Raw genomic sequence first — 57,671 nt, forward strand, 5'->3', positions numbered from 1 at the left:
GATGCGCAATGTGGAAAAGCACTTCGGTGACCTCCATGTGCTGCGCGATATCAACCTCGAGGTCCCCAAGGGACAGGTTGTTATCGTTCTGGGCCCTTCGGGGTCCGGGAAGTCGACGCTGTGCCGCACCATCAACCGACTGGAACCGATCGACTCCGGCGATATCGCCATCGACGGCGTACCACTGCCCGCCGAGGGCCGCGCGCTTGCCGCACTGCGCGCCGATGTCGGCATGGTGTTCCAATCGTTCAACCTCTTCGCGCACAAGACGATCATCGAGAACGTGATGCTCGCGCCGCTGAAGGTTCGCAAGGTGAAAAAGGAAGACGCCCGCAAGCGCGCAATGGAACTGCTCGAGCGCGTCGGGATCGCCGATCAGGCCGACAAGTATCCGGCGCAGCTCTCCGGCGGCCAGCAGCAGCGCGTGGCGATCGCTCGCGCGCTGGCGATGAGCCCGAAGGTGATGCTGTTCGACGAACCGACTTCGGCACTGGATCCGGAGATGGTCAACGAGGTGCTCGACGTCATGGTGTCGCTGGCCAAGGAGGGGATGACGATGCTGGTCGTCACCCACGAGATGGGCTTCGCGCGCAAGGCGGGCAACCGCGTGCTGTTCATGGCGGACGGGTCGATCGTCGAGGACGACACACCCGAGGTGTTCTTCACCGCCCCGAAGTCCGACCGTGCCAAGGATTTCCTCGGCAAGATCCTGAGCCACTGAACCGAGCAACCACCACAAACGTAAAGACCTCGGCCACCGAAATCACCAGAGGGAGAAGGAACACGATGAGGATCAACCGTTCGCTTCGACTCGGCATCGGGGCGATCGCCCTGACGCTGGCCGCAACAACCGCCGCCTGTGGCGGCGGAAGCGACAAATCCGCACTCGACAACGCCAAGGACGGAAAGCTCACCGTCGGCATCAAATTCGACCAGCCGGGCCTGGGCCTGCGCAACAAGGACGGCTCCTACAGCGGCTTCGACGTCGAGGTCGCCAAGTACGTCGCGGGCAAGCTCGGTGTGAAGCCGGAGAACATCACGTTCAAGGAGTCCCCGTCCGGACAGCGCGAGACGCTGATCGAGAACGGTCAGGTCGACTACATCGTCGCCACCTACTCGATCAACGATGCGCGTAAGCAGAAGGTCGACTTCGCAGGGCCGTATTACGTTGCGGGCCAGTCGCTTTTGGTCAAGGCCGACAACACCGGCATCAACGGTCCCGATGATCTGAAGGGTAAGAAGGTCTGCTCGGTGAAGGGCTCCACCCCGGCCCAGAACATCGAGAAGAACTACCCCGCCACGCAGCTGCAGACCAACGACACCTACTCGCTGTGCCTCGAGGGCCTGCAGGCCGGTTCGTACGACGCGGTCACCACCGATGACATCATCCTGGCCGGTTATGCCGCGCAGAGCGCGGGCACGTTCAAAGTCGTCGGCAAGCCGTTCACCACGGAGAACTACGGCATCGGCCTGAAGAAGGGCGATAAAGAGCTGCGCGACAAGGTCAACGACGCGATCGAGGCCATGATCGCCGACGGGTCCTGGAAGAAGGCGTTCGAGTCCACGGTCGGCGTCTCGGGCTACCAGGCGCCGACGCCGCCGACGGTGAACCGGTACTGAGATTCGTGATCGGGTGGCCCTGCAGGGCCACCCGATCTCTCGGCTACGAGCAACCTGTACATCGCGCGCGGAAGGACGATCTCCGGCCGCCGCACAATCCGATCGGAGGGACGCGAGCACCGTGTTCGACCTGATCTCGAGGTATGACGTCCTCGGCGCCTTCTGGGTGACCGTCAAACTGACCGCGTCGTCGGCGGTCCTCGCCCTGATCCTGGGCACATTCGTCGCCGCGATGCGCGTGTCCCCCGTGCCGGTCGCCCGTTTTCTCGGCGCCGCCTACGTCACCATCTTCCGCAATACCCCGCTGACGCTGATCATCGTGTTCTGCTCACTGGGCCTCTACTCCACCATGGGCTGGAAGCTCGCTCCGGAGGGCCCGAACTCGCTGGCGCAGAACAACTTCCGTTACGCTGTACTCGGACTCAGCATCTACACAGCGGCATTCGTGTGCGAGTCATTGCGCTCGGGTATCAACACCGTGCCGATGGGTCAGTCCGAGGCGGGCCGCTCACTGGGCTTCACCTTCACCCAGAATCTGCGAATCGTGGTGCTGCCGCAGGCATTCCGCTCGGTCATCGCCCCGCTCGGCAGCGTGCTGATCGCGCTCACCAAGAACTCCACGATCGCCTCGGCGATCGGCGTCGCCGAGGCCGCGACCCTGATGGCCAAGATGAACGAGAACGAGGCCGCACTGATCACCATCGGCTTCATCTTCGCACTCGGCTTCGTAATCCTGACCCTGCCGACCGGCCTGCTGTTCGGCTGGCTGGCCAAGCGATTCGAGGTGGTCCGATGAGTGCAGGAGCTTCGGTTCTTTTCGATGCGCCGGGGCCCCGCGCGCGCATTCGCAACTCCATCTATTCGGTCGTCGCGGTTGTCGCGGTGGTGGCGCTGGGCTGGGTGTTCTACCGCGGCTTCGCCGATAAGGGCCAGTTCACCGCAGAGAAGTGGAAGCCGTTCATCGAGGCGGACGTCTGGAAGACCTATCTGCTGCCCGGTCTGCGCGGGACCCTGGTCGCGGCGCTGCTGTCGATTGTGTTCGCACTGGTGGTCGGTATGGTCTTCGGCATCCTGCGGCTGTCGGATCACCGGGTAGTGCGCTGGGTGGCGGGCGCGATCGTCGAGGTGGCCCGGTCCATTCCGGTGCTGATCCTGATGATCTTCCTGTTCTACATCTTCTCCGATTACAAGGTGTTCAAGGTCGATCAGCTCGCGCTGTGGGCCGTGGTGATCGCGCTGACGGTCTACAACGGTTCGGTCATCGCCGAAATCGTGCGTGCCGGTATCAAATCGCTGCCGAAGGGGCAGACCGAGGCCGCGGTGGCGCTGGGGCTGCGCAAGGGGCAGCTGATGCGGTTGATCCTGCTACCGCAGGCGATTACCGCCATGCTGCCCGCCTTGATCTCGCAAATGGTTGTGGCGCTGAAGGATTCGGCGCTCGGTTATCAGATCACCTACCTCGAGATCGTGCGTCAGGGCTCGCAACTCGGTGCGGCCGAACGCAATACGGTGCCCGCGCTGATGGTCGTCGCCGTGGTGATGATTCTGCTGAACAGCACGTTGACGATCGTGGCCAATAAGTTGGAGCAGCGGTTGCGCTCGCGTAAGCGGGCCAAGGGTGCCGCCGTTGTGGCGGCCGACTCGATTCTTGCCGATGCGACTCCGGGGATGGATATCACGCAGAAGCCGTGAGGCCAGCGGCTCTGTCGATTTCGTCGGTGTTCTCCGCGATCGCCGTTGCAGCCGCACAATCGCTGTATGGGCGTGCGGCCCACCCGGGGTCCTGGTTTCCGGCCCCGTCCGCGTTCGGCCGCAGCGATCAGGACGACGGCACGCTGCTGCGGAGTTCTCCGGTCTCGGCGTGGACCGTGGAGGTGAAAGGTTCGGCGAACGGGACGGATTCGGGTGGGTAGGTGGCCGCTGCCACGGCGGTGGCCGCGCGGACGAAGGCGGCCACCGCGGGTGAATGGCAGGTCTGCGGCCACGCTACCGCGAGGGTAGTTGGTTTCAGGTCGGTGACCGGCCGATAGGCGATGCCGGGGCGGGGGTGACGGCGGGCGACCGAGGTGGGCGGGAACCAGATGCTGTCGCCGAGTTCGATCAGGTTGAAGATCTGCGCAAGATCCCGCACTGGACGCGAAGTTCCGGATGAGGGGACGAGGCCATCGCGGTCGGCGTGCGTTCCATCAGGGAGCAGTCGACCGGCCAGGTCGGCCAGGCACAGGGTTGCCTGGGCGGCGAGCGGATCAGAGGCAGCCAGTGCGACCAGGCGCGGTTCGGTGAGCAGCGGTTCGATGTCCAGGCCGCGGTCGTCGAACGGGGCCGTAATGAGCGCGACATCCGCACGGCCCTGACGCAATGCTGGAACCTGCTCACCCCGACCACCCAATATGAACTCCACCGGGACGGCCGCTTCATCGAGGCGGTATGTCTCGATGATCCGCGGCAGGAGTCCGGCGTCGTAGTCGGCCTTGAGCGCGAGCCGCAGCCCCGGTGTGGGCCGACCGACGTGCCGGGCACGCTCCGCGGCCGCCGCAACGGCATCGAGTGCGGTCCGCGCGTCGCGGAGCAAGGTCTCGCCGGGCGGGGTGAGCACGACGTGTCGGGTGGTGCGCTCGAAAAGTTGAACGCCCAGTTGACGTTCCAGTTCCCGGATCGCCCGCGACAGGGGTGGTTGTGCCATCCCCAGTCGGTCGGCTGCGCGTCCGAAATGCAGTTCCTCCGCGACGGCCACGAAGTATCGGAGTTGGCGAACCTCCAGATCACTCATATCCCCACGGTATCAACGCTTATCGGATCGGTCCTTCAGGTTCGGTGCCGCGCCGACTTGACTTGCCAGTGCCAAATCACTCGAGCAGAGGTTGTCATGATCGTTGTTACTGCCCCGACCGGCACCATCGGCCGTCAGGTCCTTCCGCATCTCCTCGATCGCGGCGCGCCGATCCGCGTTATCGCGCGTGATCCCGCACGCCTGCCCGTGCACATCCGCGAGCACGTCGAAGTCGTGACCGGATCGCACAGCGATATTGATGTCGTCACCCAGGCGTTCGCCGATGCCGACGCCGTGTTCTGGTTACTGCCTCCGGTTCATCGTGGAGCGAGCCTCGATGCCGCGGTTCTGGGTTTCACACGGCCCGCGTGCGAGGCATTCAAGGGTCAAGGTGTCGAGCGAGTGGTCGGCGTCTCGTCCATTGGTCGCGGGTCAGCGGTGGTCGGAAACGCCGGACTGGTCACAGCGTCGCTGGCGATGGACGATCTGATAGCGAGCACTGGCGTGAACTACCGAGCGCTGACCATGCCCTCGTTCATGGACAATCTGCTTCGCCAAGTCGATGCGATCAAGAACCAGGGCATGTTCTTCGCACCGCTTTCTCCCGACCTGAAACGCCCCACCTGCGCGACGCGTGATATCGCCGCCGTCGCCGCCGAACTGCTGCTCGACGACTCGTGGGACGGATACGACAGCGTTCCCGTACTCGGCCCAGAGGATTTGTCCAACAACGACATGGCGCAAATCATGTCCGAAGTGCTCGGCCGCCCGATCCGGTTCCGGCAAGTCTCCGGTGCGGCCTATAAGGCCACAATGCTCGAATCCGGCATGTCCGAGGCCATGGCCCAGGGCATGTACGACATGTTGGAGGCAAAGGAGAACGGCCTCGACAACGCCGAGCCCCGAACTCCTCGAGCCACGACTCCGACCACCTTCCGCCAATGGTGTGAAGAAGTCCTCGCCCCCGCCGTCCACGTCTAACCCGGCCCCCGGCCTCACTGAGGCTGCTGCCGCATGTTTCCGCCCGGCGAATTCGTGCGCGCTGCGAGAAAAGGTGCGCGGCGCAGTCTCTGTAGCTGACACCGCAGCAGGCCGACCCGCCGGACAGCCGGGCACAGCAGACGCTCAGTCGGGGTCCCGCGCGTCGAACTGGGCCTGTGCCAGTTCGGCTTTCACCACTGTGAAGGCGGTGGATTGGTTGTAGCCGCGCCGGGCGAGCATGGCTACGAGGCGGCGGATTGTTTTGTCGCGGTCCAGGTTTGCGGGCATGGTGCGTAGTTTGCGGCGGACCAGTTCGGTGGCGCGTTGTTCCTCGTCGTCGGCGGTGATGGCGGCGAGGGCGGAGGCGGCGTCGAAGTGGGAGACGCCCTTGCGGCGGAGTTCTTGGGCGAGGGCTTGTTTGCCCTTACCGGACAAGCTGTGGCGGGACTGGACCCATTGTTCGGCGAAGGCGGCGTCGTCGATCAGGCCGATCTCGGTGAAGCGGTCGAGGGCGCGTTCGGTGATTTCGGGCGTAAAGCCCTTGGCCGCGAGACGCTGCGCCAGTTCGGCACGGCTGCGGGCGCGGACGGCGAGCAGGCGAAGACACGCTTCCTTCGCCTGCTCGACCGTCCCGCCTTGGGGAATGCGCTCCGCACGGGACCGGTTCGCACCAGTGCCCGTCGAGGACGCACTCTCCTCGGATCCAGCCGCCACCGGATCCGCCCATCGGCCTTCGGAACTTTGTAAGTCAGCCGAGTGGGAGTCGTTGCGCCGGAACTCGTTCCGGTGCCCGCGCCCGCGCCGGGACCCAGTCGAGCGCGCCCGCTGCGGATCGGGCGCGCTCGACCGAGTTCCCATGATGTCCGAATCGGCCAAACCACCTTCGGCCAACCGGACCCGCCTATCCCCCTGCTCCCTCCCCTGAAATCCCGATCCCTCCGAATCCCTCTCATCACCCTCCGACCAATACACCTGCCCAGGTTCGGACTCGCCCGAATCGAATCCCGCGGGGGTCTGGATGGGTGGGCGGCCCGAGGCGGAGAGTAGTTCGTTCAGGCGGTGGCGGACCTCGGTAACCGGATCGGGCCGCGTTGTATCGGGTGCGGGCCGGGTGGGATGTGAGGCTGGGCGCCGAGGGGTCATCGGATCAGAAGTCGGCGGGGACCTCGGCCGCCGTGCCCTCTGCGGTCACGTCGGCGCCGATGCCGAGCTTTTCCTTGATCTTCTTCTCGATCTCGTCGCGGACGTCGGTGTTCTCCAGCAGGAACTTGCGGGCGTTCTCCTTGCCCTGGCCGAGCTGGTCGCCCTCGTAGGTGTACCAGGAGCCGGACTTGCGGATGAAGCCCTGCTCGACACCCATATCGATGAGCGAGCCCTCCTTGGAAATGCCCTGGCCGTAGAGGATGTCGAATTCCGCCTGCTTGAACGGCGGCGAGACCTTGTTCTTCACGACCTTCACACGAGTGCGGTTGCCGACCGCATCACTGCCGTCCTTGAGCGTCTCGATGCGGCGCACATCCAGGCGCACCGAGGCGTAGAACTTCAGCGCCTTACCACCGGTCGTGGTCTCGGGCGAACCGAACATCACACCGATCTTCTCGCGCAACTGGTTGATGAAGATGGCGGTGGTGCCGGAGTTGTTCAGCGCACCGGTCATCTTGCGCAGCGCCTGACTCATCAGGCGCGCCTGCAGACCGACGTGGCTGTCACCCATCTCGCCCTCGATTTCGGCACGCGGTACCAGCGCGGCCACCGAGTCGATGACGATGATGTCGATCGCGCCCGAACGCACCAGCATGTCAGCGATTTCCAGCGCCTGCTCACCGGTGTCGGGCTGGGAGACGAGCAGTGCGTCGGTGTCGACGCCCAGCTTACGGGCGTAGTCCGGATCGAGCGCGTGCTCGGCGTCGATGAAGGCGGCGACACCGCCCGCGGCCTGGGCATTGGCCACCGCGTGCAGTGCGACGGTCGTCTTACCCGAGGACTCCGGACCGTAGACCTCGATGATGCGGCCGCGCGGCAGACCGCCGATGCCGAGCGCCACGTCCAGGGCGATGGATCCGGTCGGGATCACCGAGATGGGCTGGCGGGCCTCCTCGCCGAGACGCATGACCGCGCCCTTGCCGAAGCTCTTCTCGACCTGAGCCAGCGCCAGCTCAAGCGCCTTATCACGGTCGTACGCCTGTGGTGCCATGTCCTGATCCCCTTCTCGACGGGTAAGTCTCGTTCTTGGTTGGCGCCCACATTAGAGGGCGGCACCGACAAGTTCTGACGACCAGCCTAGACGAACAGATGTTCGAGTCAAGCGACGCGCCCGACAAGGCGCGCCCCGAACTTCCCGGACACGGCAACCGCCGCGCTACGGCCGCTCGCAGCCCCTTTCCGAGCGCCGAACACCCCATCACCGACCCAGCGAAATCCGATCACTGTCCAGCAACGTCTGCGCCTGCTTGTACACCCGCAACGCCGGGCTCACCTCCACATCGGCGATCCCGTCGAGTGCACCCAGCCGCTGCGTGACATACCGATAGAGGTGCGCGGTATCGCGGCATATCAACGACGCCATCAGGTTGGTCGGCCCCGTGGTCGCGGCGATGAAGACGATCTCCGGATGGGTTGCCATCGCGGTGCCCACCGCCTCGAGATCCGCCGGTCGGGTGCGCAGCCACAGCGCCGCCCGCACGGCGTATCCCATCCGTTCGACCGCGAAATCGAGATCGAAGTACAGCACCCGGGATTCGACGAGTTCGGCCATGCGCCGTGCCACTTTCGTTGCGGTCCAACCGATTTCGGCCGCAATCTGAGCATAGGGCGCGCGTCCGTCGCGACCGAGCAGCACCAGCATCGCCTCATCCTGCGCCGAAAGTTCGACCGGCGCTTCCGGGCCCGTATCGGCCCGCCACGACGGCCGTGGACCGAGGTCGCGCAATTGCGCAGCCGTGAACAGGTGCCTGAAATCCGGCCACTCCTCATCGAGCGGGAAGCGGTGGATCACCTCATGGGCCGTCAGTCCGATCACCTGACTGGCCTGGGGCAACGTCTGCATCAACAGCTTGTCGCGCCGCTCGATCGAGCGCGGCCTGCTCACACAGGTCACCTCGGATCCGGTGGCCGACAATGCGACCCAGCTCAGATCCGGAAACCGCGCCAGTGACTCGGCCAGCCGCGCCGCCTTGTCCGGCGTCGACCGGAGCCGGATCACCCAGCGCGCATGCCCGAGCGGCACCGCGTTGACCTGCCCCGCCACATGCAGGATGCCGCGCTGCCGCAGCGATCGGTAGCGCCGCGCCACCGTCTGCTCCGAAACCCCGAGGATCGCGCCGAGCTTGGCGAACGGGATGCGCGCATCGGTCACCAGCGCGTGCAGGATCTGCTTCTCGAGGACATCGAGTACGGAGGAATCCACACCGCCTTCGGATTGCATAGGAGGAATCTAACGCATATGACCACGTGACTATGTGGATATCAACGCCTGCCGCACCCTGAGTGTCGATATCGTTCCAATCACCTCGGAGGCTCCCGTGAGGAAATGGCTGCCCTTATTCGCCGCGTGCCTGGGCACGCTGATGCTGCTCATCGACGTCACCATCGTCAATGTCGCGCTTCCCGACATCGCCGCCGATCTCGGCACCGGTCTGTCCGGACTGCAGTGGGTGATGGACGGATACGCGCTCGCGTTGGCCGCGCTACTGCTGGTGCTCGGTTCGCTGGCCGATCGGGTCGGTGCGAAGCGCGCCTATCTCGCCGGACTCGTCGTTTTCGCGATCGCATCGCTGATCTGCGGGATCGCCGATGCCTCGGCGAGTCTCATTGCGGCGCGCGCACTTCAGGGCATCGGCGGGGCCGCGATGTTCGCGACCACACTGTCGCTGCTGCACTCCACCTACACCGGCCGTGATCGGGGTGTCGCCTTCGGTGTCTGGGGTGCGGTATCGGGTGCGGCGGCCGGAATCGGTGTGGTGCTCGGCGGTGTACTCACCGACGCACTGTCGTGGCGGTGGATCTTCTTCGTCAATCTGCCGATCGCGGTATCGGCGATCGTGTTGACCGCCATCGTGTTCCAGCCGTCGCCGCGGCAGGCGGAGCGGGCCATCGATGTGCCGGGCATGCTCGCGTTCGCGACCGCCGCGACGGCGGTCACCTACGGCGTCATCCGCGGCGGCGAACACGGCTGGTCCGATGGTCCTACGCTGCTCGCCCTGGCGCTCGGCGCGGTCGCGCTGCTGGCCTTCGTATTCGTCGAATCCCGCAGTGCGGCAGCGATGTTCCCGCTGGCACTGCTCGGCAATCGCAACTTCGGGGCCACCCTTGTCTCGGCGTCCGGCCAGACGTTCGCGGCCTTCGCCGCCACGCCTCTTATTTCGCTCTGGCTGCAGCAGCAGTTGCACATGTCACCCATGCACGCCGGACTGGCCATGCTGCCGATGGCGGCGACAGCGTTCGTGGTCGCCGGCGCATTCGGCAAACCACTACACGATGTTTCGCCGAAATGGACGATCGGAGCCGGTCTGGTGCTGGTCGGCATCGGTGCCGGACTGCTCACCATCATTGACACCGAATCATCTTGGGCCGCACTGGTTCCTGGATTCGTGGTGATCGGTGCGGGCATCGGCGTCAACGCACCCGCGCTGGTCGCGGTGGGGATGGCGGCGGTGCCGCCACAGCAGGGTGGGATCGCCGCGGGCGCGGTGAATACCGCACGACAGCTCGGCCTCGCTCTCGGAGTCGCCGTGCTGGGCACCGTATTCCGCGAAGTCGCCGACGACAGCAACCCGATGACATTGTCGCGTTTCGTGGATGGCTTGGACGCGGCATTCGGCATCGCAGCCGGAGTCGGAATCGTATTCGGCGTGATCGCATTCGGGCTGTTCCACCGTGAGCGTCCGGTCGCCGACGCCCCGGTCCAGCCGGAGACCGTCGCCGCCTGAGCCCCACCGGCCCAACCATCAGGCCAGGCCGGGCACCCCCTTGCACCAACCGGGCACCCCGCACACGCGGGGGCCCGGTCCGGCAACGGGGTACCCGGCCGATTACTGCTGCGGCAGAACGGATTCGTCGCCTTCCGGGCGCGGGCCGGGGATGCGGCGGTCGGATTCGTCGATGCGGACATCGTTGATGCTGGCCTCGCGGCGCGACATCAGGCCTTCCGGGGTGAACTCCCACTGCTCATTGCCGTAACTGCGCCACCACTGGCCGGATTCGTCATGCCATTCGTATTGGAAGCGGACCGCGATGCGGTTGCCTTCGAATGCCCAGAGGTCCTTGCGCAGTGCGTACCCGTTCTCGATGGACCACTTTCGGGTGAGAAATTCGACGATGGCGGCGCGGCCGGTGAAGAACTCGTCACGATTGCGCCACACCGAATCCTCGGTGTATGCGGCGGCGACGCGCTCGGGATCCCTGGTGTTCCAGGCATTCTCGGCGGCCCGCACCTTGGCCTTGGCCGATTCCAGGTCGAATGGCGGCAGCGGAGGTCGCATGGCAATATCCTTCTCGGGGATTCGGGGTCAGGGGTTGACCGGGGAAAGTTCGGCGGGGCCCCAGCGGAGCGGGCCCGCGCCGTGGATCTCGATCACTTCCGTAATGGCGAAGTCGATCGAGCACTGGGCCCCGGCGGTGCGGGTTTCCGGTGCCCAGGACAATTCGGCGGTTCCGCTGAGTTGGAGGGTTCCGCCAGTGGTCCAGTCCGGGATCAGGATGCCACAGCGTGGGTTCACCGCGATGTTCCCGAGTGTCATGAACATCGAATTGCCCTGGTAGTCAGGCCATCTCAGCCGAGTCGGCGAAAGCACCCGCAGGAAGCCAGGATTCCCGCCACGGTGGGAGGCGTCGGCATTTCCGTCGATATCCGCGGTGGCGACGAAGAAGGCGTCCGCCGCGGCGATCAGTGCATGCTGCCGCGCATCGAGTTCCGTGCTATGCCGGGGCGCCGGCAGTTCGATATCGGGGCGGTACGATTCGATCTGCCTGCGCGAGATGTACTTCGGGCAGTTCGAATACACCTGATCGACGGCAATTCGTAGCCCCGCCTCCGTCGGAGCCGCGACTCCGTTGACGCGCATTCGCCTGCGCCGCTGAGGCTGCAGCGCGATCATACCGATCCGGACAGGGCGGGTCAGTGCGTCGTGTAGCGGATCTCCCACTGCCGGAAATGCAGCGATTGCGATTGTCTCGGCATCGACGACGTGCACGAATCCCGGCGAACCGACCACCGCACCTGCCCACATCCGTCCGTCCAGGTCCGCGGCCGCGATCACGACCATCGGCTGCTCCGCCAGGAAACCCGCCGCGATATCCGGGATGTCGGCACGAATCATCCGTCCTACCCGGTCTGCGATATGCGCCTGGCCCATTCGCTGCTGTACGGCGACCTCGCCCGGATGAAAGTGAGACATCACAGTGTTCAGCACCGTCCGGGCTCAGAAGAATCCGCACGTCGGGGCGGCACCGCTGGGCGCGGGAGCGGATTCGGCGCCCGTGGGTGCGTAGACCTCGAGGCGGATACCGTCGGGGTCGACGAAGAAGATGCCACCCGAGGCGACGCCCTCGCCGTGCGCGACCACCCCGTCGTGGGCGAAGGTCACCGACAGTTCACGCAGCATCGCCTCGATCGAACGCACCTGTTCGATGGTGTCGACCTGGAACGAAAGATGGTGCAGACCAGGGGTTGCGGTGGAGAACGCGCCGTCGGACTGTTGCCACAGGGTCAGCACGAGCTTGCCGTTCGCACCGAGGAAGGCCCAACGCTTTTCGTCGTCGATGCTGGCCGCGAGCTGCTCGAAACCGAATGCGCGGCGGTAGAAGTCCACCGATCGGTCCAGGTCGGAGACGTTCAGGCCGATGTGTCCGGTGGCCAGTTGGGGCGCGATGGCTGTGGGCATCGTGATCCTCCTCGAAATTTATAACTTATCTAAGTAGCTTTACCAGTTAGAACCTAACCAGAAGCGGAAAGAACGTCAACCTCCAAAATAGAGTTAATCGGTTAGAACGGCGGTGGTTGCCTTGGCAACGAAAGGAAGATCGCTACCCTCAGGTATGCCTGATCCACGCCCCCACCTCGGTGAACCGCTGGCACTCGACCTGCTGAACACCCGGTGGATCCAGGACGGACCGCAGGATCTGCTCACCGATGTCGCGGGCCTGGGCATATGGCTGACCTCGGCCGGACTCGACGATCGCGCCAATGCCGACGAGCGGACCCTGCAGGCGATACTCGCCGCCCGCACCGCCATCTACGACACCGTGAAACACACCTCACACACCGCGCTCAACCAAGTCCTCGACCACGGCCGGATCCGACGCATGCTGACCGACACCGGCCCCGCCGAAATAGTCGACGTACCCGAAACCACCTGGCTCCCCGGCTGGCTCGCCGCCGACAACCTGCTGCGGCTACTGGCCGAAGCGCCGGACCGGATCCGCCAGTGCGCCCACCCCGACTGCGTCCTGTTCTTCTACGACACCTCGAGAAACGGCACCCGCCGTTGGCATTCGATGGCGAGCTGCGGCAACCGCACCAAGGCCGCACGCCACTACGCCAAAAAGGCCTGAGCTCAGAAGAGTTCGTCGAGCAGTCGGTAGTAGTCCAGTCGCCGCCGGTCCGGCTCGGCGAGCCCATAGGCGGCGTAGAACGCGCCCAGTTCGTCGGTACCGAAGTCCTCGCGCAGGTCGCGTTCGACCAGGGCCAGATCACGGTACCGATCCGCGACACCCAAACCGCCGACGTCGATCAGCAGACCACCGACCAGCACATTGGACGGGGTGAAATCACCGTGCGCGACAACGAGGTCCTCGTCCGGCGGACGCTCGACCAGCAGCCGTCGGTAGATCTGTTCCGGCGTCTGCCCCCGATTGTCGTCGTCGAAGTCGTCGACATCGACCAAACCCTCGAGCACACGGCGCCGCGCCCGGGCCAGCATCACATCCAACCCGCCGTCGAACGGGCACTCGGCAACGGGCATATCGTGCAGCCGCCGCAACAGCGCGCCCATGACCGCGCCCACCGATGCCGTCGGTTCGGCGGCCAGACTCGGCAGACCCGCGTCGGCGAGAACCAGCACATCCTCTTCGAACACAGCAATGTCAGGTAGTTGAATCCCTTTGCCCCGCAGCCAATTCAACCGCGCACACTCGGCTGCGGCCTTCGGTCCCCGCTTCACCCAGTATGCACCGTCGACGTGCGCGACACCGCCGCTCATTCCCTCGTGGTCCTCCGACCACGCGGGGTCCGCACCCAGCACAGCGGCGACCTTCGGCGGCAAGGTCGTGGGCAGATCATCGAGCAGGTCGAGGGTGGTGCGGGTGGCCTCGATCAGTTCGGCATCCCCCTCGACGACGCGCAGTTTCAATGCCTCGGTGAGCCGCGCCCTTGCCTCGGGCAGTCTGCCCTGTTCGGCAAGGGCCTTGCCCAGGTGCTGCAGCGCGAAGGAGAGCACCTCGGAGTCGCCTGCTCGGTCCACGGCTCGGCGATACAGCGTCTCGGCGGTGACGATGTCACCCCAATAGCGGTAGACATCACCGAGGTTGATCCAGACCGAGGTCCGGCGATAGTCACTATCGGCGAGCTCGAGGGCGCGATCGAGGTGATCGAGGGCCTCCGCGTAGCGGCCCAGCAACATCAGCTCGATGCCGATCTTGCGGAATTCGGCGAAGTCGACCGGCCGCGCGGTCGCGACGCGAGCGGCCAGCTGCGCATGATCGATGGGAATCATGCGCAGCCGCTCGTCGAAGCGGTATCCGTGATCGCTCACCAGCGTGTTCTCGGCACGTCGAAGTCGGCGCAGAGCGCGCGCCACACGTCACGCGGGTCGACGCCCGCCTCGATGGCGGCGGCGCCCGTCCGCCCGCCCAATGCCGGGATGGTGTGGTCCCTGAGCAGCGCATCGCCGCGGGACACACCGAACTCGGTATGCAACAGCTCCTGGAACTCGGTCAACCGCACCGTATTCAAGATACTCGCGCCGCTGGGGACCTTCACTCGGGCCGTTCGATTGGCGAACAGGCCGCTAGCGCGTCCGCACGCTGAGAACGTCGTGACAGATGCGGATCGGGTCCGCGACCTCGGCGATACCGGCGGCCGCTCGTTGCGCCGCGGCGGCGTAGTCGGGCGTGTCGAGCAGATCGAGGACTGCGGTACGCACCGCATCGACGGTCAGGGGGCGGACCAGGATCGAACTACCTTGGCGGGCAGCGCGATTGGCGAGCTCCCACTGGTCGCCGCCGCCGGGTACCGTCACGATCGGTACACCAGCGAGCAGGGATTTCGCCAGCAGACCGTGGCCGCCGCCGCCCACCACGACCGACGCGTGGGTGAGCAGTTCGTCCTGACGGCCGAGTCCGGCGGTGGCCCATGACGGCAGGTCGGTGGGCGGAGCGTCGAGCATGGAAATGGCCACCCGGACGCCCGCTCCGTCCAATGCGGCGAGCACGGTTTCGACCATGCCCGCGACACCTGTATGCGCGGTCGACGGTGCGACCATGACCAGTGGCTCATCGCCGAGCGGTGGCTCGAGGATTTCCGGAGTCGGCTCCCACAGCAGCGGGCCGACGACGTGGGTGTGCTCGGGCCAGTCGGGACGCGGCATCTCGAGGGCGGGCAGCGTGGCGATCAGGCGGGCCGCCGGGCCCGGATCGGCGCCGGGCAATCCGACGCTTTCGCGGGCCTGCTCGCGCTGACGCAGACCGCTGCGAACGGCGCGCGCGGTCATAGTGCGCAACACGCCGTCACGCAGCCGGCCGCGTACCCCCTCTCCCGGCGCGAGGCCACTTCCGATGGGCGGCAACGCTTTCGACGGTAGGTACAGTGGATGCGGCGACAGCTCGACCCACGGCACCCCGAGTCGCTCGGCGGCCATCCCGCCGCCCGCGGTCAGCACATCCGACACCACGAGCTCCGGCAGCATCGCGCTGAGATCGGGCAGGATTTCGGTCGAAATATGCGCCGCACGCTCATGAATGCGCTGACCGGCATCATTGTCGTCGTCGACGGTTCGCGGCGCGAGCCCCTTGAGCCTGCGCACCGCGATGCCCGCCTGCTTGGCGGCCTCGAACCAACGCGGTCCGGTGAACAGCACCGGATCGTCTCCGGCGGCCAGGAAGCGTTCGCACAGCGCCAGCGCCGGAAACGCATGGCCGGGATCCGGCCCGGCAACAACGGCAACACGCATGCGGCCAGCCTGCCACATCGCTCTCGGAACTCGGTGCGGCGCGGACCGGGGTTCGGGGGAGCACCCGATGCGGCCCCGCGTTCATCGAAATGCCACTCGGAAGAACCCCGTCGAGCGTCGATCGACGACATACCGGTCTAGACCATTCCATCTGGTGACCGATAGATTGGGGTCGAAGTGCCCATCACCACCATCGACGAATTGCTGAACCTGTTGGCCGGATGCGCCGACGTCTGGGATACGCCCGACCGCAGCGGCGACCCCGTCGACATCTTGGACCACGACCTGCAATGCGCGGAGCTGCTGCGCCGATCCCATCCGGACGACGAGGAACTCCAACTCGCCGGACTCCTGCACGATATCGGCCACAAACTCGTCCCCGGCGACGATGCGGACCACGGCAAACACGGTGCGGACGCGATCCGCGCACTACTCGGCGACCGGGTCGCCCGACTGGTCGAACTCCACGTCGTCGCCAAGCGCTACTTGGCCGCCACCGAAACCGCCTACACCCCGTCCCCCACCAGCCGACGCACCCTGGTGGCCCAAGGCGGTCCGCTGACCGAGACCGAAATCGCCGAATTCCGAACCGATCCCGACTTCACCGCCGCCATCGCGCTCCGCCGCGCCGACGACGCGGGCAAGGTCGTCGGCCTTCGAGTCGCCTCCGTCAAGTCCTGGCGTCCAATGATCGAGCGCGTCGCCCGCACCCGCTGACCCAACCGATTTCAACACTTCCCCACCCATCCGTTACCCTTGCTCAGCAACACCGGTCCGGGTGGCGGAATGGCAGACGCTCTAGCTTGAGGTGCTAGTGCCCTTTATCGGGCGTGGGGGTTCAAGTCCCCCTCCGGACACAGACAGTACCTCATCTCACCCGTTCTACCTGCGGTTATGCAGGACGGGCAAGTGACGGCGTCGAGTCGAATCAGTGCATAACGGCAGGTTGGAGCCCTGTGGGGGTTCAATTCGGGTTCAGCTGAGAAAATCCAAAGAAGCGGGTGCGTCGCCCCGGCGGATCAGCTCAGCCCGTTCGGTGACATCGTTATATGCAACGCAGGGCGCCGCACGCCGCGCTACGCATCCGCTGTAGGCACGAGGGTGTCGATGCGGGCATTGAACGGGAGCGGCTAAGTGTGTCGAGGATAGAAGCGCCTCGCCCGCGTTCCTGTTCCAGGACTTGGTACACCGACACCCGACTGCCGCCACGACCTCACTCGAGCGTTGATAGCCGCAACGGCGAGCATGTGGTGTGTGTAACGGCGCTGGCCTTCTCGCGACAGTAACTGCGGTCGCAGTTGTACGGCCGGATCATGTCGAAGTATCAGAAGAGGGGTGAAGCGGGGTGGCGCGGCGCAGGGGGTTCTTCGCGGAACTGCAGCACCAGCAGCGGCTGGCACAGCAACGGCAGGCGCAGCAGCAACGAGCAGCGATACGGGCGCACAACACGGCTGTGCGGGAGGCACAACGCTGCGCGCGGGAGCAGCAACGGGCAGTGGCAGCAGCCGTGCGCGCCTCGGCCGCCGAACGCGTAGCGGCGGAGAAGGCCGCGAAGCTCGCCCACATTGCTGCCCGGGAGGCAGAGGTTCGGGAGAAGAATGCACAGCTGGTCGTCACTTACGACGAGATCGACAACCTCCTCAACGCCACGTTAGAGGTCGATGACTGGGTCGACCTCGAGTCGCTGCGCGAGTCGGCCACCGACCTGCCGTTCGATCGTCCCGAATTGCTCACACCATCCCCGGCTCCCCGCTACCACGCACTGCCAGATCGCCCGATCTTCGTGCCACCGGTGCCACCATCAAGTCTGAGCAGCGCTCTGGGCGGAAACCGCAGGCACGCCGCCCAATTGGAGGCAGCGCAACGGGAATACCTGAACGTTGTGCAGCAGTGGCTGCTGACACTTACCCGGACGTGCGCAGCGAACGCAGAACTTCGCGTCGCTTGGCGACACCAAGAAGCCTCACGTGTCGCGGAGTTGGGCGATGCTCGTCGCCGACTCGAGCAAGCAAATGCCGACCGCCGCAGACAGGTCGAAGAATCGAACGCACGCTTGGACCGGCTGATCGCCGGATTACGCGACCGCCAGCCCGCGGCGATGGACGAATACGTCGGCATCGTGCTGGCCAACTCGATCTACCCCGAAACCTTCGAGGTGTCCTACGAGCACTCCTTCGATGCGGGCGACCGCGAATTACACATCACGGTCTTGGCTCCGCATCCCGATACCTTCCCGACAACGAAAGCGTTTCGCTACAACAAAACTACCGACGAAATCACTTCGGCCACTGTCGCGGCGGCCGAGGTCAAACGCCGCTACGCATCCGCGATCACGCAGACCGCGTTGCGGACAGTGCATGAAGTGTTCGAAGCCGACCGGGAAGAAATCATCGACAGCATCGCACTCACCGTCGCCGTCGATACCGTCGACGGCGCGACCGGACACGACGGCCGCATCGACCTCGTTCGGCTGGCTACCGACCGCGCAGATTTCCTGCCGATCGACCTCGCACGAGTGGATCCGCCAGCCACATTGGCTCACCTGGCCGCCGCGGTATCGAAAAACCCTTACGGGCTGGTGGCTTTGGCGAACCATGGAGTGCGCGGATGAACGACCCACAAGCCGTGATCGTCGGCCTGCGCAAGATGCTGGTCGTCAAGGAACGCGAAGCCGCCGACCTGCACGACCGCGTCCAAGAACTCACCGCACAGCTGCAGAACGGCCCGTCCTCGGCCGCTACACCGGCACAGACCCATCCCGAGCTGATCACCGTAGACGACGCTCTGGTGCTTCAGGAGGTGGGGATCTATGAATATCACCATCCATTGGAGAACGCCGAGAGCTACAAACAAGCCCTCGCCGAGCTGCGCGCCGACGTACGCGAAGCAGTCAAGACCAGCGAGGCCATCGTGGTGGCCAAGAAGTTCAGCTTCAACAACTCCCTCGCCGAAGGCCGCCGGTTGACCGCAGATCTGTCCAAGCTCATGCTGCGGGCATACAACGCCGAAGCCGAAAACTGCGTCCGAACCATACGCGCCGGCAACCTGGACACCGCCAAACGACGACTCGACAAAGCCGCCAAAGACATCGAAAAGCTCGGCGCGGCAATGCAAATGCACGTGTCACCGGCCTATCACGCGCTGCGGATCACCGAACTCGAACTCACCGCCGACTACATGATGAAGGTGCAACAAGAACGAGAAGCCGCCCGTGAGGAACGCGAACGCCTGCGCGAGGAACGCAAAGTCGAACAAGAACTCGCCGCCGAACGCGAACGGCTCGAGAAAGAACAAGCACACTACCGAGCCGTGCTGCAACGGCTCACCGCCACCGGACAAGACACCCGAGACATCGAAGCGCAACTCACCCGCATCACCGAGGCGATCACGCAGAACGACTACCGCGCAGCCAACATCCGCGCAGGCTACATCTACGTCATCTCCAACATCGGCGCCTTCGGACCCAACGTCGTCAAGATAGGGCTGACCCGCCGACTCGAACCACTCGACCGAGTCCGCGAACTCGGCGGAGCGTCGGTCCCCTTCCCCTTCGACGTCCACGCCGTCTACTTCTCCAACGACGCAGTCACACTCGAAAACCAACTCCACAAAGAATTCGGTGCAGCGCGACTGAACCACGCGAACCTGCGGCGCGAATTCTTCTTCGCCACACCGGAACAAGTACGCCGAGTCCTGGCGAAGAAAGTCGGCAACCTCCTCGACTACAACGACTCCCCCGAAGCCACCCAATACTTCCAATCCAAACGGTACTGGCCCGACCGTAGACAACAATAGACCACCAAGGGTCGACACTTCGGTTTACTGGCAGGAGGGGACGTTTGGTGCCGAAATGGCCTGCTGCGGTGTAGCTCCCGGATAGAGTCGAGTCCCACCCACGTCAGCCGAGGAAGCGAATGTCGAGCACCGCGTTGCGTAAGGGCGAGAACATTGCCCTCAACGGAGGGCATGTGTCCTTCTCCCTCACATCGGATCAGACCCCTATCGATGTTTCTGCGCTGCTACTCGGTCCAGGTGGGAAGGTGCGCGACGACAATGACCTCGTGTTCTACAACAACCCGACACGCCACGGTGTCGAAGTGGCCGGTACGACAGTGACAGTCGACCTCACGCGTGTTCCTCGTGACGTTGCCACCGTGGTGATTGTCGCGAGCATCGATCCGTTGAGTCCGGGGGCCGTCTTCACTCGCGCCCCACGGCTGGTCCTCACCCAAAACCCTGGACCGACAGTCGAATACACCGCACCGGACTTCACCGATAGGGAGACCGTCGTCGTCATCGCCGAGGCCTACCGCCGCAACGATGCCTGGAAGGTCCGGGCAGTGGGCCAGGGCTACGCCTCCGGTCTGGGTGGCTTGGCCAGTGACTATGGAGTCGATGTCGAGACCGATGAGAAGCCCGCCCAGGTCGGTGCGAGTACGCCATCGGGTTCCAGGACACCGACCGAGCTCGCGAAGGTCACCGAAATCGCGCCCGGGTTGCTGCCGGTGGCGACCGAAGCGAACCGGGCACTGGCGGATGCGGGAATGGGTAGCCGACGCGCTGCGGTGTATTTGGTTCTCGACCACAGCTACGACATGCGAGAACTGTATGAGTCGTTCACCGTGCAGGCGTTTGCTGAGCGAATTCTGGCTTTGGCGGCGAACCTCGACGACGACGGCACCGTCCCTGTGGTGTTCTCGGGTCGGCACGAACCCTTCGTAGAGGACCTCAGTCTGCAGAACTACCGGGGCAGGATCGGGCAATTGCACACCCAGGTCGACTGGGGCTGGTCGCAAGTCGACGAGGCGATGCGTTGCGTGCTCAATCACTACCAGGAGTCGGGGGCAGCTGATCCTGCGTTGGTCATCGTCCAGGTGGGAGACGAGCCCGACGATAAGGCGGCGGTGCGGACGCTGCTGCAGAATTCCGCGATGCTGGGAGTGTTCTGGATCTTTATCGGGTTCGGCCGAGGGAAGATGGCATTCTACAAGAACCTCAACTCCTCGACCACGGCAACCTTCCGCAACGTCGCGTTCTACAACACCGGAAAGAATCCAGGCGCAGTCCCGGGTGAACAGTTCTACGCGGAGCTGGTCCGCGGCTTCAGCACGTGGTCTCGAGCCCAGGGTTGAGTCCGGCCGATTCGATGTGCGTTATGACGGACTACTCATCGCAGTAGAGAAGGCAGCTACTTTGAGTTCTTCCTATCGGTTATGGGCCAAATCGCGGTACTTCTCATACCACGCTCTCGACGTCGATGAGGAGCACGTATCGGCAATCCACCGTCTGTTGGACGATACGGACGAGTCTCGGACTGTCGAGGTCCAATTGATCACCGAACCGGATGGGCCGCGAGGCCCTGCGGCGATCTCCGTTCGCGCGGGAGAGCGGACGATCGGCTACCTCCCCGACTACACAGCCTCCAAATGGTCCGGTATCGTCAATCGGGTTCTTGCTTCGGGTTTTGTCCCTACGAGCGATGTCGACATCGACATGTACGACGAAAACGGCGTCCTCACATCTACGCCTACTGTGTCGGTCATGCTCGGAAACCCGGCTTATGCAATTCCTATGAATGACCCCCCGAGGGTTCCATACACCATTCTTCCGCGGTCTTCTGTCGTCTATATGACCGAGCGAGAAGTGGATCTTCATACGTTGCGAAGGTTCGTCCGCAGCACTAGGCCCGGTCTGCTGTTCGTTACGCTGCACGAAAACACCGCAGTCACCTGCGCAGAACCGCGCGTGGAGGTACGGATCAATGAAGAGCGAATCGCGCAGCTCAACCCGCAAATGAGCCAGCGTTTCCACTCGATGATCCTGCATCTCAATAAACGCGGACTGGTCGCCACGTGCCTGGCCTACGCTACAAGCGCCGCTAAGGCCGTTACAAAGATCTGTATCGAGATCGACGAAGCACCACAAGAGATGCTGGACGCGCCACCGGTCACCTTCCCGCCGCTACCTCCAGCGCGGGCTGATCCGCTCGCGTATGACCTGACCCCCATGCGAGCTCTGCTGGCACCTCCTCCGCCCATGCCTGCCGTTATGCGCCCTTCTCCACAGGAACCTGACGAGGGATCGGTCGTGCGCTTCAAAAGGACCGGACTATTCCGTCAGTACAATTTCGTTGCGGTGCGCCGTGGTGACCATTGGGAGACAACGGCGACCAGCGACACCTGGGTAATCACCCAGCAGATGAAATGGGACGCCCTGACAGCTCGGGCTCGCACGTTCGAGATCGCTACCTCCTGGGCTCCTGCCGATCTCCACGAAGATGCGCGGACGCCCGAACATCGGTCGGTGATTCGGTTCATTACCGGCCGAGGGCATCTCGCGGCTGCAGTCAACATATTCGGCGACTGGTACACGACGATCACGGAAAGTATGGCTAGGCAGCTACCGATCGACGGTGTCGATGCGTGGTCGACTATTGTCCAGCACGGCGAACAGATTTTGCTGGCCCGTGATTGGAAACCACTCAATCCGACCGTGGCGTCGGACACCTGACCTCGATTCCATTTACCCAGCTCTCTCGGTGTTACCCAAACTGCGGTCTGGGTTGCGCCCCATGCCGACAAGAAGCTGTCGAGTGCCAGAAGAACGGGCATGTTGCCAGATTCGCAGCAGCTCAATGACATCCACCTGCGCACCGTCATCACCGCACCGGCCCGGCATGAGACCGCGACGGCGATCCGATTGCTAGAACCCTTGCAGAACAATGGATTCGGCGATGGAGCGGTGTCCGTGACAAGCGGGTTCGGTCAGCTGTGTTCAGCGCGTTCCGCTGGCCGGCGTTACCAGCCGGGATGCAAGCTGGCGCGCTGCCGTTCCAGTGCCTGCTGTGCCGTGTTGAGGGTGTGTTCGATCGCCATCCAAAGTGGCGCGGTTAACCACGCCAAAATTCCAGGGCGAGGGTGTATCCGAGTCACAGGCGACGACGCACCACAGTGCGGCGGGATTCATTGTCCAGGCGACGAGGAATCCCGCCACGGTGACAGGCTGATCCGAACGTAGCCCAGCGACAGGGACGCTGTTATCGAAAGTGCGACGGTCCGGGGTGACGGCGGCGACCATGGAGGTCAGTGCGCGGGACCATCCTCGCGTCGGCCGAGTCCCAGGAAGGAACGTCACCGCGCACCGGGTCAGGCGCATCCCCGCTTGCAGCACGGTGAGCGCGAACGCAGCGGGTACCTGCTCCCAGGTGGAGCGAGGAAGGTTTGCGAGGTCGTGGATGGCATTCGGTTTGATGGTGAGGCCGAGGCGGTCGCGGGCGATGGCAACGAGATTGTTGTGGTGGCCCAGGCGGTGCATCGAGTTGCGGCAGATAGTCGGGCTGACGGACATCAGCGGGAACCTTCATCGCATGCTCGGCGTTGATCTCGCGGAGATTGCTCGGGTATTGCCGATTTGAGATGAGGTGTGGTGAAAGCGCGCATCCGTACCAGCCCCGATATCGGCTGGCCAAATGTAGAACGCCGGTGCCGAGGGCGATTCCAGGCCGCCGCTGGTACTGCGTACTTCGTAATCGGTTCGGATGTCGAACTTGTCGAGCGGCTGAATCGGCGACGCCGGGTCAGTCTCGGGTGGTGGTGGGCGTGAGTCCGCGGCGAGGTGGAGAGTCCGACAAGATCGGCAATAGTTACGAGGCACTGTGGACTGCCTCCCGTCTGCTGGAAGTGCTTGCCGGTGAAGTGGAATGGGTCCGGCCGGAGCCGCTCGGCGATCTGGGTAAGCATGTCGAGTTCGTTCTCAAGCGGCGTGACGGCATCATCGAGGCTCATCAGGTCAAGCGGCAGTCCCGTAACAACAACGAATGGACCGTCGGAGCACTGACCACGCTGAAGATCTGGACGACGGCGGGCCATCACGCCGATCGTGGCCACGAGTTCCATTTCGTATCGATGGTCCCGTTCCGCAAATTGCAGGAGTTGACCGACCGCATACGTAACTCCGATGACTACCGGTCCTTCGTCGCGGAAGCGTTGCCGCCCGACCTGTCGGATTTGTTCACGACGTTGGCAGGGAAGTACCCGACTCCCGAGGATACCTACCGGATTCTCCGGCAGTTCCGTCTCCATCTGGTCGACGATATGGAGATCAGCCGTCACATCACTGTCCTGACTCAATGTCTGCTCGAGGGCGGAACCGGGCAACAGGGTGTGTCGGCATTGTGCGAAATCGCCGGAGGCTGCTTCGACATCACGCTGACCGCGGACCGGATTCTCGAGAAGCTGCGCCCCGACTTTCGTCGTCGCTTGGTCGCCAATCGGCAGAGTATCGAGGAGCTGGTGCGAGCTAGAACTGGTGATTGGCTCGGGATGGTCGGCAGGCAGTTGTTCCAGCCGGAGATTCCGCGGCAAGAGACAGCGGGGTTACGGTCCGTCATCGGGGGCGAGGAGAAGGTTTGTTTTCTGGTCGGCGAGGCGGGTGGTGGGAAGACAGCGGTCTTGCATCAAGTCGTGACCGGCCTTGTTGCCGAGCAGGTGCCGACTCTGGTGATACGGCTGGATCGCTACGAAAGTCTCGATTCCACCGATGAACTTGGCCGGAAGCTGGAACTCGGCATGTCCCCAGTCGCGGCGTTGGCAGCCGCGGCCGATGGTGGTCTGGCTGTTCTGGTTGTGGATCAGCTGGATGCGGTGAGTCTGGTGTCGGGTCGGCTTCCTGACAATTTCGATGTCATCGCTGCCATGATCGACGAGGCAGCTGCCTTCCCGAATCTCCGGGTGGTTCTCGGCTGCCGCAAATTCGATGTCGACAACGACGACCGTATCCGCAGCTTGAGAAGCCTCGAAACCGCGTCGGTGACGGTATCGACGCTGACGAACGATCAGATCGACGCGGCCGTGGCTGAATTCGGTCTCGCCGCAGGCGCGCTCAGTGCTCGGCAGCGAGATGTTTTGCGGCTTCCGCTGCATCTGGGGCTTCTCGCTACGGTCGCGCGGGAGCCCGGGGCGTTGGATTTCACGACCGGACTGTCGTTGTTCGATGCCTATTGGGTTTACAAACGCCGGGCGGCGCAGCGTCGTCGCGAGGGAGTTCGGTTCGGTGAGGTGCTCGGCCGCTTGGCGGAGGTGATCAGCGAACGGCAGCAGTTGTCGGTGCCGATGCGAGTTCTCGACGGCGCGGACCTTTCCGGTCACGCGGAGATCCTGATCTCCGAGCAGCTCCTAGTGCTGGATGGGCAACAGGTTTCGTTCTTCCATGAGGCACTGTTCGACTACGCCGGGGACGGCACGCACCACAGCAGCAACGAGGCCGGATACGACGGAAAATCAGGGCGGTGGCGTGGCCATAGCTGGTAATCGGCTTCAATCTGTTACCAACCGGCCAACAGGAAACCGTCGGTCAGACCCTTCCCATCTTCACAGTGCCCCGCAGAGGGCACCAACCCTGCGACCCATCTCCGCAGTTCAGCGGGTGTACCTGACCCGCACATCGCTTCCGGATCGCCGAAGAAGCCGAAAACGTGCAGGTCAAACAGTTGCCCTGGTACGCGTGTCGGAGGACGCACCTGCGACACTGCGGACCAGAACCATCACGCCGCCGCCACTATTCGCCGATGACCAGCAGTTTTCGCTGGGATAGCACGTGTGCGTAGTGGTCAAGTCCCCCTCCGGACACAGATTCGTCGTTGATCAGCGAGTGGCGCAAGCAGCGCGACGCGGGGCTGCTGGCCGGGAAGAAGCCGGGCGAGAAGATCGGGAAACCCGCCACCGAGCAGGCCGAGATCGCGCGGCTGCGCCGGGAGAACGAGCGGTTGAACAAGCGCCTGTCGACCACCGAAACCGCCCGGGACATCATGGGAAAAGCACACGCGCTCTTGCAGACTCTGTCCGAGAGCGCGGATTCCGACGCGCAGCGCAAGAAACGCTGAGCGCAGCGTATGCCGCGCTGACCGCCGGTGGTGTGGCCACCAGGGTGGCCGCGGTGTTGACCGGGCTGGTGCGTTCCACCGCGATGCGCCGCCGTCGGGCCGCGACGGCACCCACACCGCCCGTGTCGTCGGCACGGGCGAGTGATCCGGTCAACAAGCTGACTGCGCTGGAGCGGCGCCGAATCCTGGAGGTCCTCAACAGTTCTCGGTTCGTCGACCTGGCGCCGTTGCAGATCTATGCCCAACTGCTCGACGAGGGCACCTACCTGTGTTCGGTGTCCACGATGTATCGAGTATTGCGGGAGAACAAGCAGGTCCGTGAGCGTCGCCGCCTGGCGCGGCATCCGGCGAAGGTGTGTCCGGAGCTGGTCGCGTCCGCGCCCCGGCAGGTGTATTCGTGGGACATCACCAAGCTCGCCGGCCCGGTGAAGGGCAAGTATTTCGACGCCTACGTGATGATCGACATCTACTCCCGCTACATCGTCGGCGTTCATGTCCATACTCACGAATCCGGTGTCCTGGCAACGGAATTGATGAACGAGATCTTCGGTATCCACGGCATCCCGCAGGTCATGCACGCCGATCGGGGCACGTCGATGACGTCCAAGACCGTCGCCACGCTGCTGGCCGATCTCGAGGTCACCCGGTCGCATTCGCGGCCACGGGTGTCCAATGACAACCCTTTTTCGGAGGCGCTGTTCAAGACTCTGAAATACGGTCCGGAGTTCCCTGAGCGCTTCGGATCACTCACCGAGGCAAGGTAATTCATGGATTCCTTTGCCCACTGGTACAACCACGAACATCGCCACACCGGCATCGGCCTGCATACCCCCGCCGATGTCCACTGCGGGCTCGCAGCAGACAGGGCAGCCGACCGGCGAGCGGTGCTCGCCGCGGCTCGCGCCCGGCATCCTCATCGCTTCGCTGCCACGACACCACCGAAGATCCTCGCGCTACCCGACACCGTTTGGATCAACCAACCTGCCCAGGAGACCGATACAACAGCCGCATAACACACCCAATGGTCTCATTCGGCTTGAAAAATTCCGGATCGGCGTCAGTCACGGCTCACAGTGGCCGCGGCGACGCGCGACCACCACGCTCCGGATGCTGGCGAATGACCTGGCGGCTGTGGTGTCCATGTCTCGGAGAGCAGCGTGGTGCCGGTCTCGCACCCGGTCGGCAGCATCGTCGCCCAAGCTTTCGCCGAGTATCATCCAGTCCTCTTCCGAAAGCTCGCGGGTTCGGTGTGGTTCAACGCCGCTGCCGAGGTCCCCGAGTTCCGGTCGCTGCCCGGCTATTTTCTCTCCGCCTCGCATGCACACTTAGTTGGTTACGTCGAGGCCCGCTGGATGTCGTCGCCGCTGGCGGGTATGCCGTATCGGAATCACGATTCCGCCAGATGAGCCGAAAGTATCGATCGAAGGCCCAGTTGGTAACCGGCGCACGCGGGAGCGACCTGCGCGTGTTGGCCGCCCTCGTCGCCGATCTCACGGCGTTTCAGCTGTCCACGCAGGTCACCACCACCCTTCAGGCGGTACCGGCACTGGTTGTCGCCGCCGAGCGCGATGTGGTCGTCCCGGCAAGCCAAGTTCCCACCTTCAATGAGTACGTACCGCGAGTCGCCCGAGCAGTATCCCTCGGCGCGCCCGACGAGCCTACGTGCCCTGCTGGCGTCGGCTCAGCGCGCGCTGGCCCGACTGAGCACTCGATGAACCAACCGCCCTCGAACTCCAGGAACCCAACGAAGACAAAACTGGGATTGTTCATTTGTCGGAAAGCCCGGGTTCGACTTTCCGGGTTCAACATCGGACCTATCTGCTGTCGGGCGACACCAAGGTGATATCGATCGGTGCAGCCCAGCCGCGCGGCGGCGAACATGATCTCATCAGGCCAGCTTTGCAATGTATGCCCTTGTACTGTACGGGCTTTCGCGCCACTCGCTACCAGTCGACCAGCAGTTCGGTCAGACCGCCGTTGAGTCTGTCTCCGTCCAGGGTCGCCTCTTCGATCGCGCGGACGAGTCGCAGATCGGGCAGGCGTCGGGGCATGGCGGTGAAGATGACGTTCAGTTCGGCGCGAGCGAGGTTGGCGCCGATGCAATAGTGGGCGCCATGCCCGAAGGCGATGTGCGGGTTGGGATTTCGAGTGGGGTCGAAGGTGTTGGGCTGGTCGAAGATGCCGGGATCCCGGTTCGCGGCCGCGGGCGCGATGATGACCAGGTCGCCCTGCTCGATGGTGGCGCCTTCGATCTGGACCCGTTCGAGGGCGTGGCGGGGATGAATGGCGTTGTCGGATGGTGCGGCCATGCGCAGGATCTCCTCGACCGTACCCGGGACCAGATCGGGGTGCTCGCGCAACCGCTGGTACCGGTCGGGTTCCGCGAGCAGGAACATGGTCCCGAAATCAATGCGTCCTACGGTGGTGGTCTGGCCGGCGAACAACAGCACCGCAACGGTTCTGGCGATCACGGAATCGTCGAAGCCCTCGTCGAGTTGGGCGGCGATGAGATCGGTGAGTACATCGTTGCCCGGCTCGCGACGTTTGCGCCGCACCAAGTCCATCATGTACCCGAACAGGCCATCGGTCGCCGCGACACCCGCTTCCGGATCGGTCAACAGCGCGATATCGTCGCACCAGCGCAGGAAGTGGGCGCGGTCGTCGAACGGTACGCCGAGTATTTCGCAGATCACCAGGACGGGTAGGGGCACCGAGAACTGCTGGTGCAGATCGAGCGGGCGCTGCTGTTCGGTCAGTGCGGTGAGGCAGTCCTCGACCAGTTCTTCGATTCTGCTCTTCAGCCGTTGCATCCGATGCGCCGAGAACGCGGGGGCCAGTAGCCGTCGCACCATGGCATGGGTGGCCGGTTCGCCCGATCTGTCCTTCGGTACGTGCGCGCCGGAGGCCGAGGTGGTGAATTTGCGGTCCTCAGCGGGATTCTCGGGATGAACCCGGATCAATCGCGGATCCGCGAACAGGCGCTTCGCTACGTGATAGTCGGTGACCAGCCATGCGGCGTAACCGGCTTGGGTGCGGATCCGTGCGATCGGGCCCTGCTGGCGCAGTTCGTCATAGAGCGGAGCGAGTTCCAGCGGACTGGTGCGTGGGAACGGAAGCCGTGGTGGCGAGTCGGTTTTCAGCATGCAGAGCCTCCTTGGATCACGCGCTGTTCAGTCCTGTTTCACGAGTTGGAAGCGCCAGGCGGCGGGGATCTTCGACGAGGTCATGAACGCGCGAATCGGCCGCTGCGCGAGAGGCACCTCACCCACCGAGCTCTTCATCTCGTCGTTGGGTATCTTTTCGGCGCTGACGAGTTCCCAGGACGGAAACCGACGGGTGAGTTCCTCGGCGGTCATGCCGACTTCCCCGAAGGCTTCCCGACCCCAGATCCACAGCACCGCATGCGGTGCCGCGAAGGCGGTCACTACCTCCGCGTATGCGTCCCGCGCCGACCACGGCACACTGTGCAGGCAGCCGAAATCGACGAAAAGAGTAAAGTCGGAACCGATGTCGTCCGTGTCGAGTTTCAGGATGTCGGCGTGGACGAACCGTATCCCGGTCACCTCCTCGGCGCGGGCTCTCTCCTGCGCCTTCGAGATCGCCTCTTCCACCATGTCGACGCCGGTCACCCGCCAACCGTGCCGGGCGAGATAGACGGAGTTGCGGCCGGTGCCGCAGCCGAGATCCAAGGCGCGCCCGGCAGGTAAAGCCGTTGGACCCTCGATCAATTCGACGAGGCCACGGTCCACGTCGAATGTATCCCAGAAGGCCAGGCCGAGACGGTAATACATCTCGTATGGCAGCGTGCTGGTGGAGATCTTCTTCACGGTTCGCTCTTCCTCTCCGCCGACGCGTCGTGACGCGTTCCGTCTTGCCGGGCGCGCCGGACTGTGCGGGCGCGGGGGTCGATGCGTTCGCGGCGGAACGCCTCGTTCGCGATATTCGGGTAGCGCCAGCAGGCCGGGGCGAATCGCTCCCACAGAGGACTCAGCATGCGGCTGGTCGCACAGACAAGGGAATACAACCGTTCCTCGCGCGCGGACCAGTTGATCTGCAAATGCTCGCGCAGATCGGCCGGCGTTCCACCGATGGTCAGGAAGAGCAGCACGGCGGCGAAGGCGTTCCAGAGACGGGGCGGGACTCTCGTTCCCGGCGGCCGCGGTAACGTCCTGGTGTTCAGCCTGCGCGCCACCAGCTGCGCGCCGATACTCTTGCGGCTCTCTTCGCGCAGCGTACGGCCGAAGTACTCCTCGAATTCGACCCAGCTACCGGGAGTGTCCCTCGGCAGCTCCACGCCCCACATCGAGTACAGCTGGAGACTCTCCTGGAATAGTGCCTCTTTTTCCTCCGGTGACAGCCGGCGTACGAACCGGTCCACACCGACCACGAGATGGTCGAGAAATGTCGCGTGCGCGAAGAAGAACGTATCGGCATCGAGCGAATGGTAACGGCCGCCGCCCGGCATTCGGCCGGACAACGGTTTGTGGAAGTTTCGGATCTGGAGTGCGCGTTTGCGCGCCTCGTCCGGCGCACCATAGACGGTCTCGAATATCGGCAGGAAGGCGACTTTCAGCCGCTCGACGGGTCCGTGGGCCCGTGAGTGCTCCATCCCCGATTGCGCGAACTGGGGGTACGCGGCCTGGGTGACCGCACTGCGCAGTGCAATCCCGAAATGTCGGTAATCACCCATGTAGCGCCAGGTGAGCGATTGTGGGGACAACGGACGCTGGCACAACTGCGAGCGCTTCATGCTCGAATCCCTGGCCCGCTCAGGAACAGCGGAGACCCCCGCGCCGGTCCGCGGCTCCGCATTGCTCGCCGGCTCGTCGTCATTGTCGCCGCCGTCGAGGAATGCGGTGATCTCCATTCTTTGACGGTACCGGAGCCGAATGTTCACTGCAATGTCTGGGCCACAACGGCATTCGCATTGTCCAACAATGTGTCCGACGCATTTTCCGACGACGCGAGTGTCTCGCCCGGCCGGAATGCGGCGATCACGGAATCGATCGTCGCGACGCGGCCGTGCGCACCGTGTATCGCGCCGGAGAACACCACGTTGTTGCCGAGCACACGTTCCAGCACGACCTCGTGTCGCACCACATCGCCCGGATAGACGAGCATCTCGAACACGCAATCACTGAGCACGGCGACCATGCCGACGCCGTCGAGCGTCTCGCCCCGGTCGCGCGTGGATGCCAGCCACAGTAACGCGCCGCTCTGCGCGAACGACTCGACCAACAATGTCTCCGGATAGCGGAAAGCAGCCTGCGGCGCATTCTCGGGCAGGTCTGCATAGCACGGTTCCGCTCCGGAGATCGCCTTGATTGTCTCGATCCGCTCGCCCTCGGCGTAGCTGAGCACGCGATCCACCAAAAGGATCGGATGCCGGTGTGGCAGAAGCGATCTGATATCACTGTGCGTCAGCATCGACGACCTCTTCCGGTGCGAAGGTCAGGCGGACGGTGGCCGCGGCGACGCCGTCACCGCGAAGGCAGCGCGCTCGCACCCGGATCCGGCCGATCTGCTCGTCCATCGTGAATGTGCCGTGCACGAGCAGACGATCGCCGGGCCGCACCGGTGCCGTGAAACGACCGGAGCGCAGGCAATGCAGCCGCCACGCACGACCGGGGAACGCGTCGGCCAGCGCCGCAAGGGCCGCGCGCACGACATTCTCGACGATGAAGACCCCGGGATAGATCGAATAGTCGGGGTAGTGGCCGCACTGATAGGGATCATCCGCCACGATCGCCCGCTCGGCCTCGAATTCGCCCTGCCGCCCGGTCCGGACGGCGAACCGGCGCAGCGGAATCGGTGAAGCCTTCGCGGCGGCCGCCATCACAGGGTCATCCCGCCATCGATGCGGATCACCTGGCCGGTGATGAACGCGGCGGCGTCCGAGACCAGAAAACCGACCAACTCGGCGACCTCCTCCGGGCGGCCGAAACGACGCAGCGTGATCGCGGCCAGCGCCTTCTCCCTGGCCACGTCCGCGACCCCGGCGGTCATATCGGTCTCGATCCAGCCCGGCGCCACCACGTTGACCCGTATTCCGAAGGCGCCCAGTTCCTTTGCCAGGGACCGACTCATGCCGTCGATACCACCCTTGGCCGCGGCGTAGTTGCTCTGGCCCGCGCTACCGCGCTCCCCCGCCACCGAGGAGATATTGACGATGACGCCCTTCTTCTGCTTGATGAACATGAACGCGAGTCGTCGGCAGAAATGAAAGGTGCCGGTCAGATTCGTGTCCAGCACCGTCGTCCAGTCCGCGACCGAAAGCAGCGCCAGCGGTTTGTCCCGGATGATCCCGGCCGAGTTGACCAGGACCTCGATCGGCCCGAGCGCCTCGCCGACTTCGTCGACGAACTCCCCGACCGAGTCGTCGTCGGTGACGTCGCACCGGCGATAGTGGCATTTCCGGCCCGCTTCCGTGACGGCCGCCGCGACCTCGCGCGCGGCGGCCTCGTCGGAGCGATAGCACAGCGCGATGTCGTGCCCGGATCGCGCCAGGCGCACGGCGACGGCCCGCCCGATACCCCGTGATCCGCCGGTCACGAGCGCGGCACCTCGGTCCTCGGTCATCTGCGTTGCCTTTCTCGGGCAATTGCCCATCGTGTTGCGCCGGTCGTCAGCTACCCCGGGTGGGAAGCCTTGGACAGCCCGGGACCCGGCGACCGTCCGGCCTCGGCCCGGGCGGCCGCGATCTCTTCCCGACCGGCCAGACGCGTGTCGCGCAATAACAGTGCCGCGACCAGACTCACTGCGGCGCAGATGGTTCCGGCCCAGAACACACCGCTGATACCGGCGGCGACGCTTTCGCGGACCGCGTCCTGGACCGGTTCCGCAAGCGTGTGCAGGTGCGCCGGTGAGAGATCGGCGCGGCCGGTCAGCTCCGCCTGGTCGAGATCGGCGTGGCTGCGCGCGTTGTCGTCGAATCGGATCGCGTAGATCGTGCCGAGCACCGCGGCTCCCAGCGACATGCCGATCGTCCGCAGATAGGTGCTCACCCCCATCGCCGCACCCATATCGCGGAGCTCGACGCTGTTCTGTGCCACCAGTGTGGGGACCTGCAGAACACATCCCATTCCGATACCGAGCACGACCATGAACAGGATCGCCGCCAGCTGGCCGGTGTCGGAGTCGAGCTGGGCGAGCCCGAACATGCCGACCCCAGCGACAGCCGAACCGATGACCGGATAGATCCGCACTCGCCGCGTGCGCGAAATCAGTTGCCCCACCACAATGCTCACGATGACGATCGGTGCCATTACCGGCAGCAGCAGCAATCCGCTGCTGGTCGCCGAGACACCATGCACCAGTTGTTGGTACTGCGGCAGGAATGCCGCCGCCGTCACCATGGTCAGCCCGGCGACGAAGGTGAGCACGCCGGCCAGCGCGAAATCCCGGTTGATGATGACGGGTAAGGGCATCACCGGTTCCGCCGCTTCGCGTTCCACCGCGACGAACGCACCGATCCCGATGACGGTGACGGCCGCGAGCACAATGATCGGCCAGGAACCCCAGCTATAGCGGGTGCCCGCCCAGCTGCCGATCAGCACCAGCGAGCTGGTCCAGACCGCGAGCAGCAGCATGCCCCACCAGTCGATGACGATCTCGGGCCGTTCGCGGGTGGGCAACCGGAGGGTGAACCAGACGGTCAGCAACACCACCGCGCCCAGTGGCAGATTGACGTAGAACGCCCATCGCCAGGACGCGTTGTCGGTGATCCAGCCGCCCGCCAAGGGGCCACCCAGCAGCGCGATCGGCGTGACCGCCATCAGCAGACCCTGGTACTTGGCCCGTTCGGCGGGCGCGACCACAGCACCCATGATGGCCATCCCGCCGACCACGAGGCCGCCCGCGCCGATGCCCTGCACACCCCGAAAGATGATGAGCTGCACCATATTCTGCGCCGCCCCGCTCAGCGCCGAACCGATGAGGAACACCAGGATCGATGCCATCCAGGTCCGTTTGTGGCCGACCAGATCGCCGACCTTGCCCAGCAGCAGCATCGAGATCGCCGAGGTCAGCGCGAATGCGGTGAATACCCAGGAAAGCTGCTGCGGGCCACCGAGTTCACCGACGATCGTCGGCAACGCGGGACCGACGATCGTATTGTCCAACATCGCCAGTAGGAGGGCCAGCAACAGACTGATCAGGATCGGAATGATCTCGCGAGAACCATTGCGGCGCACCGAGTTCTCGGCTCGAGACGATGACTGCTGAGCGTTCATACGCTGCTCTTCTCTCATCCGGAAGCACTTTCGACACCGACAGTCATAGCGTCGCGTCCGAGCATCGCGCGACCACTTCCGAGATATCCTTGGGTGAATTCACAGGAATGGCCATGAGTTCACGGTCGAACAGCCTGATCAGCCCGCACAGCGCCTTACCCGGTCCGATCTCGAGGTAGATGCGTGCCCCGAGGTCGCGGCAGAGGGTGCGCATGGTGCGGTACCACTGCACCGGTCGCACCAACTGCCCACAGGCCAGTTCACCCCATTCGACCACGCCGGTCTTCGCCAGGCCGTCGACATTGGTGACGAGGGGGCACCAGCCCACGCCGACGGAAGTAGCGGCGAAGCACTCGGCCACCGGGGACACCGCTGGCGCCATGAACGGCGAGTGGAAAGCGCCACCCACCCGGAGCTCGAGCAACTTACCGCCGAGCTCGCGCACCCGAACCTCGAGCTGCGCCAGCCCCTCGGCCGATCCGGCAACGGTGATCTGCTGTGCCGCATTGACACTCGCGGTCCACACATCGGCTCCAGAGGCATGCGCCCGCTCGACCTGCGCCATAGCGCTGTCGCTGTCGAGGTTCACGATCACCGCCATGGTCCCCGGCTGCCGCAGCGCGGCGGCGAGCACGGCGCCGGCGCGGATGCTTACCAGTCGCGCGGCGTCGCCGGTGGTGAGCACACCGGAAGCGACCAAGGCCGCGTACTCACCCAGGCTGTGGCCCGCGCACCCGACTACCGTCCGCATCGGGAACCCGGCGCGTTCGAGCTCGGCGAGGATCACCAGCTCGAGCGCGAAGGTCGCGACTTGGGCGTGATCGGTCCGTTTCAGGGTGGTCGCGTCGGCGCGCAGCAGTAATTCGTCGAGGTCGTATCCGGTGATCCGCCCGAGGGCCGCGACCTGAGCCCAGGATTCCGTCTCGGTCCACGGCTGTCCCATGCCGGGACGCTGCGCGCCCTGGCCGGGGAAGACCAGCGCGACAGCGTCGAGTATCCGGTCGGTCATGAGGCCACCGCGTGCTTCCGTGCGCTCTCAGTCCTGCGGCAGTTTCCCGAGCAGGTGTTCGTAGAGCTCGCGCAGGTTTTCGAGCTCGAGCAGCTCCTCGCCGCTGACCTCCACGTTGTACCGGCGCACCAGGTGTACTGCCAGCTCCAGGCCTTTCGCCGAGTCCGCGCCCAGGTCTTCCTTGAACCGCGCGGCGGTGGTGACCTGATCGGGCTCGATGTCGAGCACCTCCGAGACGAGTTCACGCAGTTCGTCGATATCGGGCCGGGTACTGCTTGTCATGGCTGCCGCCTTTCCTCGGGCGATTCGTCGGCTGAGCCGAGTAGCTTCGACATGTTCAGGTCAGGCGGCCAGTACGGCGCGACCGCCCCGGAATAGGCGCAAGCCCATGGCGCCAGCAGTTCCAGGATTCTGGCGAACTGCGGTCGCATTCCCCACGACGCGGATTCCACAATCCCACCTCCGGTGTGTGTCGGCACCCCGGCGGCGAAACAGCTGGCCGCGCAACGAATGCCGGACCTGCGCGCTGGTCGGCGCGGACGGCGCAAGAAATGACAGTACGCGAGAACAAAGGTCGGCGGCAAGCATTCAAGCACATTCATCCGCGCATTCTTTGCGCATTGTATGTGCGATTGCCGCCTGCGTCGGGAACGACTACCGTCGAAACTCGGACCGCGTTGCCTATGCGACGTTGAGCAGTTGGGGCGCAACAACTTCCGCGGCCCACGGCCGGATGAGGAGCCCGCGATGACCCTGGCATACCGCTTCGGACTCAGCAAAATGGTAGCCGCGGATTCGACGCGGTGGCTCGACAGTTGTCGCCGGGCGGAGGCACAAGGCTACGACATCGTGCTGGTGCCCGACCACCTCGGCACCGCGGCGCCGTTTTCGGCCGCCGTGGCCGCCGCGCAGGCGACCGGCCTGCGGGTCGGGACCTATGCACTGAACGCGGCCTTCTACCGGACGGCGTTGCTGGCCCGCGAGGTCGCGACCGCGAGCGCATTGACCGCGGGCCGCTTCGAACTCGGAGTCGGGACCGGCTACCTGCGCGCGGAGTTCGAAGCCGTGGGGCTGGACCCCGGATCGCCGGGCGACCGGGTCGGTGACCTGACCCGCATTCTCACCGGACTCGGCGAGCGAACGAACGAATCGCGTTCGACCCCGGTGCTCGTCGCAGGCAACGGCGATCGCGTGTTGCGGTTGGCGGCAACGCACGCCGATATCGTCAGTTTCCTCGGAATGCGTTACGACCCCACGGTCCCCGGTGGCTTGCGGCCCTTGACCACCGACGAATTCGCCACCCGCGTGGCATTTTTCGACGCGGCGGCCGGCGCGCGCTCGGCCGCCATCGAGCGAAATATCGCGATCCGAGCGGTGCTGGTCACCGACGATCGGGCGGCCACCTTGCGGACGCTGGCCAGGACCCGGTTCCGGCTGCCGGTCGAGATCCTCGACGATCTCCCGATCCTGCTGGTCGGCACGGTCGAGCAGATCGCCGACCGGATCGAACAGCTCCGGGATCGGTTCGGCATTACCTACTTCGCGATTCCGGACCTGCACCAGGAGGCATTCGCGCCGGTGCTCGACAAGCTCCGGTGACCTGGCGTTCGCGCGGCCTCACCCACTCGCGGCCGGAAGGTAGTCGAGTAAGGGAACCGATCGCTTGACCGCGATATCGCGCCACCTGCGACACTGCGAGATCGCCGCGGGATTGGTCAGCTCCTGCACCGCGACGAACCTGTCGTCGCCGTCGAATTCCATGGACCACAGCGACTCGTCGTCGAACAGCCAGTAGTCGAAACCTTCCGGCAGATCGGCGGGCCACTCCCCGCCGTCGAGTGCCAGCACTCGGATGTCCTCCCCCGCCCGCACGCACTGCGTGAAGGCGGCCAGCGCGAATCGCAGGTAATCGCTGAGCGGCTCACGCACAACGAAGACGCGTTGCAGCACCCGTCCCTCGACGATGTGGCCCTCGATCACCCGCAGGAAGGCGTCGGGCAGATTGTCGATCCGGCCGGTGCACAGGAACTCCCGCATCGGCTCCAGTTCCGAATCGAAGTTGTACCGCTGCAAGGTGGCGAGCCGGAACCACGACGAGCGGATACCGGTGAGTTGGCCGCGAATCTCGCCCGAGGCCAGCTCGGTGATCCGTTTACCCATGAATGTCCCCTTCTCCGTGACGGATTCGCCGATGACAGGTGCTCGGCTCAGACCGGACGGGCCTCGATGATGCCCGCCCGGTCCAGCGTCGCGGTCGGAATCGTCGCGGTTACGCGCAGCCCGGCGGCGCCGAGCAGCTTCACGTATTGGCCTTCGGTCCGTTCACCGCGGCCGGAGGCGACCAGCATGGTCAGGTCCGCCCAGACCTTCTGCCGGTGTTCAGGATCCGGCCGCACCGTATCCGGCATCACCACCTCGATGACCAGCAGTCGGGACCGATCGGACATGGCTTCGCGGACCCGGCGCAGGATCTCGACCGCGCGGTCGTCGTCCCAGTCGTGCAGGACGCTCTTGAGCAAATACGCATCCGCCCCCTTCGGCAGTGCGGCGTCGAAGAAGCTGCCCCCCACGAAGTCGCACCGATCCGTCAGCTCGGCCGCGGCGATGACCCGTTCCGCCCCGGCACGGCAGTACGGACGGTCGAACACCACGCCGGTCAGATTCGGATGGGTGCGCAGGATCGGTGGTAGGAGTGTGCCATAGCCGCCGCCGACATCGACCACGCTATCGAGGCCGGTGAAGTCATAGGCCGCGGCGATGGCTTCGGCCACCGCGGCGGTGGCATCGGCCATCGCGGTGTGGAACTGATCCTGTGCTTCGGGCAGGGTCGCCAGCCGATCGAACGGATCCTCGGCCGCCTCACGCGGGCTGATGGGTGCGCGGCCGACCCGGATTCGCTCGGTGAGCCGCATCCATCCGCGCAGGAAGCGCTCGCCGCCGGAGACCAGTACGGCGTCGCGCAAGGATCCGGGCACCTCGGCGCGCAGCAGGCTACCGCGCGGGGTCAGGGCGAAGGTGTCCTGATGATCCCCGAGTTGTTCGACCACACCGATGGTGCCGAGCGCGCGCAGCAGGCTGTCGATGCCGGATTCACTGGCGCCCGTCGCAGCGGCGACGGCGCCCGCCGTGCGCGGGCCGTCGGCGAGCGCTTCCGCGACGTCGAGTTCGGCGGCCGTGGTGAGCACGTATCCGATCCAGCGGTTGGCGAGCAGGTCGGTGAGGGCGGCCCGGTCGGCCTCCGCCACGGCGGTGGGTGGGGACGATATCTCCGCGATGTAGTCGGCCATGGTGTTCGGTGCTCCTCGTCGATTCGTTGGGTATTGCGGTATCCACCGATCCGGCCGTGGTCACCGGAGTAGCTCGATGGCTTCGGCGAACAACTCCATCGAGTGGCCGAAGGTGGTGAAGTAGGTGAGGCCCAAACGGTTTCGCAGTTCGGCGATCTGATCGGCGATGTCGCGGGCGGTGCCGAACAGGAAAACGGGCGAATCCGCGAGCGCCTGCGGCGTGAGATCCGGCATCCGCGATCGGAGCCGGTCCAGCAGCGGTGCGACGTCGCGCGCGACCTGCTGGACGAGAAGATTCAGTTCGATCGCTTCCACGCGGCCCGCCGCGGCCGCCCGCGCGAAGGCGACGCGCTCGGCGATCGCATCGGAACCGGCAGGTATGCGAATCCCATTGGGCCCCTTGGTCGCACCGCTGAAGCTGATCACGTCCGCCTCGGTGGCGGCGAGCTCGAGCAGCCGATCGCCCGCGCCCGCGATCAGCAAGGGCGGATGCGGGTCCTGCACCGGCTGCGGTGCGTGCCCTGCGTCGCCGAGGAGCCGCTTGAGCTCGGTGACCGTGTGCGCGAGGTGGGCGATCCGTGCTCGTGCGGTGCCGAAAGGGATGCCCGCCGTGGCGAATTCGCCCTCGACGTAACCCGCACCGAGTCCCAGTTCCAGCCTGCCGCCGGTGAGCCGGTCCACCGTTGCCACCTCACGAGCCAGCAGCGTGGGGTTGTAGAACCCGGCATTGAGCACGAAGGTGTTCACCCGGACCCGCTCGGTCGCCTCCGCGGCGAGCACCAGCGCCGGAAACGGCGCGGGGAACCCGAGATGATCGGCGACACCGATCACATCGAAGCCCAGTTTCTCCGCCTTCCTGGATTCCTCGACAAAGGCCGCGCGATCGCCCGACCACACCGTGTTGACGCCGAAACGTAAAGGAGCCTGGTATGTCATCTGTCCTCCACTTCACCGTTGTACGGTCACCGCGCACATCCCAGGGCGCTCAGCCGGACCGGAGCAGGACGCGGTCGAGTACCTCACGCAGGACCGCCTCGGGCTGCTCCGGTGCCTCCGGTGACCGCCAGGCCACCACTTGGTCCGGGCGCACCAGCAACGCACCGGTGCTGCGAATGCCGACCGACTCGGCCCATTCGGTATCCAGGCTGTGCAGTCGCGGTGCCGGATGGATATTCGCCGCGAGTGCACGTTTCCAGTGCGCCGCGTCCGGTCCCGCGAGCAGCGCGAAATCCTTGCCGATCAGGTCCAGCGTGGACCGGCCCGCGCCGAGCGGGCGGTGCGGCAACCGGGTGCCTGGCTGGCCGGACAGGCCGAAACGTGTTGTCGGAGCGACGCTTCCGTCGTCGAGCACGGCGGCCGACCGATATTGGGCGCCGAGTATCAGCACCGTCGGATCGGCGAGCGGTGTGCCGTCGGGTGATTCGCCGTACATCTGGCGCAGATCCGCCGCGCTGCGCAGGCTCGACTGGTCGGCGGTGAACCAACCCACCGGGCGCCGTTCGTCGTGATAGGTGTCCAGCAGGCGCGCGGACGCGTCACCACGCAGGACATACGCCAGTTTCCATGCCACATTGTGGGCGGCCTGTATTCCGGTGTTCGCGCCGAGCGCGGCATAGGGTGGCATCACATGCGCCGCGTCACCCACCAGGAAGATGCGGCCCGCGCCGAACCTGTCGGCGATGAACATGCCCGGTGTCCACTCCAGCACCCGGTTCACCCGCACCGCGATATCGGGGATGCCGATGGCGGTGCGCATGGCCTCGGCCCATTCCTGCGACGACCGCGCTTGGTAGCCCGCGCTGGTGAAATACCAGCGGCCGCCGCCGTCCGCTGTGGCCAGGCCGCCGCTGACCTGATCGTTATTGATCTGGAAAACGCATTGTTCACGACCGCGGACCAGCTCGAACAGATCGGCGGTGAAGTCGATGTTCACCAAGGTATCCATCGGACCGCGTCCGTCGCGGCCGATGCCGAGGCGCTCCCGCACACCGCTGTGCGCGCCGTCGGCGGCGATCAGATAATCGGACCGGATGGCGGCGGATGAGCCGTCCGAGTTCCGCACGGTCACGATGATCCCGTCCGAATCCTCTTGCCAGCCGGTGCATTCGACGCCGAACCGGACGTCGCATCCGCGTTCGGCCGCGGCCGAACGCAGCACCGGCTCCAGGAGATCCTGGGAGCACAGGCAGGTGTCTTCCGGCGTCACCACCTGGGAACCGCTCGTGCCTGACGGCCGAGGCAGGTCGATCGGTTTCGCGTCGACGAGTGAAGGCCCTGCGGCGGCGGTTTGTTGACCGGCCCGGAAGGTCACCATGCGGGCGGCCTCGCGCACCCGTTCCGCGATGCCGATCTGCCGGAACAGTTCGACCGTACGGACATTGATCCGCCTGGCCTTGGGCAGCGTCGAGGTCTCGGCCCGCCGCTCCACCAGCACCGTCTGCACGCCGTGCCAATTCAGGAACAACGCCGCCGACAGCCCCGCCAATCCGCCTCCGACGATCAGGACACGCGGCATCAATGCCATCCCGCGTAGCCGGCCACGACACCGTAGACCGCCTTCATGTTGACCATCTTCGACAGTTCGGCCTGCGGTATCTCCACCTTGTAGGTCTTTTCCAGCCGCGCGAGAATCTCGATGGCGCGCAACGAATCCGCCTCGTGATCCTCGACGAACAGGCTGTCGTCGGTGAGTTCGTCCGGCTCGATCTCCAGCACATCGCAGACGATCTCGCGCAGCTCGTCCATATGCGCCTGATATGAAGTCGTATCGGTCATCCCTGTCTCCTATCGTGATTCCCGCTGTAGCCGCGGATGTCGTCCACGGCTGCCACCGTCGATCCGCTGTCTCACGCCGGCTGGCGTCCCAGCAGGGAACGCAACTGACTCGCGAACTCCACCGGGTGGGTGATATGCGGGTTGTAGCCCCCCTCGAAGACGAAGACCTCGCGACCCAGCAGTTCGGCCAGCGCCGCCGCGCACCGGCTGCCGAACATGTGCGCAGGCGTGGATTCGCCGACGGCGGCGATGATTTCCACATTCGATGTGATCAACTCTCCGACATCGAGCGTGGTCGTGCAGGCGGCCGGGATCTCGTTGACGTAGAGCCACTCGAAATTGCGGGTGCGTTCGGCCGACATCACCTGGGAGCGCAGATTGAGCTTCGCCGTCTGCCCGGCGCCGGGACCGCGTTTGGTGCTGTCCACACCGCGACGCTGATCGGCGACGTCGATGCCGAGGAACTCGCCGGTGCGCACGATCGTCTGGACCAGTCCACCGGTCCGGTAGGTCTCGGCGAGCCCTTCGAATTCTCGGATATGCCTGCTCCGTTCGGGTTCCGGGAGCAGGAACGGAGCGTGCGGGGTATGCGCGATAACGGTGGCGGCCTGCTCCGGATGGCGGGTCGCGAGCAGCAGCGCGGTCACGACGCCGAGCCCGACACCGAAGACGACGGCGGGCCCCACCCCCAGCTCGGTGAGCAGGCGATGGGCATCGTCGGCGTGCGTTTCGTGCGAAACCGGCCCCACCGGTTCGGGGTCGAGCGGGCTGCGATGGAAACCCCTGCGGTCGTAGGTGATCACCGTGAACGCGTCGCCGAGTTCGGCGATCACGTCGGCGCGCCGACGGGACTCGCCGCCGCCGTTGTCGGAAATCAACAGCGCCGGACCGGAGCCGGACATTTCATAGAACAATGCAGCGCCCGGCACCTGCAATGTTCCGGTTCGTTTCACACCGCTCACCGAAATGTCCTCCAGTCGAGGTAACAATCAACGAAATTGTCGCTCTGACCACGAACTACATTGTGCAACAACGTGTCACGAGCGCAGCTGAGATCCTGCTTCAATGTTAGACAATTCAAGCTACTATGGTGCACGTTGTCAGACAATAGCCCGGAGGTGGTCATGACAAGTCGGACAAACAATGAGTTCAGCCTGGGTGGGTTCAATCATGTCTCGTTGCTGTGCGACGACATGAAGCGCACCGTCGAGTTCTACCGCGACATTCTCGGGATGCCGTTGATCAAGACGGTCGACCTGCCCAAGCGCCCCGGCGGCGGCCAGCAGTTCGTCTTCGACGTCGGCAACGGCGCCTCGTTGACGATCTTCTGGCTGGCCAACCGCACCGATGGCAAGCCGGGCAACTTCAATCCCCCGGCGGCCGACCAAGAACCGGACGTCCCGCAGTGGAACGCCGCCATCAGCTCGTTGAATCACATCGCCTTCGACGTGCCGCCGGAGAAGTTCGACGAGTACTACGTGCGCCTGAAGGAGAAGGGGGTCGGCGTCGGCCCGATTCGCAACCACGACGACAGCGAAACCCAGGAGGCCGAGCAGCTGCACCCCGGTGTGTACTGCCGATCGTTCTACTTCCGCGACCCCGACGGGGTCCTACTCGAATTCGCCTGCTGGACAAGGGAACTGACCGACGAGGACGTCGTGCACGAGCCCAAGAGCGCCAGCGACCGGGCGCCGGTGGCCGTCAGCTCTTGACGCCGTCGGCGATGGGGCCGCCGGTCGGCACGGACCGGTCGGCCGTCGCCGCAGCCGCCGGGAGGTGCGGCGTCTTGCGCCCGGTGATGAGCAACGTCGGATCCTGCGCGATCCGCGATACGCTCACCTCCCGCAGGGCAAGATCACGCACCATCGCACGGGCCTCGTCGAGTTCCACCCCCTGGCCCGCGACGTAGGTGCGGAAATGCCAGAGCAGTGGTCCCCGCGCGATTCTGGGTGCGTTCATCCGTGCCACGAAGTCCTGCGCCGCCTCGAAGGTACACCCGCGGTCGATTTCGAGCACGGTCAACCGTCCGCCGGGCCGCAGCACCCGGACCATCTCCGCCATTCCGCGACGGCGGTCGGGCCAGTGTTTGATCGATCCGACGCTGACCACGGTGGAGAACGAGTCGTCGGCGAACGGGAGGTTCAGCGCCGACGCGACCTCGAAACGCACTCGATCGCGCACGTTCGCGGCCCGGCGCGTGGCTCGCGCGACCTGATCCTCGGACAGGTCCACTCCCACCACGGACACGTCGTCGCCGCGCTCGGCGATCGCCAGCGCGAGATGGCCTCCGCCGCAACCGACATCGAGTACCGAGCCGCCGATGGCGACATCGGCGAGCAAGCTGTCGACGAGGTGGGCCTGACTCGCCGAGACGCTGCCCGCCACCGTCCGGTCGTAGAACCAGGATTCGAAACCGGTGTAGGTCGAGGTAATATCCCTGAACAATCCCATGCTGCTTCCAATCCGTCAGGAACTCGCCGGCAGCCAGTCGGCGATGGCCCGCGCGACCTCCGCCGCGCCGGTGGTCAGGAGCGAGAAATGATCGAAAGCTATGGGGCGCACAGTGTATTCGGGCCGCCACGGTGTCGAGGTGGGGAACTCCGACAGGTCGGTCTCCGCGGACGCGCGATAGCTCATCGTGCACCGCACGAACAGCACCGGCGTCGGTAGCGGTTCGAGCGGAAGCTCCCGGAGGTGGCATCCCCAGGTCGACATCGCGGTGAGTTTCGTCGCGAGGCTCGTGGACGCTCCCAGTCCGTCACCGTCCGCCAGCATGCCCGCGAACAGCGGCTCCATCGGTGCGCCCCAGCCATCGGCGTCCGGCTTGAAGCTGTCCAGTAGCACCAGGCCACGCAGATCGCGTGGACGCTGCCGGGCGAGGTATTCGGCAACTGCGTGGGCGAGTACACCGCCCGACGAATAGCCGAGCAGGACGAAGGGGCGTCGGCCCGCGATCCGGTCGACCACATCCGCGAGATGGCCGATCGCGGCGGTCGGTGTCGCGGGCAGGGCCTGGCCCGGAGCGAAGCCGGGCAGCTGGACACCGATGACGGTGATCCTGCCGTCGAGTTGTTTGGCGATGCGCGTGTACTGATGTACGCCGCCGGTGATGATCGGCGCACTGATGCAGACCAGCACCGGTTCCGCGGAGCCCCGCGACAACACCGGCGCGGCAGCAACCGTGGCTGCCGGGTCCGCGGTGTCGAAGGTCGGGCGTAGATCGGCGGCGGCGCTGATCAGCGCGAGTCCCTTCGCCACCTGGCGGGTCCGCACCGCAGTCCGGAACAGTTCGGCCAGGTCCGGCTCCGCCGGGCCGGACCTCTGGACTGCCCCGGCCGCTTGGTCCGCGGCATCGAGTCTCTGGTCGATCAGCTCGGCGAGCCCGGTGACCGAACCGGCCTCCAGAATCGCCATGGGCGCCAAGCGAATTCCGGTGATCCTGCTCAGCGTCGTCTGGATGTCCATCACGCTGAGCGACTCGACGCCCAGCTCGAGGAATTGCCGGTCCGGGTCGACCGCGGCCGCATTCGGATGTCCGAGCGCCGCCGCGACGATTCCGCGGACGGCCGTGACGATCTCGCCCCGCCGTTCGGCCCCCGTCCGCCCTGACAAGCGACCGAGCAGGCCGCCTTCCGCGGCGTCAGCCGCACCCGGCGTGCCGTCCGCGATCGCCACTTCGCGCAATAGCACGGGTTGGTAGTCGGTGCGGGCCGCCAGTGCGCTGGCGTCGAGCCGCAGTGCGTGGATTACCGGCGCGTTGTGCGTGGCGGTCCGGCCGAGCAATGCCGTGCCCTCTGCGGTGCTGAGTCGCCCGATGCCTTGGCGCCGTAGGCGTTCCAGGTGCAGCTCGTCGGTCAGCGCGCCGACGCCGAGGTCGGCCCATGGTCCCCACAGGATCGCCGTCGCGGGCAATCCGCGCCCGTTCCGGTAGGCTGCCAAGGCGGCGAGGAAGGTATCCGCCGCCGCCTCGGCCGCTTGTGCGGCGGGCAGGATCGTTCCGCTCACCGAAGTCGAGAGCAGCAGGAACGACAGATCCAGATCCTCGGTCAACTCGTGGAGGTGCCAGGCGCCGTCGGCTCGTTGCGCCAGGGCCGATTCGATCACCGCATCCGTCACGGCGGCTACTCGTGTGCGCGCCGCGGCAGGCGCGGTGTATACGACGCCGGACAGCCGCTCGACGGCGGTGATTCGAGTGAGCAAGGCACGCAATGCGTTTCGGTCGGCGGCGAGGCACACAGCGATCTCCGCCGTCGCGCCCAGTTCCGTCAAGCGATCGAGCAGCGGTCGTACCTCGGCATCGCGCGGGCGCTCATGCGTCGTCAGTACGAATCGCCGCGCGCCGTGCTCGGCCGCCAACCGCTGCGCGATTCGCGCGCCGGATCCGTCGGTGCCTTCGATGATAAGCACGGTGCCCGAGACGTCGAGATGTGTTGCGGCGGAGTGGGACCGAGGTAGTGCGGCGAGTCGCGGCACCAGGAGGTGACCGTCCCGCAGCGCCAGCTCGGGCTCGTCCAGCTGAGCGAGTGCGGCGATATCGGCGGAGTCGTCGGCGTCGGCGAGCAGGATGCGTCCCGGATGCTCGGCCTGTGCCGCGCGAACCAGTCCCCAGACGGGTGCCGCGGCGAGCGCGGTGATGTCCTTGCCCGCCACATCGATCGCGCCCCGGGTGACGACAAGCAGTTGTGACCGCGTGAAGCGCTCTTCCTCGAGCCAGCGCCGCAGGACCGCCAGCACGCGCGTCGTCGTGCTCCGGATACCGGCCACGACGGTATCGGTCACATTGTCGACCCGCAGGACCACCAGATCGGGTACGGCGGAAGAGTTCTGGAGTTCTACCCAATCCGCGTGGGTGCGACCGTGCGGTTCTTTCGGTCGTAGTGGTCGCCACCGCACGTGGTAGAGCAGGCCGTGCTGGGTCGAGCGGCTGGTGTCATCGGCGGGACTTGCCGCTTCTGCGTGCACGGGGCCGGGCGGCTCGATCGGTTCCACGGCCGCCGACGTACCCGTCAGGTGGGCATTTCTCCGGTCTGGGATGAGCCAGTAGTTGGTGTGCTGGAAGGGGTAGGTGGGTAGCTTCGTGCGCCACGGGACGTCCGGATACTGGGCTGCCCAATCGATGTCGTATCCGGTGCGGTGCAGTGTGGCCAATGCGTCGAGGACCGCCTGCGGTTCGGACCGGCCGGACGGCAGTGACGTGATGGTGGTGGCGTCGGGAATCGTATCGACGATATGGACGCCCAATCCCGCGGCCGGGCCGAGCTCCAGGTAGCGAGTGGTCCGGTGTCGATGCAGGGTGGCGATGCCGCGAGCGAAATGCACAGTGTGGCGGGCATGTTCGGACCAGTAGTCCGCGCCGCCGTAGGTCTGGTCCGCGAGCTCCCCGGTGAGATTGGATACCAGAGGGATATGTGCGGTCGCGGCGGCGCGGCCTGCCATAGCGGCGCTCAGTCGATCCAGAATGGGCTGCATCGCGGCCGAATGGAACGCGTGCGAGACGGTGAGTCGCTTGGTGCGGTAGCCCTGTCGGTCGAGGCGGGTCTGCGCCGCGGCCACGGCCGCGCGCGGTCCGGCGAGCACCGTCGCGGTCGGGCTGTTGACGGCGGCGATGTCGAGATCATTCTGGTCCAGTGTCGCAGTCAGCTCGTCATAGCCGGCTCGGACGGCGAGCATGGCGCCGTCGTCGGGTAGGGATTGCATGAGGTTGGCGCGTTCGGTGACGAGGGTGGCGGCGTCGGTGAGGGTGAGGACTCCGGCGAGGTGGGCGGCGGAGATTTCTCCGATGGAGTGTCCGATCATGTAGTCGGGCAGTATTTTCCAGGATTCGAGTAGTCGGAACAGTGCGATGTGGAGTGTGAACAGGGCGGTTTGGGCGTGCAGGGTTTGGGTGAGTTCGGTGGTGTTGTGGCCCCAGGCGATGTCGCGGACTGGGAGTCGGAGGTGTTGTTCGACGTTGTCCCATGCTTGGGCGAATACGGGGTAGGTGTGGTATAGCTGGCGGCCCATGCCGAGTCGTTGGGAGCCCTGCCCGGTGAAGACGAACGCGGTCTTACCTGCGCCGGCGGGTATTTCGGGGTCGGGCAGGTGCGTCAATTCCGTCAGCAGCTGCTCGCGGGTGGATCCGGTGACCACCGCGCGGTGCTCGAAGACCGAGCGACGCGCCAAGGCCGCCGCCACCGCGCCGGGATCGATATCGGGATCGTTCAGCAGATGGGTGTGCAGTCGAGAGGCGCAGTCGCGCAAGGCTTCCCGAGTACGTGCCGACAATGTCCAGGCGAGGATCGGCGGACGTTCGGCTACTGTGGGTGGCTCGAGCTGGGGTGGTTGTTCGAGGATGATGTGGGCGTTGGTGCCCGAGATCCCGAATGAGGAGACTGCTGCTCGGCGTGGATGGCTGGTGTCGGGCCATGGTTGGTGTTCGGTGAGTATTTGGACATGTCCGGTGGTCCAGTCCACATGTGGTGTGGGCTCATCGACGTGCAAGGTCTTCGGCAATACACCGTGGCGCATCGCTTCGATCATTTTGATGATCCCGGCCACACCCGCGGCTGCCTGTGTGTGGCCGATGTTGGATTTGATCGAGCCCAGCCACAGTGGTGGACGGCTGTGGTCGCGTTGGCCGTAGGTGGCCAGGATGGCTTGGGCTTCGATCGGGTCGCCGAGGCGGGTGCCGGTGCCGTGGGCTTCGACCACATCCACCTGGCCCGCCGAAAGGTTCGCGTTGGCCAGTGCTGCTTGGATGACTCGTTGTTGGGCAGGACCGTTGGGTGCGGTCAACCCGTTGGAGGCCCCGTCCTGGTTCACCGCCGACCCACGCACGACCGCCAATATCTCGTGCCCGTGGCGTTGGGCGTCGCAAAGTCGTTCCACCACAAGCACACCCACACCCTCGGCCCACCCCACCCCGTCCGCGGCAGCGGCGAACGATTTACAGCGGCCATCCGGAGCCAGGCCGCGTTGGCGGGAGAACTCGACGAATATTTCCGGGGTGGCCATCACCGTGACCCCACCCACCAACGCCAACTCACACTCCCCGGCCCGCAATGACAACCCCGCCTGATGCAGTGCCACCAGCGACGAGGAACACGCCGTGTCCACCGACACCGCCGGCCCACCCAACCCCAACACATAGGCCAGCCGTCCCGACACCAACGACCCGGCCTGCCCGATCAACCCGTAATCGTGATACATCACCCCCATGAACACCCCCACCTCGGCACCGCCCAATCCCCGCGGGTCCAGCCCCGCGTTCTCCAACGCCTCCCACCCCACCTCCAACACCAACCGCTGCTGAGGATCAATCTCCAACGCCTCACGCGGACTCACCCCGAAAAACCCGGCATCAAACAACCCCGCCCCTTCCAAAAACCCACCCCACCGCGAATACGACCGACCCACCACACCCACCCGCGGATCGAACAACCCCTCATCCCAGCCCCGATCCCCCGGCCACCGCCCCACCACATCACAACCACCCGAAACCACACCCCACAACCCATCCACCGAACCCACACCACCAGGAAAACGACACCCCACCCCCACCACAGCCAACGGCTCACCCGCCGCATCGCGTAGTTCTTTGTTCGCCGCCCGCAGTTCTTCGACTTCGGTCAGCGACGCACGCAATGCGTCGACGAGTCTTTCATCCGAGTTCGTCATGACCTCTCCTACTTCCCCGCCGCTCGATCTCGGTGTCCCCCAGTGCCATTCGGATCAGATCCTCTCGGTCCATATCCGCGATCCGCGTCGCGGCCCTGGGTGCGGGCTCCGTAGACGCCGCACGCCCTGCCAGCTCGAGCAGCCGGTTGAGCAGCCCGGCCTTGCGCAATGTGCCGAGCGGAATCGACGCGATGGCCGCGCGCAGTTCCTCGTCCGCGTCGGGCGTCTTGTCGCCCAGCATTCCGGCGAGCAGCTGCGCCACCGCGGCGGCGGTCGGATGATCGAAGGCGGTGGTGGCGGGCAGCGCGAGTCCCGTCACCGCCCGCAGCCGATTGCGGAACTCGACCACGCTGAGGGAGTCGAAGCCGAGATCCAGAAAGCGACGATGTGGGTCGATCTCGGCGGCCGCGTCGTAGCCGAGGGTTTCGGCGGCCGCGGTCGTGACGAGATCGAGGAGCGCCCTGTGGCGTTCCGCTCCGGTGAGTTCGGTGATCTCGGCGCGCACCCCATTACCGTCTGCGCTTGCAGTGGGGCGAATGGCTTTGCGCACCAAGCGATTCAGCAAGGGAGACACTTCGCCGCCACGCTGTAGTCGCGCGGTGTCGAAGCGTACCGCGACCGTGTTCGCCGTGGCGGATGCGGCGGCATCGAAGATGGCCAGCGCCGACGGTGTGGGCAGTTCGGTGAGTCCGGACCGGGTGAGACGGCGCCGATCCCGTTCGGTGAGCCGCTCTACCATTCCGCCCGCATCCCCCCACGGACCCCAGGCGATGGACGAGGCCGCCAAACCCTGAGCCCGGCGCTGCCCGGCGAGTGCGTCGAGAAAGGCATTGGCGGCGGCGTAATTGCCCTGCCCCGGACCGCCGAGCACACCCGACACCGAGGAGAACAGGACGAACAGCGACAGGTCCAACGCACGAGTGAGTTCGTGCAGGTGCCAGGCCCCGGTCACCTTGGGGGCGAACACCTTATCGATCCGATCGGGAGCGAGGGACGCCACGACCGCGTCGTCCAGTACGCCCGCCGCGTGTACGACACCGGAAGGCGGTGCGTCGGCGGGAACGGCGTCGAGCACCTTGCGCAGTGCCTCACGATCGGCGACATCGCACGATTCGATGCGGACCGTGGCTCCCGCGTCGGTGAGTTCGGCGTAGAGGTCCTGGGCATTGTCGGCCGACGGTCCCTGCCTGCTGATCAGCACCAGGTGTCGCACGCCACGGTCGCGCACCAAATGCCGCGCCACCGCCGCGCCGAGACCACCGGTGCCACCGGTGATCACGACGGTGCCCTGGATCGGCGGCGGCGCGGTATCGGTCGGCACGGCCGTGCGCACCAACCGCGGCACCCACACGGACCCGTTGCGCACCAACAACTCCGGCTCTCCGGAGATGACCAATGTAGCGGGATCGACGCCGTCGTCGTCGGTGTCGGCGATGACGATCCGATCCGGATTCTCCGCCCGCGCGGCCCGTACCAGCCCCCACAGCGCGGCGCCCGCGAGATCGGTGATCTCCGCTTCGGTCCGTCCCATCGCACCGCGGGTCAGCACAAGCAGGCGGGAGTCGGCGAGGCCGGGTGCGGACAGCCACCGTTGCAGGATGCCCACCAGTTCGGCGGTTCGTTCGGCCGCCGCCGCGGCCACGTCCGAGATATCGGTCGGCGGGCACCGCACGACGATCACATCGGCGGCGGTGTCCGCGCCGGATACCGCCCATTCGGTGACCGATAGGCTGGCCGTCCGCGACGACTCGTGTGCGTACCAGTCCATCCGGAACATCGAATCCGGTTCGGGCCCGTCCGGAGTCAGGCGATCCGGCGACCACGACCGACCGGTGACCGACTGTGCGGAGAGCACCGGTTGTCCCGTCGCGTCCGCCGCATGCACTGCAAGCCCGGACGCCGCGCTGCCGCTCAGCCGTACCCGCAACCGCGACGCGCCGCCCGCATGCAACCGCACCCTGGTCCAGCCGAACGGCAGGACGGGCGCGGCGGTCTCGTACAGCGCGAGGTGCGTCGCCGCGTCCAGCAGCGCCGGGTGCAAGCCGTACGCTCCCGACTCTGCCGTCGGCACGGCCAAGGGCGCGATCTCCGCGAACATCTCGGTACCTCGGCGCCACGCGGCGGTCAGACCGCGAAACGACTCGCCGTAGTCGTAGCCGCGCTCGGCCAGTGCGCGGTAGATGTCGGCGACATCGACCGGCACCGCACCCGCGGGCGGCCAGGCGGTGAGATCCCATGCGGCGGTTGATGATTCATCCGATCCGAGTGAACCGCGGGCGTGCAGCGTCCACACCGTGCCATCGCGCGAGGAGTAGATCGACACCCCGCGCCCGCTCTCCTCGGTCCCGTCGACCACGACCCGGATATCGATCCCGTCATCGGGCACGAGCAGCGGAGTGTGCAGCGTCAGTTCGCGCAGCACCGGACAGTCGACCTCGTCGCCGGCTCGAATCGCCATCTCGACCAACGCCGTGCCCGGCAGCAGGACAGCGCCGAAGACGATGTGCTCGCCCAGCCACGGGTGGGTATCGGGCGACAACCGACCGAGCAACAGCATGCCGCCGGTGTCCGGGTTCGTCAGCGATGCCGATAGCAGGGGATGCTCGACGGGTACGAACCCGGGGGCGGCCGCGCCTCTCGACGGCACCGACCACCAGTAGCGCTGATGCTGGAAAGCATAGGTGGGCAACTCGATTCGAGCCGCGTTCGCGCCGTCGAAGAAGCTGGACCGACGCATCTCGGCGCCCGCAACGAAGTTCCGCGCGACCGCGTCGATGACGGTTTCGGTCTCCGGTCGTCCCGGTCGCAACATCGGCACTATGGCGCCCGCCCCATCCAATGATCCGGCGATCAGCGCAGACAACCCGCCGTCGGGACCGACCTCGATGAATCGGGACACCCCCTCGGCCGCCAAAGTGCGTAGCCCGGCGTCGAACCGGACGGTCTCCCGGACATGCCGCACCCAGTAGCCGGGGCTGCCGTAGCCGTCGCCGACGATCTCGCCGGTCAGCGTGGACACCAGCGGGATATCCGGTGCGGCGGGAACTATCTCGGTGATCGCGGCGGCGAAGTCGGCGAGCATCGGCTCCATCAGGATCGAATGGAACGCGTGTGATACCCGCAGTCTCGTGGTCTTGCGGCCGAGCGCGGCGAACTCGGCGGCCACTTGGTGAACCGCCGCCTCTACACCCGAAATCACGACGGCCTCCGGCCCGTTGACGGCGGCGATCACTACTCCGGCGACCAGTCGCGGCGTTACCTCCGATTCGGCGGCCTGCACCGCGACCATGGCGCCGCCCGCGGGCAATGCCTGCATCAGCCGGCCGCGGGCCGCCACCAGAGCGGTCGCGTTCGCGAGCGAGAGGACGCCGGCCACATGGGCGGCGGCGATCTCACCCACCGAATGTCCCATGACGAAATCGGGTACCACACCCCAGGATTCGAGCAGCCGGTGCAGCGCCACTTCCATGGTGAACAACCCCGCCTGCACGTATCCGGTGTGCGCGAGCTGATCCGGGTCCTCGCCCCACACCACGTCGGTCACCGACATCCCAGCCCGCCGGTCGAGTTCGGTGGTGACCTCGTCCCACGCCGCCGCGAACACCGGCGAGGACCGATACAGTTCCCGGCCCATCCCGAGCCGCTGCGCGCCTTGGCCCGCGAAAACGAATGCCGTCGAACCTGGGAGTGCTTGTCCGGAAACGACATTCGTGGCCCGCTCGCCCGCGGCGAGTGCCGCGGCACCGGCACGTAACTCGGGGCGGTCGGCGCCGAGTACGACGGCGCGGTGTTCGAATACCGAGCGGGCGGCCAGCGCGGTGCCGATGTCGATCGCGGTGGCTTCCGGATGGCTGTCGATGAATTCCACCAAGCGCCGAGCCTGATCGGCCAGCGCCCGCTCGGTGCGCGCCGTCAGCAGCCACGGCATACGCGGAAACGGCGATGTCCGCGCCCGCGACGGCTCGTTCTCCGGCGCCTGTTCGAGGACGACATGCGCGTTGGTGCCGGACAATCCGAACGATGACACCGCTGCCCGGCGCGGCCGGTCCGGGGCGGGCCACGGTTGCGTCCGAGTCAACAGGGTCACCGCGCCCGCCGACCAGTCCACGTGCGGCGACGGCGCGTCGGCGTGCAGTGTCGGTGGCAATGTGGCGTTGCGCATGGCCAACACCATCTTCATCACGCCCGCCACCCCGGCCGCCGCCTGCGTGTGGCCCATATTGGACTTGACCGACCCCAGCCACAGCGGACGGTCCGCGGGCCGCCGTCCGTAGGTGGCCAGAATGGCCTGTGCCTCGATGGGATCGCCGAGTGTGGTGCCGGTACCGTGCGCCTCCACCACGTCGACATCCGCGGCGTCGAGGTCGGCCGCGGCCAACGCCGCGCGGATCACCCGCTGCTGCGACGGCCCGCTCGGCGCGGTCAGCCCATTGCTGGCTCCGTCCTGGTTCACCGCAGACCCACGCAGCACCGCGAGCACCTCGTGCCCGTTGCGCCGCGCGTCCGCGAGCCGTTCCAGCACCAGCACAGCGGCGCCTTCGGCCAGACCGACCCCGTCGGCGTCCGCGCCGAACGATTTGCACCGGCCGTCCGGCGCCAGCCCTTGTTGCCGTGAGAAGCCGAGCAGCATTCCCGGTGTCGCCATCACTGTGACACCACCGGCCAGGGCCAGGGAGCACTCCTCGGCGCGCAGCGACTGCGCCGCAACATGCAGTGCGACAAGCGAGGAGGAGCACGCCGTATCCACCGACACCGCTGGGCCGGTCAGCCCGAGCGTGTACGACACCCGGCCGGATAGCACCGAACCGCCGTTCGTGGTCAGCAGGTAGTCGGCGATCTCGGTGGGCGCATCGCTCATCCGCGGTAGATAGTCCCAGGAGAACGATCCGATGAAGACACCGGTATCGCTGCCGCGCAACGCTTTCGGATCCAGACCGGCACGCTCGAGCGCCTCCCAGACCACCTCGAGCAGTTGCCGCTGTTGTGGATCCATCACCCGTGCCTCGCGGGGGCTGATGCCGAAGAAGCCGGGATCGAAATCCGCGACGCCGGTGAGGAATCCGCCGTATCGGGTCGAGGTCCGGTCCACCCTACCCGGCTCCGGATCGAAAAGCGCCCGGTCCCAGCCACGATCGGTCGGGAACTCGCCGATGACGTCGCGGCCGTCGGCCACCATCTCCCACAGCTGTTCGGGTGTGGTGATCCCGCCGGGAAACCGGCACGCCATGCCGACGATCGCGATGGGCTCACCGTGACGGTTGCGCAGCTCGTCGTTCTCCTGCTGCAGGAAGGCGTTCTCCTTGACCGCGACCCGTAGCGCCGCCAGCAGCTCATCCTCGGTGGTCACGGCCGCTCACCGCCCGGGGCGCGGCGCGGACCGGCGAGCACATGGTTGACCAGCGCACCCGCATCCATGGTGTCGAACTCGAGTACATCGGCTCCGGGTGGCGCGGCGCCGTTGCGTGCCTGGGTCAGGTCGAGCAGCACGTCGAGTACGCCTGCCGCCCGCAGCTCCTCGGCCGAGATGGTCGCCAACCGCCTGCGCAGTGTGTTCTCGGTTTCGCGGTCGAGTGGAACCGGTTCGGCAAAACCGAGTTCCGTGACGAGATGTCGAGCCAGTTGATCCGGTGTCGGGTGGTCGAAGACGACCGTCACTGGCATGGTCATTCCGGTCTCGGCTCGCATCCGCGCGCGGAACTCCATCGCGGCGAGCGAATCGAAACCCAGTTCCTGGAATGTCGCATCCGGTGCCACGTCCGCGCTCGACCGGTGTGACAGCACATCCGCTGCGGCCGCACGGATCACGGCCAGTACCTGCTGCCTGCGTCGTGCCTCGGTGAGTGGTGCCAGCCGAGCACGCAGGGCCGCCTCCTTGTCGACTCCGGCCGCATCGTTGCGCACCGATCGCGGGGCCAGTCCGCGCAGCAAGGCGGGCAGTTCGTCGGTGCGGGCCCGCAGTGCCGCCCGGTTCAGGTGCATCGGCGCGACGACGGGATGGCCCGTGCCGAGGGCGGCGTCGAGCAGGCGCAGGCCCTCTGAGTCGGTCAATGTCGAGATGCCTTGTCGCCGAATACGATCGGCTTGTGGCGCGGACACCTCGGTGCCCATTCGCGCCCCCTCCCACGGGCCCCACGCCAACGAGGTGGCGGGCAGCCCGCGGGCACGCCGGTGTGCCGCCAGCGCGTCGAGGAACACATTGGCCGCCGCATACCAGCCCTGCCCACCGGCCAGTATCAGGCCGCCGATAGAGGAGAACAGCACGAAGAAGGACAGGTCCAGATCGCGGGTCAGAACGTGCAGATGCCAGGCGCCGTCCACCTTCGGGCGCACAGTGGCGTCGAGGCGGTCGGTGTCGAGTCCGTCGAGCACGCCGGTATCGAGGACGCCCGCCGTGTGCACCACCCCGACGAGCGGCTTGTCCGCCGGGATGGCGGCGAGTACCGCGCGCAGGGCGTCCCGGTCGGCGACATCACACGCGACCACGTCGACCTCGGTGCCGAGTTCGGCGAGCTCGGCACGCAATGCCGCCGCGCCGGAAGCCTTTTCACCGCTCCTGCTGACCAGCAGCAGATTCCGGGCACCGTGCGTGTCGACCAGGTGGCGCGCGACGAGTGCGCCGAGAACTCCGGTGCCACCGGTGATCAGCACCGTTCCGGTTCGTAGCGACAGCGCGCCGGGTGATTCGACCGCGGGTGGTTCGGTAGCGGGTAGTTGGGTCAGGCGTGGCACCCACGCCTGACCGTCGCGCACCATCAGCTCCGGCTCGGCGGTCGCGGCCAATCGTGCCGGGTCGGTGTCGTCGTCGATATCCGCCAGCAGGATTCGACCAGGGTGCTCGGCCTGGGCCGCGCGAACGAGACCCCAGACCGCAGCGCTGGGAAGATCGCCGATATCCTCGCCCGGAAGTGCGACGGCGCCGCGGGTCACGATCAGGAGGCGTTCCCGTCCGGTGGCCGGGTCGGCCGTCCATCGCCGCAGCATGTCGAGGACGGCGGCGAGTGTGTGGCGTACGCGGGGCAGAACCTGATCGGCCGAGACTTTCGCGCGCGACTGCACGCGGAATACGACGACCGCATCCACGCTGGACGGGTCCGGCACGTCATCCCATTCGCGCACCGCAGTGGCTGCTGAGTCCGCGAGTTCCACTCGCTGCCAATCTATTTCGAACAGCGCACCCGCAAGACGTCCCGGACCGTTCAGTTGATCGGGAGAGAACGGCCTGCCGACGATCGAGCCGACCGTCAGCACCGGATCGCCTTGAACATCCATCGCGCGCAAGGACATTCGACCCGGACCCAGCGGCAGGCCGAGTGCTCGCACCGTGCTGGCGTGTGCGGCGTGCAGCCGCACGTCGTTCCACACGAACGGCAAGACCAATTCACCGCCGTCCAGCAAGAAAGTGTGCGTTGCGGCGTCCAATAGCGCGGGATGAATGGCGAACCCGGCCGCGTCGGCGGTGTCGGGCAACTCCACCTCGACGGCGATCTCGTCGCCGCGTCGCCAAGCCGCCCGTACGCCGCGGAAGGTGGGACCGTAGTCGTAGCCGAGGCGTGCCAGCGCATCGTAGGCGCCATCGATCGCGATCGGGGTCGTGCCGAGCGGTGGCCACGAAGCCGCCTCGATCGCCGGTTCCGGCGCGTCGGCCACCGCCAATGTGCCCTCGGCGTGCGTGGTCCATTGCTCGGCACCTTCGAGTCGCGACGAGATGGACACCGAGCGATCGGCGCCGCTCGCACCGCGGACGACAACGTGCACCTGCACGGCGCCCTTCTCGGGTATGGCCAGTGGCGTGCGCAGCATGAGCTCGCGAATCATGCTGCAGCCCGTTTCATCCGCGGCCCGCAGGGCGAGTTCGACGAAGGCGGTGCCGGGTAGCAGCGCTTGCCCGAGAATCGCGTGGTCGGCCAGCCACGGATGCGTCGCCACCGTCAGCCGCCCAGACAGGTGTACGTCGCCGGTGTCGGGGTCGTCGATCGCCGCCGACAGTATCGGATGCTCGATCGCGCGGAGGCCGTGTCCGGTGGCGTCGCCGATCGCGGCCCGTGACAACCAGTAGCTCTGGTGCTGGAAGGCATAGGTGGGCAGGCGGGTCCCCGGCCGTGGTCGCGGGTAATGGGCGGACCAGTCGACGGTGTGGCCCGCGGCGTGCAGCGCCGCGAGCCCGTCGAATAGAGACTGTGGCTCAGGCCGTTTCGGATGCAGCAGGGCGATGGTGGCCGCCCCAGGTGCCGTCTCGGCGATGTGGGTGAGCAGACCGCTGTGCGGTCCGATCTCCAGGAACCGATGCACCTGTTGCCGCTCGAGTGTCACGATGCCCTTGGCGAAGTGCACGGTGCTCCTGGCGTGCTGGGTCCAATACTCCGCCGTCGCATAACCTTCGTCGGCGAGTTCGCCGGTCGGGTCGGCGATGACGGGGATGCGGGCCGGTGCGGGCGTGATCGTGCCCAGAGCCGTACCGAGTCGATCCAGAACCGGCTGTATCGCCGCCGAGTGGAACGCGTGCGAGACATTCAATCGTTTGACGCGGAAACCCGCTGTGCACAAATCGCTTTCGAGCTCATCGACGGCGGCGACCGTTCCGGCGATTAGGGTCGCGGTGGGGCTGTTGATCGCCGCGATATCCATGTCCTGGCTCAGCAACGGTATCAGTTCGTCTGCGGGGGCTCGGACGGCGAGCATGGCGCCGTCGTCGGGTAGGGATTGCATGAGGTTGGCGCGTTCGGTGACGAGGGTGGCGGCGTCGGTGAGGGTGAGGACTCCGGCGAGGTGGGCGGCGGAGATTTCTCCGATGGAGTGTCCGATCATGTAGTCGGGCAGTATTTTCCAGGATTCGAGTAGTCGGAACAGTGCGATGTGGAGTGTGAACAGGGCGGTTTGGGCGTGCAGGGTTTGGGTGAGTTCGGTGGTGTTGTGGCCCCAGGCGATGTCGCGGACTGGGAGTCGGAGGTGTTGTTCGACGTTGTCCCATGCTTGGGCGAATACGGGGTAGGTGTGGTATAGCTGGCGGCCCATGCCGAGTCGTTGGGAGCCCTGCCCGGTGAAGACGAACGCGGTCTTACCTGCGCCGGCGGGTATTTCGGGGTCGGGCAGGTGCGTCAATTCCGTCAGCAGCTGCTCGCGGGTGGATCCGGTGACCACCGCGCGGTGCTCGAAGACCGAGCGACGCGCCAAGGCCGCCGCCACCGCGCCGGGATCGATATCGGGATCGTTCAGCAGATGGGTGTGCAGTCGAGAGGCGCAGTCGCGCAAGGCTTCCCGAGTACGTGCCGACAATGTCCAGGCGAGGATCGGCGGAC

Annotated in this window: 45 protein-coding genes, 1 tRNA gene and 2 pseudogenes (2 of these 48 running past the window's edge); 18 read left to right on the top strand and 30 right to left on the bottom strand. The window is 65.8% G+C overall.

Annotated elements, in window-relative coordinates; all coding sequences use genetic code 11:
- The 4 genes from ACQPXH_RS19995 to ACQPXH_RS20010 form a co-directional block, all read left to right on the top strand.
- Positions 1-721: the 3' portion of an amino acid ABC transporter ATP-binding protein gene (locus ACQPXH_RS19995; protein WP_433603518.1), read on the top strand. 8 nt of this gene lie to the left of the window's left edge; only the last 721 of its 729 coding nucleotides appear in the window; its start codon lies beyond the left edge, outside the window; it ends in the stop codon at positions 719-721.
- Between the two features lie 65 nt (positions 722-786).
- Positions 787-1,620: a glutamate ABC transporter substrate-binding protein gene (locus ACQPXH_RS20000; RefSeq protein ID WP_433598058.1), complete on the top strand. Its 834-nt coding sequence runs from the start codon at positions 787-789 to the stop codon at positions 1,618-1,620.
- Positions 1,621-1,741: 121 nt separating this feature from the next.
- Entirely contained in the window at positions 1,742-2,416 is a 675-nt protein-coding gene (locus tag ACQPXH_RS20005; RefSeq protein ID WP_433598059.1) for an amino acid ABC transporter permease, read from the top strand.
- Positions 2,413-3,312: an amino acid ABC transporter permease gene (locus tag ACQPXH_RS20010; RefSeq protein ID WP_433598060.1), complete on the top strand. Its 900-nt coding sequence runs from the start codon at positions 2,413-2,415 to the stop codon at positions 3,310-3,312. Before ACQPXH_RS20005 ends, ACQPXH_RS20010 begins: the two co-directional genes overlap by 4 nt.
- A 127-nt stretch (positions 3,313-3,439) precedes the next feature.
- Here the strand turns inward: ACQPXH_RS20010 and ACQPXH_RS20015 are convergent, their stop codons facing one another.
- Positions 3,440-4,390, bottom strand: coding sequence for a LysR family transcriptional regulator (locus ACQPXH_RS20015; protein WP_433598061.1), 951 nt, complete (start codon positions 4,388-4,390; stop codon positions 3,440-3,442).
- Between the two features lie 96 nt (positions 4,391-4,486).
- On the opposite strand from ACQPXH_RS20015, the gene ACQPXH_RS20020 reads away from it, so the two are divergent.
- Entirely contained in the window at positions 4,487-5,371 is an 885-nt protein-coding gene (locus tag ACQPXH_RS20020) for an NAD(P)H-binding protein (RefSeq protein WP_433598062.1), read from the top strand.
- 144 nt (positions 5,372-5,515) lie between these two features.
- On the opposite strand, the gene recX is transcribed toward ACQPXH_RS20020, so the two are convergent.
- The 3 genes from recX to ACQPXH_RS20035 form a co-directional block, all read right to left on the bottom strand.
- Entirely contained in the window at positions 5,516-6,085 is a 570-nt protein-coding gene (gene recX, locus ACQPXH_RS20025) for a recombination regulator RecX (RefSeq protein ID WP_433598063.1), read from the bottom strand.
- A 433-nt stretch (positions 6,086-6,518) separates the two neighbouring features.
- Entirely contained in the window at positions 6,519-7,565 is a 1,047-nt protein-coding gene (gene recA / locus ACQPXH_RS20030) for a recombinase RecA (RefSeq protein WP_433598064.1), read from the bottom strand.
- A gap of 207 nt (positions 7,566-7,772) precedes the next feature.
- Complete coding sequence (locus ACQPXH_RS20035; protein WP_433598065.1) at positions 7,773-8,795, bottom strand: Lrp/AsnC family transcriptional regulator; 1,023 nt, start codon at positions 8,793-8,795, stop codon at positions 7,773-7,775.
- 97 nt (positions 8,796-8,892) lie between these two features.
- Here ACQPXH_RS20035 and ACQPXH_RS20040 point away from each other — a divergent pair, with 97 nt between their 5' ends.
- On the top strand, positions 8,893-10,299 hold the full coding sequence (locus ACQPXH_RS20040; protein WP_433598066.1) for an MFS transporter: 1,407 nt from the start codon (positions 8,893-8,895) through the stop codon (positions 10,297-10,299).
- A 102-nt stretch (positions 10,300-10,401) separates the two neighbouring features.
- On the opposite strand, the gene ACQPXH_RS20045 is transcribed toward ACQPXH_RS20040, so the two are convergent.
- From ACQPXH_RS20045 to ACQPXH_RS20055, 3 genes are read right to left on the bottom strand one after another with little or no spacing between them, the layout of a single operon-like run.
- The gene (locus ACQPXH_RS20045; protein ID WP_433598067.1) at positions 10,402-10,851 is read right to left on the bottom strand and encodes a nuclear transport factor 2 family protein; all 450 of its coding nucleotides are present in this window, start codon (positions 10,849-10,851) and stop codon (positions 10,402-10,404) included.
- A 27-nt stretch (positions 10,852-10,878) separates the two neighbouring features.
- A complete protein-coding gene (locus ACQPXH_RS20050) occupies positions 10,879-11,766 on the bottom strand; it encodes a pyridoxamine 5'-phosphate oxidase family protein (RefSeq protein ID WP_433603519.1) in 888 nt (295 codons plus the stop codon).
- A gap of 24 nt (positions 11,767-11,790) precedes the next feature.
- On the bottom strand, positions 11,791-12,252 hold the full coding sequence (locus ACQPXH_RS20055) for a VOC family protein (RefSeq protein WP_433598068.1): 462 nt from the start codon (positions 12,250-12,252) through the stop codon (positions 11,791-11,793).
- Positions 12,253-12,406: 154 nt separating this feature from the next.
- Here ACQPXH_RS20055 and ACQPXH_RS20060 point away from each other — a divergent pair, with 154 nt between their 5' ends.
- The gene (locus ACQPXH_RS20060; RefSeq protein WP_433598069.1) at positions 12,407-12,922 is read left to right on the top strand and encodes a CGNR zinc finger domain-containing protein; all 516 of its coding nucleotides are present in this window, start codon (positions 12,407-12,409) and stop codon (positions 12,920-12,922) included.
- A gap of 2 nt (positions 12,923-12,924) precedes the next feature.
- Here ACQPXH_RS20060 and ACQPXH_RS20065 read toward each other — a convergent pair whose 3' ends face one another.
- The 3 genes from ACQPXH_RS20065 to ACQPXH_RS20075 all read right to left on the bottom strand — a co-directional run bounded on the left by ACQPXH_RS20065 (position 12,925) and on the right by ACQPXH_RS20075 (position 15,537).
- Positions 12,925-14,121: a phosphotransferase gene (locus ACQPXH_RS20065; RefSeq protein ID WP_433598070.1), complete on the bottom strand. Its 1,197-nt coding sequence runs from the start codon at positions 14,119-14,121 to the stop codon at positions 12,925-12,927.
- Complete coding sequence (locus ACQPXH_RS20070; RefSeq protein ID WP_433598071.1) at positions 14,118-14,312, bottom strand: DUF3046 domain-containing protein; 195 nt, start codon at positions 14,310-14,312, stop codon at positions 14,118-14,120. The genes ACQPXH_RS20065 and ACQPXH_RS20070 overlap by 4 nt, the downstream gene beginning before the upstream one ends.
- Before the next feature lie 64 nt (positions 14,313-14,376).
- On the bottom strand, positions 14,377-15,537 hold the full coding sequence (locus tag ACQPXH_RS20075; protein WP_433598072.1) for a glycosyltransferase: 1,161 nt from the start codon (positions 15,535-15,537) through the stop codon (positions 14,377-14,379).
- 177 nt (positions 15,538-15,714) lie between these two features.
- On the opposite strand from ACQPXH_RS20075, the gene ACQPXH_RS20080 reads away from it, so the two are divergent.
- The 6 genes from ACQPXH_RS20080 to ACQPXH_RS20105 all read left to right on the top strand — a co-directional run bounded on the left by ACQPXH_RS20080 (position 15,715) and on the right by ACQPXH_RS20105 (position 22,047).
- The gene (locus ACQPXH_RS20080; RefSeq protein WP_433598073.1) at positions 15,715-16,254 is read left to right on the top strand and encodes an HD domain-containing protein; all 540 of its coding nucleotides are present in this window, start codon (positions 15,715-15,717) and stop codon (positions 16,252-16,254) included.
- A 55-nt stretch (positions 16,255-16,309) separates the two neighbouring features.
- Positions 16,310-16,394: transfer RNA gene (locus ACQPXH_RS20085), tRNA-Leu, on the top strand.
- A 488-nt stretch (positions 16,395-16,882) separates the two neighbouring features.
- Positions 16,883-18,148 (top strand): hypothetical protein, encoded by a 1,266-nt coding sequence (locus tag ACQPXH_RS20090; RefSeq protein ID WP_433598074.1) that lies wholly within the window; start codon positions 16,883-16,885, stop codon positions 18,146-18,148.
- Positions 18,145-19,332 carry a DUF4041 domain-containing protein gene (locus ACQPXH_RS20095; protein ID WP_433598075.1) on the top strand — a complete coding sequence of 396 codons (1,188 nt, stop codon included), beginning with the start codon at positions 18,145-18,147 and terminating at the stop codon, positions 19,330-19,332. The genes ACQPXH_RS20090 and ACQPXH_RS20095 overlap by 4 nt, the downstream gene beginning before the upstream one ends.
- Before the next feature lie 119 nt (positions 19,333-19,451).
- On the top strand, positions 19,452-20,669 hold the full coding sequence (locus ACQPXH_RS20100) for a VWA domain-containing protein (RefSeq protein ID WP_433598076.1): 1,218 nt from the start codon (positions 19,452-19,454) through the stop codon (positions 20,667-20,669).
- 16 nt (positions 20,670-20,685) lie between these two features.
- On the top strand, positions 20,686-22,047 hold the full coding sequence (locus ACQPXH_RS20105; protein WP_433598077.1) for a hypothetical protein: 1,362 nt from the start codon (positions 20,686-20,688) through the stop codon (positions 22,045-22,047).
- A gap of 264 nt (positions 22,048-22,311) precedes the next feature.
- Here the strand turns inward: ACQPXH_RS20105 and ACQPXH_RS20110 are convergent, their stop codons facing one another.
- Positions 22,312-22,884: a hypothetical protein gene (locus ACQPXH_RS20110; RefSeq protein ID WP_433598078.1), complete on the bottom strand. Its 573-nt coding sequence runs from the start codon at positions 22,882-22,884 to the stop codon at positions 22,312-22,314.
- A gap of 251 nt (positions 22,885-23,135) precedes the next feature.
- On the opposite strand from ACQPXH_RS20110, the gene ACQPXH_RS20115 reads away from it, so the two are divergent.
- The 3 genes and pseudogenes from ACQPXH_RS20115 (at position 23,136) to ACQPXH_RS20125 (ending at position 26,823) form a co-directional block, all read left to right on the top strand.
- A complete protein-coding gene (locus tag ACQPXH_RS20115; protein ID WP_433598079.1) occupies positions 23,136-24,845 on the top strand; it encodes a hypothetical protein in 1,710 nt (569 codons plus the stop codon).
- Positions 24,846-25,168: 323 nt separating this feature from the next.
- Positions 25,169-26,430: pseudogene (locus tag ACQPXH_RS20120) on the top strand (IS3 family transposase); the annotation flags it as partial.
- Between the two features lie 144 nt (positions 26,431-26,574).
- Positions 26,575-26,823, top strand: a complete 249-nt coding sequence (locus ACQPXH_RS20125; protein WP_433598080.1) for a hypothetical protein — start codon at positions 26,575-26,577, stop codon at positions 26,821-26,823.
- A gap of 537 nt (positions 26,824-27,360) precedes the next feature.
- On the opposite strand, the gene ACQPXH_RS20130 is transcribed toward ACQPXH_RS20125, so the two are convergent.
- The 9 genes from ACQPXH_RS20130 to ACQPXH_RS20170 are packed head-to-tail and all read right to left on the bottom strand — an operon-like array spanning position 27,361 to position 34,939.
- Positions 27,361-28,560, bottom strand: a complete 1,200-nt coding sequence (locus ACQPXH_RS20130) for a cytochrome P450 (RefSeq protein WP_433598081.1) — start codon at positions 28,558-28,560, stop codon at positions 27,361-27,363.
- Positions 28,561-28,587: 27 nt separating this feature from the next.
- Entirely contained in the window at positions 28,588-29,244 is a 657-nt protein-coding gene (locus tag ACQPXH_RS20135; protein ID WP_433598082.1) for a class I SAM-dependent methyltransferase, read from the bottom strand.
- Positions 29,241-30,284 (bottom strand): oxygenase MpaB family protein, encoded by a 1,044-nt coding sequence (locus tag ACQPXH_RS20140; protein WP_433598083.1) that lies wholly within the window; start codon positions 30,282-30,284, stop codon positions 29,241-29,243. The genes ACQPXH_RS20135 and ACQPXH_RS20140 overlap by 4 nt, the downstream gene beginning before the upstream one ends.
- A gap of 26 nt (positions 30,285-30,310) precedes the next feature.
- Complete coding sequence (locus tag ACQPXH_RS20145; protein ID WP_433598084.1) at positions 30,311-30,844, bottom strand: 3-hydroxyacyl-ACP dehydratase FabZ family protein; 534 nt, start codon at positions 30,842-30,844, stop codon at positions 30,311-30,313.
- A complete protein-coding gene (locus tag ACQPXH_RS20150) occupies positions 30,828-31,253 on the bottom strand; it encodes a hypothetical protein (RefSeq protein ID WP_433598085.1) in 426 nt (141 codons plus the stop codon). The genes ACQPXH_RS20145 and ACQPXH_RS20150 overlap by 17 nt, the downstream gene beginning before the upstream one ends.
- The gene (fabG, locus tag ACQPXH_RS20155) at positions 31,253-31,996 is read right to left on the bottom strand and encodes a 3-oxoacyl-ACP reductase FabG (RefSeq protein WP_433598086.1); all 744 of its coding nucleotides are present in this window, start codon (positions 31,994-31,996) and stop codon (positions 31,253-31,255) included. The genes ACQPXH_RS20150 and fabG overlap by 1 nt, the downstream gene beginning before the upstream one ends.
- 50 nt (positions 31,997-32,046) lie before the next feature.
- Entirely contained in the window at positions 32,047-33,648 is a 1,602-nt protein-coding gene (locus ACQPXH_RS20160; RefSeq protein ID WP_433598087.1) for an MDR family MFS transporter, read from the bottom strand.
- A 43-nt stretch (positions 33,649-33,691) separates the two neighbouring features.
- Positions 33,692-34,657, bottom strand: a complete 966-nt coding sequence (locus ACQPXH_RS20165) for an ACP S-malonyltransferase (protein ID WP_433598088.1) — start codon at positions 34,655-34,657, stop codon at positions 33,692-33,694.
- A gap of 27 nt (positions 34,658-34,684) precedes the next feature.
- The gene (locus ACQPXH_RS20170) at positions 34,685-34,939 is read right to left on the bottom strand and encodes an acyl carrier protein (protein ID WP_433598089.1); all 255 of its coding nucleotides are present in this window, start codon (positions 34,937-34,939) and stop codon (positions 34,685-34,687) included.
- Between the two features lie 465 nt (positions 34,940-35,404).
- Between ACQPXH_RS20170 and ACQPXH_RS20175 the strand changes: the two genes are divergently transcribed.
- A complete protein-coding gene (locus ACQPXH_RS20175; protein ID WP_433598090.1) occupies positions 35,405-36,256 on the top strand; it encodes a TIGR03621 family F420-dependent LLM class oxidoreductase in 852 nt (283 codons plus the stop codon).
- Positions 36,257-36,274: 18 nt separating this feature from the next.
- Here ACQPXH_RS20175 and ACQPXH_RS20180 read toward each other — a convergent pair whose 3' ends face one another.
- The 6 genes from ACQPXH_RS20180 to ACQPXH_RS20205 form a co-directional block, all read right to left on the bottom strand.
- Positions 36,275-36,817, bottom strand: coding sequence for a DUF6879 family protein (locus tag ACQPXH_RS20180; protein ID WP_433598091.1), 543 nt, complete (start codon positions 36,815-36,817; stop codon positions 36,275-36,277).
- Positions 36,818-36,864: 47 nt separating this feature from the next.
- Entirely contained in the window at positions 36,865-37,944 is a 1,080-nt protein-coding gene (locus ACQPXH_RS20185) for a methyltransferase (RefSeq protein ID WP_433598092.1), read from the bottom strand.
- A 60-nt stretch (positions 37,945-38,004) separates the two neighbouring features.
- A complete protein-coding gene (locus tag ACQPXH_RS20190) occupies positions 38,005-38,880 on the bottom strand; it encodes a TIGR03621 family F420-dependent LLM class oxidoreductase (protein ID WP_433598093.1) in 876 nt (291 codons plus the stop codon).
- A gap of 49 nt (positions 38,881-38,929) precedes the next feature.
- Positions 38,930-40,459: an FAD-dependent monooxygenase gene (locus tag ACQPXH_RS20195; RefSeq protein ID WP_433598094.1), complete on the bottom strand. Its 1,530-nt coding sequence runs from the start codon at positions 40,457-40,459 to the stop codon at positions 38,930-38,932.
- Complete coding sequence (locus tag ACQPXH_RS20200; RefSeq protein WP_433598095.1) at positions 40,459-40,719, bottom strand: acyl carrier protein; 261 nt, start codon at positions 40,717-40,719, stop codon at positions 40,459-40,461. Before ACQPXH_RS20200 ends, ACQPXH_RS20195 begins: the two co-directional genes overlap by 1 nt.
- Positions 40,720-40,790: 71 nt before the next feature.
- Complete coding sequence (locus tag ACQPXH_RS20205) at positions 40,791-41,681, bottom strand: alpha/beta fold hydrolase (RefSeq protein WP_433598096.1); 891 nt, start codon at positions 41,679-41,681, stop codon at positions 40,791-40,793.
- 156 nt (positions 41,682-41,837) lie between these two features.
- Between ACQPXH_RS20205 and ACQPXH_RS20210 the strand changes: the two genes are divergently transcribed.
- Positions 41,838-42,431 carry a VOC family protein gene (locus ACQPXH_RS20210; protein WP_433603520.1) on the top strand — a complete coding sequence of 198 codons (594 nt, stop codon included), beginning with the start codon at positions 41,838-41,840 and terminating at the stop codon, positions 42,429-42,431.
- On the opposite strand, the gene ACQPXH_RS20215 is transcribed toward ACQPXH_RS20210, so the two are convergent.
- The 4 genes and pseudogenes from ACQPXH_RS20215 to ACQPXH_RS20230 all read right to left on the bottom strand — a co-directional run.
- Positions 42,421-43,170, bottom strand: coding sequence for a class I SAM-dependent methyltransferase (locus ACQPXH_RS20215; RefSeq protein ID WP_433598097.1), 750 nt, complete (start codon positions 43,168-43,170; stop codon positions 42,421-42,423). The two genes, ACQPXH_RS20210 and ACQPXH_RS20215, sit on opposite strands and share 11 nt — an antisense overlap.
- 15 nt (positions 43,171-43,185) lie before the next feature.
- Positions 43,186-48,375, bottom strand: a complete 5,190-nt coding sequence (locus tag ACQPXH_RS20220; protein ID WP_433598098.1) for an alpha/beta fold hydrolase — start codon at positions 48,373-48,375, stop codon at positions 43,186-43,188.
- Positions 48,359-53,632, bottom strand: a pseudogene (locus tag ACQPXH_RS20225) (type I polyketide synthase); the annotation flags it as partial. The pseudogene ACQPXH_RS20225 and the gene ACQPXH_RS20220, both read right to left, overlap by 17 nt.
- Positions 53,633-53,718: 86 nt before the next feature.
- On the bottom strand, positions 53,719-57,671 hold the 3' portion of the coding sequence (locus tag ACQPXH_RS20230) for a type I polyketide synthase (protein WP_433598099.1). The gene runs 1,369 nt beyond the window's last position; the window shows 3,953 of its 5,322 coding nt (coding positions 1,370-5,322); its start codon lies beyond the right edge, outside the window — the gene reads right to left on this strand; its stop codon occupies positions 53,719-53,721.

It is taken from the genome of Nocardia sp. CA-135953 (assembly GCF_050955735.1).
Classification (GTDB): domain Bacteria; phylum Actinomycetota; class Actinomycetes; order Mycobacteriales; family Mycobacteriaceae; genus Nocardia.

Bases quoted from the DNA above. Each gene is read 5' to 3' on its own strand.
- ACQPXH_RS20200 (WP_433598095.1), bottom strand. From the start codon at position 40,719: ATGACCGATACGACTTCATATCAGGCGCATATGGACGAGCTGCGCGAG.
- ACQPXH_RS20165 (WP_433598088.1), bottom strand. From the start codon at position 34,657: ATGACCGACCGGATACTCGACGCTGTCGCGCTGGTCTTCCCCGGCCAG.
- recA (WP_433598064.1), bottom strand. From the start codon at position 7,565: ATGGCACCACAGGCGTACGACCGTGATAAGGCGCTTGAGCTGGCGCTG.
- ACQPXH_RS20055 (WP_433598068.1), bottom strand. From the start codon at position 12,252: ATGCCCACAGCCATCGCGCCCCAACTGGCCACCGGACACATCGGCCTG.
- ACQPXH_RS20045 (WP_433598067.1), bottom strand. From the start codon at position 10,851: ATGCGACCTCCGCTGCCGCCATTCGACCTGGAATCGGCCAAGGCCAAG.
- ACQPXH_RS20220 (WP_433598098.1), bottom strand. From the start codon at position 48,375: ATGACGAACTCGGATGAAAGACTCGTCGACGCATTGCGTGCGTCGCTG.
- ACQPXH_RS20140 (WP_433598083.1), bottom strand. From the start codon at position 30,284: ATGGAGATCACCGCATTCCTCGACGGCGGCGACAATGACGACGAGCCG.
- ACQPXH_RS20195 (WP_433598094.1), bottom strand. From the start codon at position 40,459: ATGCCGCGTGTCCTGATCGTCGGAGGCGGATTGGCGGGGCTGTCGGCG.
- ACQPXH_RS20110 (WP_433598078.1), bottom strand. From the start codon at position 22,884: ATGTCCGTCAGCCCGACTATCTGCCGCAACTCGATGCACCGCCTGGGC.
- ACQPXH_RS20015 (WP_433598061.1), bottom strand. From the start codon at position 4,390: ATGAGTGATCTGGAGGTTCGCCAACTCCGATACTTCGTGGCCGTCGCG.
- ACQPXH_RS20180 (WP_433598091.1), bottom strand. From the start codon at position 36,817: ATGGGTAAACGGATCACCGAGCTGGCCTCGGGCGAGATTCGCGGCCAA.
- ACQPXH_RS20190 (WP_433598093.1), bottom strand. From the start codon at position 38,880: ATGACATACCAGGCTCCTTTACGTTTCGGCGTCAACACGGTGTGGTCG.
- ACQPXH_RS20000 (WP_433598058.1), top strand. From the start codon at position 787: ATGAGGATCAACCGTTCGCTTCGACTCGGCATCGGGGCGATCGCCCTG.
- ACQPXH_RS20060 (WP_433598069.1), top strand. From the start codon at position 12,407: ATGCCTGATCCACGCCCCCACCTCGGTGAACCGCTGGCACTCGACCTG.
- ACQPXH_RS20145 (WP_433598084.1), bottom strand. From the start codon at position 30,844: ATGCTGACGCACAGTGATATCAGATCGCTTCTGCCACACCGGCATCCG.
- ACQPXH_RS20150 (WP_433598085.1), bottom strand. From the start codon at position 31,253: ATGGCGGCCGCCGCGAAGGCTTCACCGATTCCGCTGCGCCGGTTCGCC.
- ACQPXH_RS20215 (WP_433598097.1), bottom strand. From the start codon at position 43,170: ATGGGATTGTTCAGGGATATTACCTCGACCTACACCGGTTTCGAATCC.
- ACQPXH_RS20095 (WP_433598075.1), top strand. From the start codon at position 18,145: ATGAACGACCCACAAGCCGTGATCGTCGGCCTGCGCAAGATGCTGGTC.
- fabG (WP_433598086.1), bottom strand. From the start codon at position 31,996: ATGACCGAGGACCGAGGTGCCGCGCTCGTGACCGGCGGATCACGGGGT.
- ACQPXH_RS20100 (WP_433598076.1), top strand. From the start codon at position 19,452: ATGTCGAGCACCGCGTTGCGTAAGGGCGAGAACATTGCCCTCAACGGA.
- ACQPXH_RS20050 (WP_433603519.1), bottom strand. From the start codon at position 11,766: ATGTCTCACTTTCATCCGGGCGAGGTCGCCGTACAGCAGCGAATGGGC.
- ACQPXH_RS20035 (WP_433598065.1), bottom strand. From the start codon at position 8,795: ATGCAATCCGAAGGCGGTGTGGATTCCTCCGTACTCGATGTCCTCGAG.
- ACQPXH_RS20185 (WP_433598092.1), bottom strand. From the start codon at position 37,944: ATGGCCGACTACATCGCGGAGATATCGTCCCCACCCACCGCCGTGGCG.
- ACQPXH_RS20020 (WP_433598062.1), top strand. From the start codon at position 4,487: ATGATCGTTGTTACTGCCCCGACCGGCACCATCGGCCGTCAGGTCCTT.
- ACQPXH_RS20130 (WP_433598081.1), bottom strand. From the start codon at position 28,560: ATGCTGAAAACCGACTCGCCACCACGGCTTCCGTTCCCACGCACCAGT.
- ACQPXH_RS20175 (WP_433598090.1), top strand. From the start codon at position 35,405: ATGACCCTGGCATACCGCTTCGGACTCAGCAAAATGGTAGCCGCGGAT.
- ACQPXH_RS20010 (WP_433598060.1), top strand. From the start codon at position 2,413: ATGAGTGCAGGAGCTTCGGTTCTTTTCGATGCGCCGGGGCCCCGCGCG.
- ACQPXH_RS20160 (WP_433598087.1), bottom strand. From the start codon at position 33,648: ATGAACGCTCAGCAGTCATCGTCTCGAGCCGAGAACTCGGTGCGCCGC.
- ACQPXH_RS20075 (WP_433598072.1), bottom strand. From the start codon at position 15,537: ATGCGTGTTGCCGTTGTTGCCGGGCCGGATCCCGGCCATGCGTTTCCG.
- ACQPXH_RS20170 (WP_433598089.1), bottom strand. From the start codon at position 34,939: ATGACAAGCAGTACCCGGCCCGATATCGACGAACTGCGTGAACTCGTC.